At 62.3% G+C, this 56,262-nt stretch carries 56 protein-coding genes and 1 tRNA gene (2 of these 57 cut by a window edge); 36 read left to right on the top strand and 21 right to left on the bottom strand.

The features are described 5' to 3' along the window. Positions 1–1,175, bottom strand: partial view of a prolyl oligopeptidase family serine peptidase gene (locus tag PSV05_RS10785; RefSeq protein ID WP_300064969.1) — the 5' portion only. 856 nt of this gene lie to the left of the window's left edge; the window shows 1,175 of its 2,031 coding nt (coding positions 1–1,175); it begins with the start codon at positions 1,173–1,175; its stop codon lies off the left edge, out of view. Positions 1,176–1,289: 114 nt separating this feature from the next. On the opposite strand from PSV05_RS10785, the gene apbC reads away from it, so the two are divergent. The 5 genes from apbC to PSV05_RS10760 all read left to right on the top strand — a co-directional run bounded on the left by apbC (position 1,290) and on the right by PSV05_RS10760 (position 5,407). Continuing rightward, entirely contained in the window at positions 1,290–2,138 is an 849-nt protein-coding gene (gene apbC / locus PSV05_RS10780; protein WP_300064967.1) for an iron-sulfur cluster carrier protein ApbC, read from the top strand. A gap of 60 nt (positions 2,139–2,198) precedes the next feature. Then, a complete protein-coding gene (gene dcd / locus PSV05_RS10775) occupies positions 2,199–2,771 on the top strand; it encodes a dCTP deaminase (RefSeq protein WP_300064965.1) in 573 nt (190 codons plus the stop codon). Positions 2,772–2,880: 109 nt separating this feature from the next. Further along, the gene (locus PSV05_RS10770; protein WP_300064963.1) at positions 2,881–3,672 is read left to right on the top strand and encodes a GNAT family N-acyltransferase; all 792 of its coding nucleotides are present in this window, start codon (positions 2,881–2,883) and stop codon (positions 3,670–3,672) included. Positions 3,673–3,815: 143 nt separating this feature from the next. Next, complete coding sequence (locus PSV05_RS10765) at positions 3,816–4,478, top strand: lysophospholipid acyltransferase family protein (RefSeq protein WP_300064961.1); 663 nt, start codon at positions 3,816–3,818, stop codon at positions 4,476–4,478. Continuing rightward, positions 4,475–5,407, top strand: a complete 933-nt coding sequence (locus PSV05_RS10760) for a hypothetical protein (protein ID WP_300064959.1) — start codon at positions 4,475–4,477, stop codon at positions 5,405–5,407. Before PSV05_RS10765 ends, PSV05_RS10760 begins: the two co-directional genes overlap by 4 nt. On the opposite strand, the gene PSV05_RS10755 is transcribed toward PSV05_RS10760, so the two are convergent. From PSV05_RS10755 to PSV05_RS10730, 6 genes are all read right to left on the bottom strand, one after another. Next, complete coding sequence (locus PSV05_RS10755; RefSeq protein ID WP_300064957.1) at positions 5,389–6,459, bottom strand: hypothetical protein; 1,071 nt, start codon at positions 6,457–6,459, stop codon at positions 5,389–5,391. The two genes, PSV05_RS10760 and PSV05_RS10755, sit on opposite strands and share 19 nt — an antisense overlap. Beyond that, the gene (locus PSV05_RS10750; protein ID WP_300064956.1) at positions 6,449–7,039 is read right to left on the bottom strand and encodes an urea carboxylase-associated family protein; all 591 of its coding nucleotides are present in this window, start codon (positions 7,037–7,039) and stop codon (positions 6,449–6,451) included. The genes PSV05_RS10755 and PSV05_RS10750 overlap by 11 nt, the downstream gene beginning before the upstream one ends. Beyond that, positions 7,036–7,704 carry a guanitoxin biosynthesis heme-dependent pre-guanitoxin N-hydroxylase GntA gene (gntA, locus tag PSV05_RS10745; protein WP_300064954.1) on the bottom strand — a complete coding sequence of 223 codons (669 nt, stop codon included), beginning with the start codon at positions 7,702–7,704 and terminating at the stop codon, positions 7,036–7,038. The genes PSV05_RS10750 and gntA overlap by 4 nt, the downstream gene beginning before the upstream one ends. 128 nt (positions 7,705–7,832) lie before the next feature. Next, complete coding sequence (locus PSV05_RS10740; protein WP_300064952.1) at positions 7,833–9,617, bottom strand: DUF885 domain-containing protein; 1,785 nt, start codon at positions 9,615–9,617, stop codon at positions 7,833–7,835. A 147-nt stretch (positions 9,618–9,764) separates the two neighbouring features. Continuing rightward, positions 9,765–10,193, bottom strand: coding sequence for an HIT family protein (locus tag PSV05_RS10735; protein ID WP_300064950.1), 429 nt, complete (start codon positions 10,191–10,193; stop codon positions 9,765–9,767). Between the two features lie 16 nt (positions 10,194–10,209). Then, positions 10,210–10,875, bottom strand: a complete 666-nt coding sequence (locus tag PSV05_RS10730; RefSeq protein WP_300064948.1) for a dienelactone hydrolase family protein — start codon at positions 10,873–10,875, stop codon at positions 10,210–10,212. 121 nt (positions 10,876–10,996) lie between these two features. On the opposite strand from PSV05_RS10730, the gene rimO reads away from it, so the two are divergent. From rimO to PSV05_RS10710, 4 genes are all read left to right on the top strand, one after another. Next, positions 10,997–12,346 (top strand): 30S ribosomal protein S12 methylthiotransferase RimO, encoded by a 1,350-nt coding sequence (gene rimO / locus PSV05_RS10725; protein ID WP_300064946.1) that lies wholly within the window; start codon positions 10,997–10,999, stop codon positions 12,344–12,346. A 150-nt stretch (positions 12,347–12,496) separates the two neighbouring features. Beyond that, positions 12,497–13,315, top strand: a complete 819-nt coding sequence (locus PSV05_RS10720; protein WP_300064944.1) for a cytochrome b/b6 domain-containing protein — start codon at positions 12,497–12,499, stop codon at positions 13,313–13,315. Continuing rightward, positions 13,308–14,078, top strand: a complete 771-nt coding sequence (locus tag PSV05_RS10715; RefSeq protein ID WP_300064942.1) for a molybdopterin-binding protein — start codon at positions 13,308–13,310, stop codon at positions 14,076–14,078. Before PSV05_RS10720 ends, PSV05_RS10715 begins: the two co-directional genes overlap by 8 nt. 60 nt (positions 14,079–14,138) lie before the next feature. Then, the gene (locus PSV05_RS10710) at positions 14,139–14,567 is read left to right on the top strand and encodes a low affinity iron permease family protein (RefSeq protein WP_300064940.1); all 429 of its coding nucleotides are present in this window, start codon (positions 14,139–14,141) and stop codon (positions 14,565–14,567) included. A gap of 21 nt (positions 14,568–14,588) precedes the next feature. Here PSV05_RS10710 and greB read toward each other — a convergent pair whose 3' ends face one another. Both greB and PSV05_RS10700 read right to left on the bottom strand, forming a co-directional pair. Next, positions 14,589–15,092 carry a transcription elongation factor GreB gene (greB, locus tag PSV05_RS10705; RefSeq protein ID WP_300064938.1) on the bottom strand — a complete coding sequence of 168 codons (504 nt, stop codon included), beginning with the start codon at positions 15,090–15,092 and terminating at the stop codon, positions 14,589–14,591. Between the two features lie 11 nt (positions 15,093–15,103). Continuing rightward, the gene (locus tag PSV05_RS10700; protein ID WP_300064936.1) at positions 15,104–16,630 is read right to left on the bottom strand and encodes a helicase HerA-like domain-containing protein; all 1,527 of its coding nucleotides are present in this window, start codon (positions 16,628–16,630) and stop codon (positions 15,104–15,106) included. A 169-nt stretch (positions 16,631–16,799) separates the two neighbouring features. Between PSV05_RS10700 and PSV05_RS10695 the strand changes: the two genes are divergently transcribed. Both PSV05_RS10695 and PSV05_RS10690 read left to right on the top strand, forming a co-directional pair. Next, complete coding sequence (locus tag PSV05_RS10695) at positions 16,800–18,341, top strand: transglycosylase SLT domain-containing protein (protein WP_300064934.1); 1,542 nt, start codon at positions 16,800–16,802, stop codon at positions 18,339–18,341. A 28-nt stretch (positions 18,342–18,369) separates the two neighbouring features. Further along, on the top strand, positions 18,370–19,524 hold the full coding sequence (locus PSV05_RS10690; protein WP_300064932.1) for an AraC family transcriptional regulator: 1,155 nt from the start codon (positions 18,370–18,372) through the stop codon (positions 19,522–19,524). A 9-nt stretch (positions 19,525–19,533) separates the two neighbouring features. Here the strand turns inward: PSV05_RS10690 and PSV05_RS10685 are convergent, their stop codons facing one another. The 3 genes from PSV05_RS10685 to PSV05_RS10675 form a co-directional block, all read right to left on the bottom strand. Next, positions 19,534–20,178 (bottom strand): DUF2306 domain-containing protein, encoded by a 645-nt coding sequence (locus PSV05_RS10685; RefSeq protein ID WP_300064930.1) that lies wholly within the window; start codon positions 20,176–20,178, stop codon positions 19,534–19,536. Between the two features lie 179 nt (positions 20,179–20,357). Beyond that, positions 20,358–21,230: an archaetidylserine decarboxylase gene (asd, locus tag PSV05_RS10680; protein WP_300064928.1), complete on the bottom strand. Its 873-nt coding sequence runs from the start codon at positions 21,228–21,230 to the stop codon at positions 20,358–20,360. Then, on the bottom strand, positions 21,227–21,880 hold the full coding sequence (locus PSV05_RS10675; protein WP_300065482.1) for an SCO family protein: 654 nt from the start codon (positions 21,878–21,880) through the stop codon (positions 21,227–21,229). The genes asd and PSV05_RS10675 overlap by 4 nt, the downstream gene beginning before the upstream one ends. A 101-nt stretch (positions 21,881–21,981) precedes the next feature. On the opposite strand from PSV05_RS10675, the gene prmB reads away from it, so the two are divergent. The 12 genes from prmB (at position 21,982) to PSV05_RS10615 (ending at position 34,849) form a co-directional block, all read left to right on the top strand. Beyond that, positions 21,982–22,938, top strand: a complete 957-nt coding sequence (gene prmB, locus PSV05_RS10670; protein ID WP_300064926.1) for a 50S ribosomal protein L3 N(5)-glutamine methyltransferase — start codon at positions 21,982–21,984, stop codon at positions 22,936–22,938. A 3-nt stretch (positions 22,939–22,941) separates the two neighbouring features. After that, on the top strand, positions 22,942–24,051 hold the full coding sequence (gene aroC, locus PSV05_RS10665; protein ID WP_300064924.1) for a chorismate synthase: 1,110 nt from the start codon (positions 22,942–22,944) through the stop codon (positions 24,049–24,051). A gap of 131 nt (positions 24,052–24,182) precedes the next feature. Then, positions 24,183–25,229, top strand: coding sequence for an aspartate-semialdehyde dehydrogenase (locus tag PSV05_RS10660; protein ID WP_300064922.1), 1,047 nt, complete (start codon positions 24,183–24,185; stop codon positions 25,227–25,229). A gap of 44 nt (positions 25,230–25,273) precedes the next feature. After that, on the top strand, positions 25,274–27,388 hold the full coding sequence (locus PSV05_RS10655) for a FimV/HubP family polar landmark protein (RefSeq protein WP_300064920.1): 2,115 nt from the start codon (positions 25,274–25,276) through the stop codon (positions 27,386–27,388). Between the two features lie 20 nt (positions 27,389–27,408). After that, a complete protein-coding gene (gene truA / locus PSV05_RS10650) occupies positions 27,409–28,209 on the top strand; it encodes a tRNA pseudouridine(38-40) synthase TruA (RefSeq protein WP_300064918.1) in 801 nt (266 codons plus the stop codon). A gap of 9 nt (positions 28,210–28,218) precedes the next feature. Beyond that, on the top strand, positions 28,219–28,917 hold the full coding sequence (locus tag PSV05_RS10645) for a phosphoribosylanthranilate isomerase (RefSeq protein ID WP_300064916.1): 699 nt from the start codon (positions 28,219–28,221) through the stop codon (positions 28,915–28,917). Next, complete coding sequence (gene trpB / locus PSV05_RS10640) at positions 28,892–30,130, top strand: tryptophan synthase subunit beta (RefSeq protein WP_300064914.1); 1,239 nt, start codon at positions 28,892–28,894, stop codon at positions 30,128–30,130. Before PSV05_RS10645 ends, trpB begins: the two co-directional genes overlap by 26 nt. 69 nt (positions 30,131–30,199) lie before the next feature. After that, on the top strand, positions 30,200–30,661 hold the full coding sequence (locus tag PSV05_RS10635; RefSeq protein ID WP_300064912.1) for a DUF3144 domain-containing protein: 462 nt from the start codon (positions 30,200–30,202) through the stop codon (positions 30,659–30,661). After that, on the top strand, positions 30,658–31,476 hold the full coding sequence (gene trpA, locus PSV05_RS10630) for a tryptophan synthase subunit alpha (RefSeq protein ID WP_300064910.1): 819 nt from the start codon (positions 30,658–30,660) through the stop codon (positions 31,474–31,476). Before PSV05_RS10635 ends, trpA begins: the two co-directional genes overlap by 4 nt. Positions 31,477–31,570: 94 nt before the next feature. Beyond that, positions 31,571–32,458, top strand: coding sequence for an acetyl-CoA carboxylase, carboxyltransferase subunit beta (accD, locus tag PSV05_RS10625; protein ID WP_300064908.1), 888 nt, complete (start codon positions 31,571–31,573; stop codon positions 32,456–32,458). Next, positions 32,455–33,828: a phosphoglucosamine mutase gene (gene glmM, locus PSV05_RS10620; protein WP_300064906.1), complete on the top strand. Its 1,374-nt coding sequence runs from the start codon at positions 32,455–32,457 to the stop codon at positions 33,826–33,828. The genes accD and glmM overlap by 4 nt, the downstream gene beginning before the upstream one ends. Positions 33,829–33,895: 67 nt before the next feature. Further along, on the top strand, positions 33,896–34,849 hold the full coding sequence (locus PSV05_RS10615) for a 2-oxoglutarate and iron-dependent oxygenase domain-containing protein (RefSeq protein ID WP_300064905.1): 954 nt from the start codon (positions 33,896–33,898) through the stop codon (positions 34,847–34,849). Between the two features lie 43 nt (positions 34,850–34,892). Here the strand turns inward: PSV05_RS10615 and PSV05_RS10610 are convergent, their stop codons facing one another. After that, a complete protein-coding gene (locus tag PSV05_RS10610; protein ID WP_300064903.1) occupies positions 34,893–35,570 on the bottom strand; it encodes a DUF6445 family protein in 678 nt (225 codons plus the stop codon). 69 nt (positions 35,571–35,639) lie between these two features. Between PSV05_RS10610 and tpiA the strand changes: the two genes are divergently transcribed. The 3 genes from tpiA to PSV05_RS10595 all read left to right on the top strand — a co-directional run bounded on the left by tpiA (position 35,640) and on the right by PSV05_RS10595 (position 37,025). After that, complete coding sequence (gene tpiA / locus PSV05_RS10605; protein WP_300064901.1) at positions 35,640–36,392, top strand: triose-phosphate isomerase; 753 nt, start codon at positions 35,640–35,642, stop codon at positions 36,390–36,392. A gap of 40 nt (positions 36,393–36,432) precedes the next feature. Further along, positions 36,433–36,897 (top strand): preprotein translocase subunit SecG, encoded by a 465-nt coding sequence (gene secG, locus PSV05_RS10600; RefSeq protein WP_300064899.1) that lies wholly within the window; start codon positions 36,433–36,435, stop codon positions 36,895–36,897. 43 nt (positions 36,898–36,940) lie between these two features. Then, a tRNA-Leu gene (locus PSV05_RS10595) sits at positions 36,941–37,025 on the top strand. Positions 37,026–37,088: 63 nt separating this feature from the next. Here the strand turns inward: PSV05_RS10595 and PSV05_RS10590 are convergent. From PSV05_RS10590 to PSV05_RS10560, 7 genes are all read right to left on the bottom strand, one after another. Continuing rightward, positions 37,089–38,042, bottom strand: coding sequence for a C45 family peptidase (locus tag PSV05_RS10590; RefSeq protein WP_300065480.1), 954 nt, complete (start codon positions 38,040–38,042; stop codon positions 37,089–37,091). 60 nt (positions 38,043–38,102) lie between these two features. Beyond that, positions 38,103–39,563 (bottom strand): biotin carboxylase, encoded by a 1,461-nt coding sequence (locus tag PSV05_RS10585; protein WP_300064897.1) that lies wholly within the window; start codon positions 39,561–39,563, stop codon positions 38,103–38,105. A 2-nt stretch (positions 39,564–39,565) separates the two neighbouring features. Beyond that, positions 39,566–42,340 (bottom strand): aminotransferase class I/II-fold pyridoxal phosphate-dependent enzyme, encoded by a 2,775-nt coding sequence (locus PSV05_RS10580; protein ID WP_300064895.1) that lies wholly within the window; start codon positions 42,338–42,340, stop codon positions 39,566–39,568. A gap of 181 nt (positions 42,341–42,521) precedes the next feature. After that, positions 42,522–43,460 carry a carbon-nitrogen hydrolase family protein gene (locus tag PSV05_RS10575; RefSeq protein ID WP_300064893.1) on the bottom strand — a complete coding sequence of 313 codons (939 nt, stop codon included), beginning with the start codon at positions 43,458–43,460 and terminating at the stop codon, positions 42,522–42,524. Between the two features lie 376 nt (positions 43,461–43,836). Beyond that, positions 43,837–44,271, bottom strand: a complete 435-nt coding sequence (locus PSV05_RS10570; protein ID WP_300064891.1) for a barstar family protein — start codon at positions 44,269–44,271, stop codon at positions 43,837–43,839. Continuing rightward, entirely contained in the window at positions 44,268–44,720 is a 453-nt protein-coding gene (locus tag PSV05_RS10565) for a ribonuclease domain-containing protein (protein ID WP_300065478.1), read from the bottom strand. Before PSV05_RS10565 ends, PSV05_RS10570 begins: the two co-directional genes overlap by 4 nt. A gap of 45 nt (positions 44,721–44,765) precedes the next feature. Then, positions 44,766–45,011, bottom strand: a complete 246-nt coding sequence (locus PSV05_RS10560; protein WP_300064890.1) for a hypothetical protein — start codon at positions 45,009–45,011, stop codon at positions 44,766–44,768. A 68-nt stretch (positions 45,012–45,079) separates the two neighbouring features. Between PSV05_RS10560 and PSV05_RS10555 the strand changes: the two genes are divergently transcribed. After that, positions 45,080–45,679 (top strand): YdeI/OmpD-associated family protein, encoded by a 600-nt coding sequence (locus tag PSV05_RS10555; protein WP_300064888.1) that lies wholly within the window; start codon positions 45,080–45,082, stop codon positions 45,677–45,679. A 107-nt stretch (positions 45,680–45,786) separates the two neighbouring features. Here PSV05_RS10555 and PSV05_RS10550 read toward each other — a convergent pair whose 3' ends face one another. Beyond that, entirely contained in the window at positions 45,787–47,550 is a 1,764-nt protein-coding gene (locus PSV05_RS10550; RefSeq protein ID WP_300064886.1) for a M14 family metallopeptidase, read from the bottom strand. Between the two features lie 152 nt (positions 47,551–47,702). Here PSV05_RS10550 and PSV05_RS10545 point away from each other — a divergent pair, with 152 nt between their 5' ends. The 9 genes from PSV05_RS10545 to PSV05_RS10505 all read left to right on the top strand — a co-directional run. Beyond that, positions 47,703–48,338, top strand: coding sequence for a glutathione S-transferase (locus PSV05_RS10545; RefSeq protein WP_300064885.1), 636 nt, complete (start codon positions 47,703–47,705; stop codon positions 48,336–48,338). Positions 48,339–48,431: 93 nt separating this feature from the next. Continuing rightward, positions 48,432–50,066 (top strand): oligopeptide:H+ symporter, encoded by a 1,635-nt coding sequence (locus tag PSV05_RS10540; RefSeq protein ID WP_300064883.1) that lies wholly within the window; start codon positions 48,432–48,434, stop codon positions 50,064–50,066. Between the two features lie 18 nt (positions 50,067–50,084). After that, positions 50,085–50,705, top strand: coding sequence for a rhomboid family intramembrane serine protease (locus PSV05_RS10535; RefSeq protein ID WP_300064881.1), 621 nt, complete (start codon positions 50,085–50,087; stop codon positions 50,703–50,705). 13 nt (positions 50,706–50,718) lie between these two features. Then, positions 50,719–50,994: a GNAT family N-acetyltransferase gene (locus PSV05_RS10530; protein WP_300064879.1), complete on the top strand. Its 276-nt coding sequence runs from the start codon at positions 50,719–50,721 to the stop codon at positions 50,992–50,994. A gap of 66 nt (positions 50,995–51,060) precedes the next feature. After that, a complete protein-coding gene (locus PSV05_RS10525; protein ID WP_300064877.1) occupies positions 51,061–52,650 on the top strand; it encodes a hypothetical protein in 1,590 nt (529 codons plus the stop codon). A gap of 38 nt (positions 52,651–52,688) precedes the next feature. Next, on the top strand, positions 52,689–53,405 hold the full coding sequence (locus PSV05_RS10520; protein ID WP_300064875.1) for a pseudouridine synthase: 717 nt from the start codon (positions 52,689–52,691) through the stop codon (positions 53,403–53,405). 245 nt (positions 53,406–53,650) lie between these two features. Then, a complete protein-coding gene (locus PSV05_RS10515; protein WP_300064873.1) occupies positions 53,651–53,860 on the top strand; it encodes a cold-shock protein in 210 nt (69 codons plus the stop codon). Positions 53,861–54,050: 190 nt separating this feature from the next. Next, positions 54,051–54,845 carry a DUF3298 and DUF4163 domain-containing protein gene (locus tag PSV05_RS10510; protein WP_300064871.1) on the top strand — a complete coding sequence of 265 codons (795 nt, stop codon included), beginning with the start codon at positions 54,051–54,053 and terminating at the stop codon, positions 54,843–54,845. A 163-nt stretch (positions 54,846–55,008) separates the two neighbouring features. Beyond that, positions 55,009–56,262 carry the start of a DEAD/DEAH box helicase gene (locus PSV05_RS10505; protein WP_300064869.1) on the top strand. Its footprint extends 3,111 nt past the window's final position, so the window shows 1,254 of its 4,365 coding nt (coding positions 1–1,254); the start codon lies at positions 55,009–55,011; the stop codon falls past the right edge of the window.

Raw genomic sequence — 56,262 nt, 5'->3', positions numbered from 1 at the left:
TTTTGTGCGCTCTGGGCCGTAAAGAGCACGCGCGACAGGCCATCGTTGTAGTTGTTCAGGGCAATCATTTGCCCTGGGAATGCCTTTTGCAGCATGGCCTGGATGGCGTGCATGTCCGGGTCGACATATGTCACCTCCCGTTGCGGCCCATCGACCGTGTATCCCAGGATGCGGTTGAAGTTCCCCGGCTGGATTCCGAGGATGATGCTACCGATCGAAAACTTTGGGTGCGCGATGAGTGGTTCGTCCTCGAACTTGCGGGTGGTCGGGTCGTACATCCACGCTTGGACCTGATCCGAGAACAAGTCCGTCAACACATAGAATTTTCCGGTTTTCTCGTCACGACCCACGATATCGACGGTGTATCGCTCGCTGATCTTGCGGGTCAGGTTGTCGTGGACTTCGAATTCCCCGGTCTGCGGATTCTTGATCAGCACGCGCTGCTCGTACTCGCCAGAGCTGATCGGCTCCATCTCGGTTTTGGTCAGCACATCGCCGGTGCGCGGATCGAACAGACCGGGACTGGTCCGCCCTCCCGCCTTTAACAGGAGCTTGGTCTTGCCAGTCCGCAGGTTGTAGAGGTAGTAGTCGCCGCTCAGTGTCATCCCGCTTAGCTGGGTGATGATCACGTTATCCGGGTCAAGCGGCAGCGTGCTGATCAGCGACGACGTCCCGGCGATCTCCAGGCAGCGCTGCATGTCCTCGCTCATCCCGGTCTTTCGGGTCTTGCTGGCGAATGCTTCGTCAAACTTCTTCTGCGAAGTATCCGTCAGGTAGGTCTTGGTCACGAAGGTCTTGGTGGCGCCCGTGGTCTTGCCCTCGCCACAGCTGCCCAGTTGCCCGGTCCATTCCTGTCGGCCGATGACCAGGACGCGGTCCGCCTTCATCGCATTGGCAGCGATGAACTTCATGCGGTCACCGGATGGCGTGATCTTGGAACCAGCGTCCAGGTTGTCCAGGTCCCAGACGGCCAGTGCGGTGTCCTGGTGGTTCGACCCCGGTGCTTCGACGATCGCGACCACGTTCTTGCCATCTGTACTCATGGACACCGACTGGATTGCAGGAACCCGCGCCAGCGTCTCGATTGAAATCGGATCACCTGCTTGCGCAGGATGGCTGCAGAGCAGCAGGCCCGTTGCGAGCAAGCTCAACTTCATAGTGGTAATGAACGACATTCCCGGCACTCCCCATTGATAGCCTGATGAATGTTCCAAGCGTATCAGCTGGTCATGCGCGGAAGTCCGTTAAAATCATCGCCTGCCGTTTGGCCCGCTGGTCAGGAACCATTGATGCCCCGTTTATCCCCGCACGCCGTCCAGGGCGAACTCAAGCCCCTCGCCAACGTCCGCAACATCATCGCCGTGGGTTCGGGCAAGGGCGGGGTGGGCAAGTCCACCACCGCGGTCAACCTGGCATTGGCATTGGCTGCCGAAGGACTGGCGGTTGGTGTTCTGGATGCAGATGTCTATGGTCCCAGTGTTCCGATGATGCTCGGCCTGTCTGGCCGGCCTGACAGCCCGGATGGCAAGACTATCGAGCCGATGCGCGCGCACGGGATCGAGGCGATGTCGATCGGCCTGCTGGTCGACCAGGACACGCCGATGATATGGCGCGGACCGATGGCCACTTCGGCGCTGACCCAGTTGCTCAATGAAACCTGCTGGGGCGACCTGGACGTGCTGGTGGTCGACCTGCCGCCGGGTACCGGCGACATCCAGCTGACCATGGCGCAGAAGATTCCGGTCGCCGGGGCGGTGATCGTGACCACGCCGCAGGACATCGCCACACTGGATGCGCGCAAGGCGCTGAAGATGTTCGAAAAGCTCGGCATCGCCACGCTGGGGCTGGTCGAAAACATGGCCGTGCATGTGTGCACGAACTGCGGGCATGCCGAGCACATCTTCGGCCAGGGCGGTGCGCAAAAGATGTCGATCCAATATGACGTGCCGGTGCTGGGTTCGCTGCCGCTGGAAATCGGCATCCGCGAACACGGCGATGGCGGGGTGCCGATTGTCGTCGCGCAACCGGATTCCAGTGCTGCGAAGGCTTATCGAGAGACCGCCAAGGCGTTGCTGGCGGCGCTCGACAAGAGGCCGAAAGTGCGCAGCTCGATCATGGCCTCGCTGCTGGGTGGCTGATCGCCGGCACACAAGGCCGTTAGAATCACCCGCTTCGCAACGCCACAAGACGAACCCACGATGAGCATCAAGAGCGACCGCTGGATCCTCCGCATGGCCGAGCAGCAGGGCATGATCGAACCGTTCGAGCCCGGCCAGGTCAAGCAATCAGCCGGCCAGCGCATCGTCAGCTACGGCACCTCGAGCTACGGCTACGACGTGCGCTGCTCGCGCGAATTCAAGGTGTTTACCAACATCAATTCGACGATTGTCGATCCCAAGCGCTTCGACCCGAAAAGCTTCGTGGATATCGAAGCGGACGAATGCATCATCCCGCCGAATTCCTTCGCACTTGCACGTACGGTCGAATACTTCCGCATCCCGCGCGATACTTTGGTGGTGTGCCTGGGCAAGAGCACCTACGCGCGCTGCGGGATCATCGTCAACGTGACCCCGCTGGAACCGGAGTGGGAAGGCCACGTGACCCTTGAGTTTTCCAATACCACGCCGCTGCCGGCACGCATCTACGCCAACGAAGGCGTGGCGCAGATGCTGTTCTTCCAGGCCGATGCCGATGACATCTGCGAGACCTCGTACAAGGACCGCGGTGGCAAATACCAGGGACAGACCGGAGTCACCCTGCCCAAGACTTGAGTGCTGCCGTCATCCCACGTTGACTCGGGCGCGATAATGCTATCGCTCGGTCGGGCCATGCGTTAGGCATTGACCATGGCATGGATATGACCACTCGGCGGGAGATGTGATGGGCTTGCAACAGATCGAAGTCAGGCTGGCGCGTACAGGCGATGAAATCGCCCAGGCGCAGCGACTCCGATACGAGGTTTTCTACGAGGAATACGGTGCGCGTCCTGACCAGGCGATGCTTGGCAGCCGACTCGATGTCGATCCCCATGACGCGATCATGGACCACCTGTTGGTCATCGACCATGCGCGCTCGGCAGCGGCGGGACAAGTGGTCGGCAACTATCGCCTGCTGCCGGCAGAACGGCTGGGTGCAGGTGATGCGTTCTACAGCAGCGCGGAATTCGACCTCGCGCCGCTGCTTGGATCTGGTTTGCGCCTGCTGGAACTTGGCCGGAGTTGCGTCAAGCGCGAGTACCGCGCGCTGCCGGTCTTGCAGATGCTGTGGCGTGGCATTGCGGAATACGGCGCGAGCCATCGCATCGAACTGCTGTTCGGTTGCGCGAGCCTGCGCGAGGGTCCGGAACGTTCCATCCAGGCGCAGCTGGCCCTGCTGCATCATGCCTATCTGGCGCCGCCGCACCTGCGTCCGGTGGCGTTGCCGGGGCGTCGAGTGGAACCCGCCTCGCTGCCCACCGACCGAAGCGACGGAAGACGCGGGCAACGGGCCCTTGAACCACTGGTGCGAGGCTACCTGCGTGCCGGCGCATGGATTGGCGACGGAGGCGCCCGCGACGATGCATTCGACTGTGTCGATGTCTGCATCGTGATGCCGACCAGCAAGCTCACTCCTCGCTATCAGCGGCATTTCCAGCAGCCAGACGCACCCGATATCTCGGCACATTCATCGTGACTCCGGCAAGCCCCGGCCGCCGATCAGGCGCTGGTGTCCTGCGGGCGTGGGTGCGCGGGGTGCTGCTGATCGCCGTAGCGGTTGTGCTGGTCATGCCGCAGGCGTTTTGGCGCGTGCTGTGTCCACGCTGCCTGCCAGGGCCGTTGCCGCGCCTGATCCATTCGCTGGCGCTTCGCATCCTGGGCATACGTGTCGAATTGCGGGGCAATCCGTCATTCGATCAGGGCGCGGTGTGGGTGGGAAACCATCTTTCCTACCTCGACATCCCGATCCTGGGCAGCTTGGGGCCGATGCGCTTCGTTGCCAAGCAGGAGGTCGCGGGTTGGCCTTTATTCGGCTGGTTGGCGAACCTGCAGCGCACCGTCTACATCAGCCGTCGACCGCGCCAAGCTGTTGCCGCGGCAGCGGGCTTCGCCGAGGCAGTGAGAGCCGGTGGCGTAGTTGTTCTGTTTCCCGAAGGCACGTCAAGTGATGGCAGCGCAGTCTTGCCTTTCCGCCCGAGCCTCCTCGAGGTCCTGATGGCGCCGGCTGGGTTCGGGTCCCCGGTCCAGGGATTCACGCTGCGGCTGCTGGAAGTGGATGGCCGGGACGTGAACGAGACATGGCTCCGCGATCTCTACGCCTACCACCGTGAGATGACGCTGCTGCCTCACCTGCGCGCATTCCTGCGCTTGCGGGGTGCCCGCCTGCAGGTGATTTTCCATCAATCGTTGATCCCTTCCGATTTCGCGGACCGGCGCAGATTGGCCATGCGCCTGCATGAGCAGGTTGCTTGGGGATTGACGAATGGGGTGCCTGCGCCGTGACGGCGTGGCCATGTTTGCGCCGCGCCGGCCCGGTGCTGTTGCCGGTGGTGATTCTCGGGCTCACCCTATTCGAGATCCGACGCCAGGCGGTCGCGATGGACTGGACCGCGCTGCGGATGGCGTTCTCGCGGATCGGTGCGGTGTCCCTGTGGGAGTGCGTGCTTGCGACCGCTGGGAGTTTCATGGGATTGGCCCTGATCGAAGCATGGGCGGTGCGAAGGCAGCCAAGCCTGGAGGTTTCCACTGTCACCGCCATGTACACCGGCGCTGCCAGCCACGCGTTGGGCCACGTCCTGGGCTGGCACGCGGTGCTTGGCACGCTGGTGCGCCGCAAGGCGTATCACGCGGATCGGCCGCAGCTGCTCCGCATCTTGTTTGCAGTGGGTGCTGCCGTTTTCGCCGGCGCCGCCTCGAGTCTGGCCATTGGCGCCGCCGCCCTGCACTCGCCGCTGTCGGCTTGGCTCATGGTCGGCGGCGTAATGGCGTTCGCCGTGTTCGGTCGGCGGCGCGGTGGTGGCGCAACCCAGGCACCGGGATCCAGGCGCCGGATAGTCCCCCGGCTGCAACATGCGGCTTCGATCTTCCCCATTGCCTTGCTGGAGGCAGCCGCCGGCATGACCGCCTTGTGGGTCCTGTTGCCGGCGGGAACCTTCTCCAGTTGGCCGGCCTTCGTGGTGACGTGTGTACTGGCGCAGGCGATCGGGGTAGCCAGTCATGCCCCGGGTGGCTTGGGGGTGTTCGAGGCGGCGATGCTGGCGAGCGTACCCGCGGAGGCCCGTCCGGGCTTGCTGGCCGCGATCCTCGCCTATCGTGCCCTGTATGGGCTGCTGCCGTTTGCGACGCTGGGCGTGCCTTGGTTGCTGTGGCGTTGGCTGCATCGCAGGCCGGCGGCCGCAGCGTGTCAGGCGGCTCAATTGGATGCGGGATAACGCGCGATGAGGCGTTGCTGCCGCCAGTAGAGGCGGGCCAGTGCCGCCAGACTTATGGGTCGATGACCGCGGCGCCGCTGCTCGGCTCCGATCGCGAACAGTCGTCGCTGCTTGGCGTACACGATGCGGTAAACGTCACGGATGCGATATTTAGGATCCCAGGCGTGCACCGCTTCGGAGCCGGCGCCGTTGACCTCCATGATCGTGAAATCGCCGCGTTGCAGGGATTCCTCATCGCGGTAGCGCACGTCGTAGCGGCCAACCAGGAACGGGCGTGTCGCCGGATCGCCCATGTCCTTGGCGATCGCGTCCACGGCGGCGACCAGCGCCGGTGTCGCCAGCGTGCTGCCATCCCGATAGCGTCCACCCACCCGGGTCGAGGCCACCGTGGACAGCCGGACTTGTTCGCCAGGCAGGGGAATGCGCGTGGCGTCGTAACTGATCTCATGCATGGGATCAGCGCTGCCGCGCTGGATCCGCGCATCCTTGGCCACCAAGGTGGCGATGCAGTCGTGGCCATTGCCTAGGACAACCGGATAGTCACGCAGCAGGATGCCGATCAAGCGCCCAGAAGCTTCTCCGGGATGGCGCATGTAGAACAGGCCGGCTTCGCCCGGATCAGGCAGGTATCGCTGCAGAACGAAGTCGGCGCCGGCCGGGAACCTCCTTGCATAGTCCGCCAGATCTTCTGCTTGGTGCAGCAGGCGAACCCCATAGCCGCACCAGCCGATGTCGGGCTTGGCGACCACTGGGAAGTCCAAACCCGCGTCCTGCATGCGCAACAGGAGATCGCGTAGTCCCCGCTGCGCGGCAGCAATGATGACGACATGCCGCGCGGTGGCAGCGCGTCCCGTCTCACCCATCGCGTCGAAATACTCCATCTTCCCTTCGCCGACCAGGCCACCAGACGTGATCCCGGGGTTCGCCGCCGATGGCAACGTGAAACTGCCATGGCGCAATCCCAGCCAAATCCACTGCAGCACCATCGGCACGAGGTTCAGCCATTTCGGCAACTGCTCGAAACGGCCCACGCCACCCGTGTCAGCGTGCATCGAGGATCTGGTAGTGGATCGGCTTGTAACGGAAATTGTTGGACTGGCCGGCCGAACAAGCCGTCAGGCCGATGATCAGCGGCATCTGCGCCAGGAACTCGGTGGCATCGCCGGCGCGGCTACGCGGTGGCTCCACGCTCAGTCGCCCGGTCGTGCCATCCACCAGCACGTTCATGAAGACATTGAAGGCCGTGGGAATGGCATCCGGTCCGATGCCATGGGGCGCCAATGCCGCGGCGAGATTGCCGAAACAGCCGCGGTGCGGGGCTTCGTCGCCGTAAAGCTTGCGAAACATCTCTGCCGAGCAAGGGGCAAGCAGGAAGTCATGGCATCCCACGTCGTCCTGGCCGATCACCAGCATCGGCGTGCTGCGGTTGGAATACAGGGTGTCGCCGCTGCCGATGCGAATCGAGCTAGCGTAATCCAGCGTTCTGCCAGAGGACAGCCACTCGCTGGTCTCCAGCGCATTGAAGGCAATCAGGTCGGCGACCTGTTCGCCTTCAGGATCGATTACGCGCAGGGTCTGGCCTTCAGCCAGATGGAAGGCAACCCCGGACCGGGGAGGGATTACCTGGATCATTGCTGGCTCTTCGATGTCTGGAACGGGCAAGCCCAGTCCGGCGCTACCGCCCGGCCGCTGTACTGGCGTGCTGCCGACGCGCTGCCGTGGGCCGCGAGCATCGGGTTGCGGGATCCGGCAAAGGCAAGGTCGCGGCTGGCCACGGTATCCCTCAACGCGTCATAACGCCCATTCGCACGCAGCGTTTCGAACTGGCTGTGCGGATTGAAGACCAGTGCGGCAGTCTCGAAGCAACGTGCCTGCCGGCTTGCGCCGGGGTGCATGCCAACGACATAGAACGCATGTCCACCAAGGCTCATGCTGAAGTTGGGCGATGAAGGATCGCTGCTGACCCGTGGATCCCATGCATGCTGGCTCGCATCAAGCCGATGCAGCGCGGCAAGCCTGTCCCAGAGCGCGGCTTCAAAGCAGGGTTCGTCGAGCAAAGGGGTGCCGGGGAACAGCACCACGCAGGAGAAAAAGACTGAATCGCGGTCGTGGCGCCTGCTGAAGTCGACGAGCGCGTCGAGGATTGCTGCATCGTGCCGACCACAGCGCAAGTCGCCGGCAACGATCTGTTCAAGTTGACCACGGCGCAGGGCGGACTTTGCACCCAGGCAGGGGAATCCGGCTTCGAGGATGTGTGCCTGGAATTTGGTGGCAGCCTTGTCAGGGGATGCGTGCATGCGGCGCGGTGTCCATGTCGTCAGCGGGCATGATCCAGAGCGCTGTTGCAAGGCTGCGTGAACTGCGCAAACAGCTTGAAGGCGGGGCAGTATCTGCCCCGCAATTCGGCAGCGTCGGTCTCTAGCGACTACTGCGCTGGTTTCACGGTTGCGGATGCCGTCCACAGCTTGGCTTCCGGCTTGCCACCCAGCATCTGCGCGCGCACCAGTGGAATCGGCGGGCCGCCATAGCCGAGGAACTGGTCGTGGAAGGTCTTCAGGGCCTTGGGGCCAGGATGCGCGGCAGTCCAGTCCTGGCGTAGCTGCATGATCATCAGCTTGCCCATGGTGTAGTTCAGGTAGGCCGGGTCATAGGTGCCACGCGCGGCCTGCTGGCGTGCGTTGCCAGGATCCTGGAAGGCCTTGTCCTTGAACATCTGCTCGGACTGGGCAATCGTCATGCCGCCGGTATGCAAGCCGATCGCCGAAACGAAGCGCACATCGCGAAGCAACGCTTCGCTGAGTTGGCCGATGTGGGTTTCCGGAGTCGCATCGCCAAGCCCGGCATCGAACATCATTTCCTCGGTGTAATGCGCCCAGCCTTCTGCGAAGGCGTAGCCGACGAACAGCTGGCCAAACTTCCAGTCCGCGCGGTTGGAATGCAGGAATTGCAGGAAGTGGCCGGGCCAGACTTCGTGAGCCGACGTGAACAGCAGAACCGACTTGCCGGGCACGTATGCGTCCTGTTCGGCCTTGGGCCAGGTCGGGTCGGGCGGGGCGATGTAATAGACCGAGGGCAGGCCGTTTTCGTAGGGGCCGGGGATCTCGATGTAGGCGAAGTTCCAGCGGTTGAACGGTGGCGCTTCCTCGACCTTGGCTTGCTCGGTACCCGGGATCGTCAGCAGGTCCTTGTCGATGATGAACTGGCGCAGGCCCGCCAGTTGGTTGCGTGCACCTTCGACCGCACCGCCCACGGGCTTGTCGGCATTGACCTTGTCCATGCATTGGGCAAGCGACTTGCCGGCCGCGTACGCATCGCATGCCGTTTTCAGTGATGCCAGGTTGCGGACGAGGTCGCCATCGGCCGCGGCCTTGAGTTGATCAAGCGGGATATCGACCAGTTCGGTGGCATGCAGCATCTTGGCGAACTTGTCCGCGCCCAGGGCGTAGTCCTGGGTGGCGTTCGGCGCCTGCGCCTTCAGCCAGTCGGCCATGTCCTGGGTGGCCTCGATTGCCGCCTCATTGCTCGCCTTGAAGCGCGCCTGCAAGGCGTCGTCCTTGACCTCGGCGAAGATCGCCGGCACGTCGCTCTTGAAGAAGCTGGAATAACCGGCGAACGAATTCACGCCCAGGTCGATATAGCTCGCCGGCAACGGCAGCTTGAAGTTGGCTTTTATCTGCGCGATCGCCTTCGGCAGCGCTTCCTGGTAGGTCACGAACGCGGCCATGCGTGTCGGTAGCGGCGCATATGGACGGGTCAGGTACATGCTCGGTGACAGGTCGCCGGTATAGAAGCTGGGGTTGCTGTAAGGGAAGCCGGAGTCTTCCAGCCAGAACAGTTGGCCATCGATCACCGTCAACACGTAATCGCGCTGGAAGCGCCCCTTTTCATCGAGCTTTTCGTCGCCGAACGCCGCGAATGCAGTGCGCTGTGCATGCAACCAATCAGCAGTGGCCTTCAGCCCTTCCGGCGAATAGTCGGGCAACTTGCCGTCGTATTCGTGCTTGCCGGAATTCGCGCCGAAGACCGGGTTGTGCTGGAACGAGCCATCGATGAAGGCGTCGACCGCAGTCTGGAATGCGGCATCGGCATTGGCGGTCGTGGCTGTTGCAGTGGCATCGGGCGATGCCGTGGGCGTCGTGTCCTGCTTGCAGCCAGCAGTCAGCGCCAGGGTGATGCAGGACGTGAGTGCCAGGATCCGGAGCGGTTGCATGGGCAGTTCCAGCAGGAATGGAGCGCCAGCCTATGCCCATGCCGGCTGGCGCACAACGTCGCCTGCCAGTGCTCGTGCCGCCGTACCCGGTGCCAATTCAGCGATCGAGTTTGGCCTCGATCATCCTGCAGTGTTTGCGGGCAATCATCATGCCAGTGCGTTGCGCAAGGCCTGCACGCGTTCAATCAATTCTTCCGGTGCATAAGGTCGCGCGTTCGCTGCACCCCAGACCGGGCGCGGCCAGGCGATGTCATTGCGGAAGCGCGCGATCACATGCACATGCAATTGCGGGACCAGGTTGCCGAGTGCGGCGATGTTGAGCTTGTCCGGCTTGAACAAGGAATTTAGTGCACGCGAAGTCGCATCGATCTCCGCCGTGAGTTGTATGCGCTGGGTGGCATCGAGGTCGATCAGCTCGGTGACATTCGCGACCCGCGGCACCAGGACCAGCCACGGATGGTTGGCATCGTCCATCAGGAGCACTTCGCACAGCGCCAATTCGATGACTGGGACGGTGTCTTCGGCCAGTTGCGGGTGCAACTGGAAATGCATTGGCGGATGTCGGTGGTGGCCCATGATGGCGCTCCTTGAACTATGCGGAATGCAGCGCCTGCCCGAAGAATCCGAGCGTTCGTTCGAGGGCAAGCGTGGCACTTGGTTGGTCGTAATCGGCGCGCTGGTTGCAGTTGAAGCCGTGCCCTGCCGGATAGACATGGAGTTCGGCATCCGGATGATGCGCGCGGTGGCTGGCGATATCCGCGGCCGGGATGCTGGCATCACGTTCGCCGAAGTGGAACATCATCGGTGCTGCGAGTGGCTCGGACAGGAATGGCACGCTGCGTGCACCGTAATAACTCACCGCAGGCAGCGACAGGCGGGTATTGGCGAGATACGCAAGCGTTCCGCCCCAGCAATAGCCGACCACGCCGACATCGCCGTATTCCTCCAGGGAGGTGGCCGCGCTGTGCACGTCCTGCAGCGCGCGATCAAACCCGAGCCGGTCAACCAGCCACTTGCCGTGCTGCACGCCCTCGGCGTCGTATTGCAGTTGGACGTCGTGTTCGAAATGGTCGAAGAAGGCCGGCGCCATCGCCACGTAACCGTGTGCAGCGAAGCTGCTGCAGACATCGCGGATATGGCCGTTGACCCCGAAGATCTCCTGCACTACGACCAGCGCGCCGCGCGGCGGGATCGCCGGGTTTGCGCGCCAGGCGCGGATGCGGCCGGTCGGGGTATCAAGGGAGATCCATTCGCTCATTCGGTGCTCCTTGCAGTCGCCTCGATGGTACGCCCGGGCGGCCTTGGGAGGTGCAGCGCTATACTTCGCGCCCCGCGAATGCCCGGCGTCAGGCCGGCTCGCACTGTCCCCGTGTGATGCGATGTCCCTGCAATCTTCTAAATCTACAAGCCCTAAAGTCGGATTCGTAAGCCTTGGCTGCCCCAAGGCCCTGGTCGATTCCGAGCGCATCCTCACTCAGCTGCGGGTTGAAGGTTACGACCTGGTCCAGGCCTATGACGATGCCGACGTGGTGGTGGTCAACACCTGTGGCTTCATCGACAGCGCGGTGGCTGAATCGCTGGACGCAATCGGCGAAGCGATGGCGGAGAACGGCAAGGTCATCGTCACCGGCTGCCTGGGCAAGCGCGCGGAGATCATCCGCGCAGCGCATCCGGGTGTGTTGTCGATCAGCGGACCGCAGGACTACGCCAGCGTGATGGATGCGGTGCATCTGGCATTGCCGCCACAACACAATCCGTACATCGACCTGTTGCCGGACTATGGTCTGAAGCTGACGCCGAAACACTATGCCTACCTCAAAATTTCCGAAGGCTGCAACCATCGCTGCAGCTTCTGCATCATCCCGTCGATGCGTGGCGATCTGGTCTCGCGGCCGGTCGATGAAGTGCTGCGCGAAGCGGAGAAGCTCGTGCGCGGCGGCGTCAAGGAACTGCTGGTGGTCTCGCAGGACACCAGCGCCTACGGTGTTGACGTGAAATACGCGGAGCACACGTGGCGCGAGAAGTCCTACCAGACGCGGATGAAGGCGCTGTGCGAAGGACTGGGCGAATTGGGAGTGTGGACGCGCCTGCACTACGTGTATCCGTATCCGCACGTGGACGACATCATCCCGCTGATGGCAGAAGGAAAGATCCTTCCGTACCTCGACATCCCGTTTCAGCACGCCAGCCCGCGCATCCTCAAATTGATGAAGCGGCCCGGTGCGGTCGACAAGACCCTGGAGCGTATCCAGCGCTGGCGTTCGACCTGCCCGGAGCTGACCATCCGCAGCACGTTCATTGTCGGATTTCCGGGCGAGACCGAGGACGAGTTCGAGCAGTTGCTGGATTTCCTCGATGAAGCCCAGCTCGACCGCGTCGGCGCGTTCGCCTATTCGCCGGTCGAGGGCGCCAAGGCCAACGACCTGCCGGACCCGGTCGACGAAGCCGTCAAGCAGGAACGGCTGGCGCGCTTCATGGAACGCCAGGCTTTGATCAGCGAAGCGCGACTGGAAGCAAAGGTTGGTACGGTGCAACGCTGCATCGTCGATAACATCGATGGTGATCTTGCCATTGCGCGCTCAATGGCCGATGCGCCGGAAATCGACGGCCTGGTGCAGATACAAGACGGGCGCGAGGCCGGCCTGCAGCCGGGTGAGTTTGTCGACGTGATGATAATGGGCAACGACGAGCACGACCTCTACGGCGAGGTCGATTACGCCGCAGGTTGATCCGGCAGAGCCGCCCGGTAACAGCCTTGCGGTGTAACCATTCGTCCCCGTTGCGCGTAAGGTGATGCAACGCTCGTCCGCCCGGGATTTCGTATGTCGGCAACATCGCTTCCGGTCCAACCAGTTACTTCGGAAAAAAAATGGCGCACCGTGTTGCGCCATCGCTGGCCGCTGCGACTGATGCACTGGGTCAACCTCGCCTGCATGCTGGCCATGGTCGGCAGTGGCCTGCAGATCCTCAATGCGCACCCAGCGCTGTACTGGGGCGAAGCCTCGAATTTCGCAGCGCCGCTGGCATCGACCAAGGCCGTGCAGCGTGGCGGCGAATTGCATGGCGTCACCCAGGTCGGCAACACCCGTTTCGACAGCACCGGCCTGCTGGGCGCGACCAATAATCCGAATGGTGTTCGTGTACGTGCAGTTGCGCCGTCGTGGGCGATGATTCCGGGCTCACGCAATCTCGCGGTTGGCCGTCGCTGGCATTTCTTCTTCGCCTGGGCTTGGGTAATCAATGGCTGCACGTACCTGCTGTGGTCGCTGGCTAGCCGTCATCTGCAACGCGACCTCGCGATGCGTCGCCGTGACTGGCGCGAGATCCCGAAATCCATCATCGACCACCTGCGTTTCCGGCATCCGGTTGGCGAAGAGGCGATGCGCTACAACCCGCTGCAAAAGCTCGCCTATCTGGGCGTGATCTTCGTGCTGACCCCATTGATCGTGCTGACTGGGCTATCGATGTCGCCGCAGCTGGATCCGGTGATGGGTGGTTTCATTGAACTGGTCGGCGGGCGCCAGTCGGCGCGCACGTTGCATTTCATTGTGATGAGCTCGTTCCTGATATTCGCAGCCGTGCATCTGCTGATGGTGGTGTATGCCGGGCCGATCAACGAGATGCGTTCCATGCTGAGCGGACGCTTCCGGATTCGCACCAATTCACAGTCGAAGAACGGGGGGCCGGGCAATGAGTGATCGTCTGCTGTTGCCGCGTCGCCGCTTCCTGCGTATCGCTGCGGCGGGTGCTGGCACTGGCCTGCTTGCAGGGTGTGATGCCCTGTCGAATCGCACAGGATTCATCGATGTATTGAGCGCCGCCGAGCCGCTGAATCGCACGGCGCAGCGTTTCCTGTCAGGTGACCGCTTGGTGCGTGAGTACCCTGCCAACATGATCTCGCCGAGCTTCCGCCCGAATGGCTCAATCAATCCGCAGACGCTCGAATACCTCGCGTTGAAGGCACAGAAATTTGCCGGCTATCAGTTGCGGCTGCGTGGGCTGGTGGAACGGCCGATGGAGTTCACCCTGGATGCACTACGTGCGTTGTCTTCGCGCACCCAGATCACTCGGCATGATTGCGTGGAAGGCTGGAGCGCGATCGGGCAATGGACCGGCGTGCCGCTTGCGCAACTGCTCGGCCTGGCGGGCATCAAGCCGGCAGCGAAGTACGCGGTGTTCCACTGCTTCGATGACCTGTCCAACAATGGCAGCCGCTATTACGAAAGCGTGGACCTGCGCGATGCCTTGCATCCGCAGACCATCGCCGCGTATGCACTCAACGGTTCGCCATTGCCGGTAGCCAACGGCGCGCCGTTGCGGATGCGGATCGAGCGCAAGCTGGGCTACAAACAGCCCAAGTACGTGCATACGGTTGAACTGGTCGATAGTTATGCGCGCATGGCCGGCGGCAAGGGTGGGTACTGGGAAGACCTGGGTTATGACTGGTACGGCGGAATCTGACGCCGTCTCGACATGTGACCGCGTATCAAGTTGGCTGGTTTGGAATGGAGGCACACGTCGATGGCAACGAGAGGCAAGTTCACCCGGTTTGCCAACGCGGCGTCCCGTTTCACGGGCAGCCCGGCCAGCTTCATTCTGGCGATCACGGTGGTGGTCTTGTGGGTGGTATCAGGCCCGATCTTCAAGTTCAGCAATACCTGGCAACTGGTGATCAACACCGGCACCACGATCATCACGTTCCTGATGGTGTTCCTGATTCAGAACAGCCAGAACCGGGACAGCAAGGCACTGCAGATCAAGCTGGATGAGCTGATCCGTGCCACCAAGGGCGCGCACAATACATTGCTGGATCTTGAGGAACTGGAAGAAGGTGAATTGCAGACGCTGAAGAATCGTTACGAGGCCCTGGCCAAGCGCGCCCGCGCAGGCCGGCCGAAGGACGATAACGATGAGGATGACGATACCGGTTCGCCCGATGTTGATCGCTAGCGGGTCCGCCGCTAGCCGCGATCACGCCTGGTAACACACATCCACGATCACGAAATCCGTCGGTCCGGTTGGCAACTCGACCTGCAACTCGTCATCCGCGCGCTTCTTCAACAGCGCACGTGCCAGCGGCGAATCGATGCTGATGTGGCCCAGCGGGGCATCGGTCTCATCGGGCCCGACGATCCGATACACCAGTTCGACCCCGTCGCTGATCCGCTCCAGCGTCACGCACGCACCGAAGAACACAGCGCTGTGGTCGCTGGGCGCGGTGTCCACCACGCGCAACGCTTCCAGTCGTTTGCTCAGGTAGCGCACGCGGCGGTCGATGCCGCCCAATTGCTTCTTGCGATAGGTGTATTCGGCGTTTTCCGAGCGGTCGCCTTCGGCCGCCGCCGCCGCCAACGCGCGCACGACCTCGGGACGCTGCACACGCCAGAGGTCGTCGAGTTCCACCTTCAGCCGGTCATGCCCGGCACGGGTGATCAACGCCGTGCTGGCCTGTGCGGGCGGACGCCACCTACCCATGGCGGCGACGCCTAGCGCTTGCCGCCGAACACGCTGCCCATGATCCCGCGCAGGATCTGCCGGCCAATCTGGCTGCCCATGGTGCGCGCGGTCTGCTTGGCCATCGATTCGACCATGCCCTGGCGGCGCTTGGTGCCGAACACTGCATCCTTGATTGATTGGCCGAATCCGCCTTCTTCCGCATCATCGTGTTCGCAGGTTATCGCGGGTGGCGCTTGCGCCTGTTCGGTTTTCTGTTCGGCCTTGCGCGCCAGTATCTCCGAAGCGGAGTCGCGGTCGATGCGAGTGTCGTAGTGGGTTCCCACCGGGCTGCTGGCGCGCACCTGGGCGCGTTCGGCATCGGTAATCGCGCCCATCCGGCAACGTGGCGGGGCGATCAGGGTGCGTTCTACCGGCATCGGTACGCCCTTGTCCTGCAGGGTCGAGACCAGCGCTTCGCCGACGCCCAATTGGCCGATTGTGGCCGCCACATCCAGCCCGGGGTTGGGTACGAAGGTTTCGGCCGCGGTGCGCACAGCCTTCTGGTCGCGCGGGGTGAACGCGCGCAGTGCGTGTTGGAAACGATTGCCGAGTTGACCCAGGATCTGGTCTGGCACGTCGTCCGGAAATTGCGAGCAGAAATACACACCCACGCCCTTCGAGCGAATGATCCGTACGACCTGCTCGATGCGCTGTTGCAAGGCAGGCGGAGCGTCGTCGAACAGCAGGTGCGCTTCGTCGAACACGAACACGAGTTTGGGTTTGTCCATGTCGCCGACTTCGGGCAGCGTTTCAAATAGCTCCGACAGCAGCCACAGCAGGAAACTCGAGTACAGCTTGGGCTTCAGGATCAACTGGTCGGCGGACAGGATATTGATCACGCCGTGACCGTCGGTGGTAGTGCGCATCAGGTCAGACAGTTGCAGCGCGGGTTCGCCGAAGAACATTTCGGCGCCCTCGGCTTCCAGCCGCAGCAGCGAGCGCTGGATCGCGCCGATCGATTGCGTGCTGACCAGCCCGTACGAGGTCGAAATATCCTTGCGCTCGTCGGCGACCAGGCCGAGCAGGGCGCGGAAATCGTGCAGGTCCAGCAGCAGCAGGCCGCGGTCATCGGCCAGCTTGAACAGGATGTCGAGCACGCCGCTCTGGGTGTCGTTGAGTTCCAGCATGCGGCTGAGCAGCACCGGCCCGATCTCGCTGACTGTGGTTCGCACCGGATGCCCGGCCTTGCCCCACAGGTCCCAGAACACCACTGGAGCAGCTTCGTTGCGGTAGTCGCCGATGCCCATCTGTTCGATGCGCTGGGCGATGCGGTCATTCATCGTGCCCGGGACTGCCAGCCCGGCCACGTCGCCTTTCACGTCGGCCAGGAATACCGGCACGCCGATGCGACTGAAGCCTTCGGCCAAGGTCATCAGGGTCACCGTCTTGCCGGTGCCGGTGGCGCCTGCTACCAGCCCATGGCGGTTGGCATATCTGGGTAGCAAGTGAACGAGCCCGCTGGTTTCGGTGGTGACGGCCTTGCCGACAAGGATGGGCGGAAGTTGTGCCTGGTCCATGGTGCCTCGTGGCGGAGAGAAGAGAGAGAGGAGATATGCGACCGCCCGATTCTATTCGGATGCGACACCAAGCGCCCGTTGCGCATGTCCATCACGCGTGCCCATTACTTCAGCAGGTTGCCCCGGCTTCCGGCGGCCAGCTACTCTGCAGGTTCCCCACGCTGTCGGCTTGCCCATGTCATTTCGTTGGTCGTTTCATTCAACCCCCACCTTGGCTGCACTCGCGGCGACCTTGTTTGCGGCTCTTGCCGCGCCCCCGGCGCAGGCGCTCTCGCGTCGCGACCAAGCCGCAGTCACCGTCCTGCAACAGCGCATGGATGCCGCTGAAAAGCAGTATCGCGACGGTCTCTTGGCGGAGGATGACGCTGCGACCAGTGCTGCGGCCAAGGCTGCACTGGGTGAAATGGAGGCGGTTGTGGCGGCCTGCGCAAAACAGCGTGGTTGTGAAATAAGCACGATGCTGGCGACCTACGAGCGCCTGCTCAAGGCGACCGCGCCGGCGGCAGGCGATGCTGTGGTAGGCGAAGGCGGCGAAGATCCGATCGATGCGGGCGACCTGGCTGATGGCGACGTTCCCGATACTGCCAGCGCTGCAGCCTTGTTGAGTGAGGACGGCCAGCGCTTCGTGCGAATGGTGCAGTTCAACCCGGCGGTACAGGCCGGGATCCGCCGTTGGCTGACCGACATGCGGCCGTCGCTGATGGATAGCTATGAGAACTACCGCTACATGCGGCACCTGATGTCGCCCGCGTTCAAGCGCCAGGGGCTGCCGGAAGCGCTGCTGTTCGGGATCATGGCCAAGGAATCAAACGGCAAGGTACATGTTGGTTCACGTGCCGGTGCGGTAGGGCCGATGCAGTTCATGCCGGCGACCGGCAAGCGATTTGGCCTGGGTGATGACGGCACCGGCTTCGATACCCGCTACGACCCTCGTTCCGCAGCCGATGCCGCGGCGGCCTACCTGGGCGAGCGCATGCGCGGGCTCAATAACAGCATCGAATTGTCGCTTGCGGCCTACAACGGCGGCGAAGGCCGCGCCGCACGCGTGTTCCAAAGTACTGGCGGGCGCAATTTCTGGGATGCCGATGTCTACAACCAGTTCCCGGCGGAAACCAAGGACTATGTGCCGATGGTGATCGCCGCCGCATGGCTGTACCTGCATCCGCGCGACTATGGCATCCAGTGGCCGCAGGTCAGCAGCAAGCCGGCTTTGATCCGGCTGACACAGCCCAGCTCGATCTACGAACTGACCATCTGCCTGGGCAACAGCGGTTCGCGCGATGGCTATATGCGTGCATTGCGTAACCTCAACCCGCGTTACGACGCCGATAGCTGGATGCCGGCAGGCACTGCGTTGAATGCGACTGCTCGCATGGCCACCCTGTACGACCGCTACTGCACGGCCGGCAAGCATCGCGCGGAACTGGCAAAGCAATTGGTGACCAGCAACGTGCAATCCGCGCTGGTACAGGTCGGGCCGGTGACATCGACCTCTGCGCCTACGACTGCGACCGTGTCGCCTGCGCCCGCCAAATCCTCCAGGCCCGCGAAATCGAAGCGTTACAAAGTGCAGCGCGACGATACATTGAGCAGCATCGCCCGCAAGCAAGGTTGTGAAATCCGAGATATTGCCAAGGCCAACAAGCTCAAGGCGCCGAAATACGCGATCCGACCGGGTCAGTCGCTCAGCCTGCAGGGTTGCAAGGACTAGGCCGGCCACACAAAACGATTCGCCACGCATGAATGTCTGGGTGACCATTTACGCCATCGGCGCCGCAGAGGCCGTACTGCTGGCGCTGGCGTTGTGGTGGCGAACGAGTAATCCGCAAGCCAACCGCATCCTGGCGGTGTGGTTGGGGATCGTGGGAGTGGACCTGACGGTCAAGGCATTTTATCTGGCTTCGCCAGGACCAGCTCCGGACCTGTTGCGGGCCTCTCGGTTCGTGGCGCTTTTCCCATTCCTGTATGGCAGCCTGTTTTATCTCTACGTACGCGCGTTGACCATGGCGCGTGGCTTCGCATTGCGCGACGTAAAGCATCTTGCCGGCTTCCTGTTGATGTGTGCGCTCACCGCGTCGTGGCTCTTGACAGGCCCGAAGCACATTGGTGGTGAGTTCACGTTCTGGTTTACCAGCCGACCGCCGCCGTACTGGTGGTACAACGCCTCGCTCTTCATCTACAGCTTGTCCTACGTGATCGCCGCGCTGGTAAGCATCCAGCGCTATCGACGTGTGTTGCTGCAGCGGCGCTCGGATGCGGACCGCATGTCGCTGCGCTGGCTCTTCACACTGGGGATCGGGCAGATCATCATCTGGTGCATTGCGACCGCGCAGGTGTTGGTGCGGATCCCGTTCGTTGATTACTACCTGATCTATGGCGCCGTGGCGGCCTGGGTTTGTGTGGTCGGCTGGTTCAGCCTTGGCCAGCCGCCGGTGGTTGATGAGTCGCTGGAGCACGTCAGCGCAGCATCTGTAGATGGCACTCGGGATGGCAGTGGCGAGAGTAGTGGCGAGGGCGATGCCCTCGACGATGACGCGCGCTTCCCGGCAGTCGAGGTGCGGCTGTCGCAGCTCATGACGCGCGATGCGCTGTACCGTGAGCCGGCGTTGACGATAGGCCAGGTCGCCAAGCGCAGCGGCTATCCTGAATACCTGGTCTCGGCGGTCATCAATCGCCGCCTGGGCGGCAATTTCTGGGACTACATCAACCGCCACCGGATCGACGCTGCGCGTACCTGCTTCGCCGACCGCGATGATGTCCGCACCATCCTCGAGATCGCCTACGCTTGCGGCTTCACATCGAAATCGACCTTCAATGCGGCGTTCAAGCGGCAGGCAGGGCAGACACCAAGTGCCTATCGCGAGCAACACGCGGGACGTTCGCCGCCCGCCTGACCTGGCGTTTCAGCTGGCGACTGTGTCCAGGCCTGCCACTCGTAGCGAACTGCGGCGCGAACGGATTGCGGGCCAGCGCAGCAGCAGTTCGCAGACCGCAAGATTGATTGTCCAGCCGGACCACGCCGCAGCGATGTAGACCGGTATGAAGGGCAGTTGCAGGGCGCCCGTGCCGATGCCCAGGACTAGCCGCAGGGTGACCGCCGAGTAGGTCAGGGCGACGCTGCGGCACATCCAGCGGCGATGGCCGGCGGTGTCGCCCACGATGGCGCGTTGGATGCCGATCACGGTCAGGCACGGCCACAGCAGCGCCATCAGGATGAAGGACGCGCGACTTGGCACTCCACCCTGGGCATTTAGTGCCAGTGAGAATGCGGACACGCTGCCGATCAGCACGGCTGCGACGTAGAGCCAGCCAGATAGCCGGTGTAATGCGGGGGCGCGTCGACGCAAGCCGGCGCTGAGCTGCAGCGGCGCCAGCGCCAAGGCCAGCCCGCCGAGAAAGAAATGCAGTGGCACGTCCACGCCCGAAATCGCGAATTGCGCCGAAAACGGGTTGCCGGTCTGGAACGGGAGATACAGGAAGGCGAAAGCGTAGGAGGCGACGGCCAGTGCCAGCAGCACGAATATCGTCTTGGCGCTGAAGCGTCCCATGATTCCCAACCATCGCCACATTGCATCGTCTCCAGTTTCGGGTGATGCAATCAGGTTGCCATTGCCGCCACGCCCAGTCGTCCGGACCACTGGAACCGCACCCGATAGCCGTTTCCAGACGTACGATCCGGCGGAATCGGACGTAGGATTCAATCAAGATAGCGCCCGAACGGGCGCTCCTACGCGATATTGTGGGAAGCGCGCATCGCCAGACGCTGCCCCAGCTGTACCGGCATCTCGGGCTTGAGTTCGGGATTCAGTGCGGCAACGCCCTTCGGCAGCAGCACAATCACCGTGCTGCCGTAATTGAAGCGGGCCATTTCGGCGAAGCGTTGCAGGGTGATGCCCTGGCCGCGATAGTCCTTGGTGGTGATCCGGTCGCCATAGGCCGGGATTTCGATACCGCTCCAGACCGTTTCCACGCCGGAGACCAGCAGGGCGCCGACCATGACCATCGCCATTGGGCCGAAGTCGGTGTCGAAATGACAGGCCAGGCGTTCGTTGCGGGCGAACAGGCGCGATACGTTGCGCACCGCATCCGGCCCGACCGAGAACAGCCGGCCCGGCACATGCACGGTTTCGCGCAGGGTGCCGGTCCATGGCATGTGTACGCGGTGGTAGTCGCGCGGGGACAGGTACACGGTGGCGAACACACCGTCGGCGAATGGCTTGGCGGCTTCGGCATCGCCCAGCAGTTCGGCGGCGGTGAACGACTGGCCCTTGGCCTGGAAGATCCGGCCATCACCATTGCCGAGCGGGACGATGTCGCCGCATTGGCTGATGCGTCCATCGGCCGGCATCACCAACGCGGCGGGGTCAGGTTCGGCCTCGCGTGCGCCAGACTTCAACGCGCGGGTGAAGAACGCATTGAAGGTCGGATAGGCGCGCGGGTCGGGCTCGGCGGCCTCCGACAGATTGACGCCGAACTTGCGGGTGACCGTGTCAATCAGCCAGCGGCTGATGGCAGGACTGCGCGAATACGCCAGCGACCGCGCCAGCGAGGACAGCACCCGATGTGGCAAAACATGGGTGAGGGCAGTGACGAAGCTCATGGCGAGGCCTTGGTCAGGGCAATCAGATCCGCCGCAATCGCCTTGGGGTCGAACGGTGGCACGATCACGCCGGCCATGCGCGCCTGCGGATCAAGTACGACCATGCTCGCGCTATGGTCGATGCTGTAGTCATCGGCGCGCCCGCTGGGGCCCGCTACCTTCATGAACACCAGCGACAGCGAGCGTGCGAAAGCTTCAAGTTCCGACACCGGCGCGGTGGCTGCCAGCGAGTCGGCATTGAATGCGTGCGCGTAGTCGCCGGTGATCTTCGGCGTATCGCGGGCCGGGTCGGCGGACACGAACAGCACGCGCGGTCGGGAGGCCTCGGGCAATGCGGCCCATTGTTTCTGTGCAGCGGCCAGCTGCGCCAGCGTGGTCGGGCACACGTCAGGGCAATGGGTGAAACCGATGAACACCAGCGTCCAGTGGCCATGCAGTTCCTCGCCAGTCAGTGCGGTGCCGTCGGACTGCTGCAGCGAGAACGCCGGCAGCACGCGCGGCGTCGCCATCAAGGTGATGCTGCTGACCGCGGGCAATGACGATGTGCTTGCACCGCCCGTATGCGATCCGAACAGGCCTTGCGCGGCCCACAAGCCTCCGGCTGCTGCAAATGCAGCGATGATCAACAGGGGCAACGCACGTTTCGACATGGCGATCTGCAATATGTAGGCATCAAGGCGATGCACCATGATACCGACCCGCCACCGCTATACTGCGCGGTCTGGTGCCACGCCACTGCGAACCACACGTCATGTCCCAGGAATTGCAGACCATCATCGACCTGATCCGCTACGGCGGCAGCCGCTTCAATGCGGCCGGGCTGACCTTCGGCCACAGCTATGACAACGCGCTGGATGAGGCGACCCAACTGACCCTGCATGCGCTGCATCTGCCGCACGACCTGTCGCCGGTGTATGGCAATGCGCGGGTGACCGAGGCGGAAAAGGAAGAAGTCCTCAGCCTGTTCCTGCGCCGCATCGAGGAACGCATCCCGGCCGCCTACCTGACCGGCGAGGCCTGGTTCGCCGGGTTGAGTTTCAAGTCTGATCCGCGCGCGCTGGTGCCACGATCGCCCATTGCCGAGTTGATCGAATCCGGCTTCCAGCCGTGGCTGGGTGACCGCGAAGTGCGCCGGGCGCTCGATCTGTGTACTGGTTCTGGCTGTATTGCCATCGCGATGGGGCATCACAATCCAGGCTGGCAAGTGGATGGCACCGACATCAGCGATGACGCGCTGGCGCTGGCCAACGAGAACAAGCAGCGCCTGCATGCCAACAACGTGCGCCTGCTCAAGTCCGACTTGTTCGCCGGCTTGTCCGGCCAGCACTACGACCTGATCGTCACCAATCCGCCCTACGTCACCAACGACGAGACCGATGCGCTGCCCAGCGAATATGCGCATGAACCCGAGCTCGGCCTGCGTGCGGGCGACGACGGCCTGGATCTTGCATTGCGGATCCTGCGCGATGCGCCGCTGCATTTGGACCGCGACGGCTTGCTGATCTGCGAAGTAGGCGAGGCCGAACACGCACTGGTCAAGCTGCTGCCGGAACTGCCGCTGGTCTGGGTCGAGTTCAAGGTCGGGCAGATGGGCATCTTCGTCGCCGAATGCACCGACCTGGTTGCGCACAACACGAAGATCACTCGCTTGGCCGATGCGCGTGAAAACAAGGCGCTCGAAGCAGCAACTGGCGCCGGGTTGTTCTGACCCTTGAATACGTTCGGCCACCTGCTGCGGGTCACCACGTTCGGCGAATCGCACGGACCGGCAATCGGTTGCGTGATCGATGGTTGTCCTCCAGGCCTTGCGATTGCTCCGGAAGAATTCGCGCATGACCTGGCACGTCGCGCGACCGGTACCTCGCGGCATACCTCGCAACGGCATGAAGCCGACGAGGTCGAAATCCTGTCCGGCGTGTATGAAGGCCTCACCACTGGCGCGCCGATCGCTGTGTTGATCCGCAATACCGATGCGCGCAGCAAGGATTACAGCCGGATTGCCGAACAGTTCCGTCCCGGCCACGCCGATTACACCTATTGGCAGAAATACGGCCTGCGCGATCCGCGCGGCGGCGGGCGTTCGTCGGCGCGCGAAACCACGATGCGCGTTGCCGCGGGCGTGATCGCCAAGAAGTGGCTCATCCACCGCCATGGCGTGCAGGTGCGTGGCCACGTGGCGCAGATCGGCGAAGTAGTGCCGCATAGCCACAACTGGAGCGCGGTGGAAACCAATCCGTTCTTCTGGCCGGATGCGGCGCAGGTGCCTGAACTCGAGGCCTACATGGACGCGCTGCGCAAGTCCGGTGATTCAGTCGGCGCGCGCCTGGTCGCGGTTGCCGATGGCGTGCCGCCGGGTTGGGGTGAGCCGATCTACGGCAAGCTCGACGCCGAACTCGCCGCGGCGATGATGTCGATCAACGCGGTCAAAGGCGTGGAGATCGGCGCCGGATTCGCCAGCGTGGCGCAGAAAGGCAGCGAGCATCGCGACCAGATGTCGCCTGGAGGATTCCAGTCCAACCATGCCGGTGGCGTGCTGGGTGGCATTTCCAGCGGCCAGCAGGTGGTTGTGTCAGTGGCATTCAAGCCGACCTCGAGCCTGCGCCTACCGGTGGATGGCGTGGATATCCACGGCGAAGTCGCCCAAATCATCACCACCGGTCGCCATGATCCCTGCGTTGGCCTGCGCGCGACACCGATCTGCGAGGCGATGCTGGCACTGGTGCTGATGGACCAGGCCTTGCGCCATCGCGCGCAGTGTGGCGATGTCGGCGAGGTCTCGCCAAAAATTCCACCACACATCCCGCCAAACCCAACGATGTGAAACCTTGCGTGCGGCGGTGAGAGCGTCGGGTGGCTCGCGTAGCGGCGTTTCGAGCTGCGGAGCGAACGCCCGGCGGTAGGCACCGTTGCTTCCCTCCGAAGGCGCGTCATCAGCATCCAACAAAGGACGTCATGAGTAATTCCAGGCAATTCAAGGTGGCAGTAGTAGGCGCGACCGGCGCAGTTGGCGAGGTGATGCTGTCGATCCTGCACGAGCGCGGGTTTCCGGCCAGCGAAGTGATCGCACTGGCGAGTGCGCGTTCGGCGGGCAGCAAGGTGAAGTTCGGCAATCACGACATCGTCGTACGGGATCTGGCGACGTTCGATCCCAGTGACATCGATATCGCACTGTTCTCGGCGGGTGGTTCGGTATCAAAGGAATACGCGCCCAAGTTCGCTGCTGCGGGTGCTGTCGTCATCGACAACTCCTCGGCGTTCCGCAATGACGACCACGTGCCGCTAGTGGTCAGCGAAGTCAATCCCGAAGCCGCACGCGAGCGTCCGCACGGGATTATCGCCAATCCGAATTGCTCGACCATGCAGCTGATGGTCGCGCTCAAGCCATTGCACGATGCAGCCAGGATCGAGCGCATCAACATCGCGACCTACCAGTCGGTGTCCGGCACCGGGCAGAAAGCGCTGGAAGAACTCGGCAGGCAGACCGCAAACCTGCTGGCCTTCAGGGAGGCCGAGCCCGAAGTCTACCCGGTGCAGATCGCTTTCAACGTGATCCCGCATGGCGGCGATTTCATGGACAACGGATACACCACCGAGGAAATGAAGCTGGTTTGGGAGACCCGAAAAATTCTGGCTGACGACACCATCCTGGTGAATGCCACCGTGGTCCGCGTACCGGTGTTCTATGGCCATTCCGAAGCGGTGACGATCGAAACCCGCGACAAGCTGACCGCCGTGCGTGCGCGCGAATTGTTGGAAGCTGCGCCGGGTATCGAGGTGGTTGACGAGGCGCGTGGCGGGGGTTATCCGACGCCGGTCACGCACGCCTCCGGCAAGGATCCGGTATACGTGGGTCGTATCCGTGAGGATCTCTCGCATCCGCGTGGCCTGAATTTGTGGGTAGTGGCCGACAATATCCGCAAGGGCGCGGCCCTCAACGCAGTGCAGATTGCAGAGGTGCTGGTGGCGGACGGGTTGCCGGCCAAGGCCGCGCACGGCTAGAGTCGCTGCGGGATAACAAGGGAATTTTTGTGATCAGGGCATTTGTGAACAAGATATTGCGCACCGCGATAGCCACAGGATTGCTGCTTGTGGCGGGCAATGCGCTTGCCTTGGGCCTGGGGCAGATTGAAGTCAAGTCGCGGATCAACCAGCCCTTGTTGGCGGAAATCCCGATTGTTTCGACAACGCCCGGCGAGCTGCAGGCATTGCAGGCACGCCTGGCATCGCCAGACACGTTCCGCAGGGTAGGCCTGGAGCCACCCCAGGGCATCGCCGCCGACCTGAGGTTCAGCCTGGGCAACGATGCCCGAGGCCGCCCGGTGATCCGGGTCACGACAACTGCGCCCGTCAACCAGGCGGTGCTGAATTTCCTGATCGAAGTGGATTGGGGCCAGGGTCGCCTGGTGCGTGAGTACTCGGCCCTGATCGATGCTCCCCGCACCGCCAGCGCACCGGTGCAACCCGCGATCAGTGCGCCGGTCGTGGCCGCACCGAATGTGGTGCAACGTCCGGCTGCACCGATGCCGGTCGCCGCGCCTGCGACGGTGGAAACACAAATCGCCACTGCGCCGCTTCCACCTGCAGCGAAGCCAGCGCCAGTGGCCATGGCACCGGCACCTGCTGTCGAACCGATTCCACCTTCGATGCCTGCGGCTGAGCCTGCGTCAGCTTCCACTGCAATCACACCAGCGCCGCGCCAGCCACAGCCAGCTGCCACGCCCACGCCGCCGCGCACCGTCGCCGCTGCAGTACCAACACCAGCACCAGCCACCAAGCCGCCGTCGCAATACGGCCCGATCAAGGCTGGGGAAACCCTGTCGAAGATCGCCAGGGGCCTGGGTCAGGCGAGCCCATACAGCCTCGACCAGACCATGTTGGCCTTGCTGCGTGCCAATCCGGATGCCTTCCTGAACCACAACATCAACCTGCTTCGGCAGGGTTCGGTGTTGCGCGTTCCTGGCGGCGAGGGCCTGGGCAGCATCAGCACCGATGAAGCAAAGCTCGTCGTGCGCGAACAGATGCAGCAGTGGCGACAAGCCAGGCGTCCAGTCCTGCAGCCCGATGCCGCAGTCGCCGGAAATGCCACCAAGCGCGATGTGACTCCAGACAGACTCAAGGAAGCCACATCGAAACCGGCCCCGGCCAAGCCTGCAGAGACGGCAAAACCCGCCGCAACAGTAGCGGCAGCCGCAAAGCCTGCAAAGACGCCAAGTCAGGTGCAGGCGCGGCTGGAAATCGTGCCGGCGGCGGTTCCTGGCAAGGCCACAAGTACAAAATCCGGCACCAGTGCCGGAGGCGAGGGCAGCATGCTCCAACAACAATTGCAGCAACGCGACGAAGACCTGGCTGCACGCAAGGCTGAGGTCAGCGACCTGAAGGAACGAGTCGCCGAACTCGAAAAGCTCAAGCAGCAGCAAGCGCAGTTGCTGACCATGAAGGACAGCGAACTGGCCGCAGCGCAGCAGCGCCTGGCGGATGCGCGTACTGCGGCCAACGCCGCGGTAGCGAAACAACCTGCCCAGGCTGCAACTCAGGCGACCCAGACAACCCAGCCAGCGAAAGAACCGCAACAACCGCATGCCAGCAATATCATGCCGTGGCTATGGAGTGGCTTGGCGGTCGTTGGCCTTGGCTTGTTGGCATGGCTGCTCTCCCGCCGTCGGCCGGCACCAGTTGCGCCAACCACCCGTCGCAGCTTCGACAGCGAGGCGCTTGCGGCCAGCATGCGCCGTCCGCTCGCAGCCGTGGCGGTTGCACCAGAGCTCGAAGCTGCCACCACCGAGGTTGGAAATGTGGCGCCGCCAACAGCGGCACAGGGCGAAGTGGGACGGGTAATCGACGTCGCCGATCTGCCGACCACGCCGGCGGCACATGTCGAAGCGCCCACCTGGCATTCCGGTCATTGGGTGAAGGCTGGACCGGAGCCAGACGCGGCTGCGCCGACGGCAAGCAAACCCCGCTTTGTGCCGCTAGTCGAGCTTCCGCCAGAGCCGCTGCCGGAGCCGGCCAGCGCCGAACAACGAATGAAACTGGCGCGTGCTTTCCTGGATATCGGCGATGAGCATTCGGCCAAGCAGTTGCTGATCGAGCTGAAGGAAGGCGCCGCAGATTCCATGTTGCGCACCGAAGCCTCGAAGCTGTTGCGCGACATTGGCTGAGGCACGCACTAAGGACAGGCATGCGGCTGGCGCTGGGGATCGAATACGACGGCAGTGGGTTCTCCGGCTGGCAAAGGCTGAGCGCGGCAGGATCGCAGGTGCGAGATGGCAGCCTGCAGACCGCACTGGAAAATGCACTTTCCAAGGTAGCCAATGTGCCGACTACCACGATCTGCGCCGGGCGAACCGACGCTGGCGTGCATGCACGCTGCCAGGTCGTGCATTTCGACACCGATGTCGTGCGCGACGCGCGCGCCTGGCAACTAGGCATCACTTCCAACCTGCCGCGGGGTATGTCGGTGCGCTGGTGCGTGCCGGTGGCCGATGATTTCAGTGCGCGTTTTTCCGCGCGCGCGCGCCGCTACCAATACCGGCTCTTCAGTCGCATCACCCGACCGGCCCTGATGGGCCAGTACCTGGGCTGGGAACGGATGCCGCTGAATGGGCAAGCGATGCATGAAGCTGCCCAGGCCTTGCATGGCATGCAGGATTTTTCCGCGTTCCGCAGCTCTCAATGCCAGGCCAGCCATGCACGTCGCGATATGCAGAGGATCGATGTGCGTCAGGACGGCGATGAAACGATTGTCGAGGTCCAGGCCAACGCCTTCCTGCACCACATGGTGCGCAATATCGTGGGTTCGTTGCTGTGCGTCGGGCGTGGCGAACAACCACGCGAGTGGATCGCCCAATTACTGGATGGGCGCGACCGCAGCGTGGCAGGCCCCACCGCGCCTGCTGCCGGGCTGGTGTTCCTCGGGCCGTGTTATCCGCCAGAATGGGGTCTCCCGCCGGAAGTCTGTGGCGATGACGCCGTCGGCTGAGGACACACGATGAATCGCGCACTGTTCCGTACCCGAATCAAGTTCTGCGGCCTGACCCGAGCCGGCGACGTGCGCCTTGCGGGCGAGTTGGGCGTGGATGCGGTCGGCCTGGTCTTCGCGGGGCAAAGCAAGCGCCGGATCGCGCCAGAGGCAGCCCGTGGCCTGCGCGATGCCTTGGGTCCCCTGGTCGATGCGGTGGCGTTGTTCATGGACAACGAAGTGGATGAAGTACGCGCCGCGATCGCCCATGCGCGCCCGACCTTGCTCCAGTTCCATGGCAACGAGGACGATGCGTTCTGCCGCCGGTTTGGCTTGCCCTACCTGAAGGGCATCGGCATGGGCGGCGAGGAGGCAGTGCTATCCGGCCGCCTGCTACATGCGCGCTATCCACATGCAGCAGGCTTCGTGCTGGATGGACATGCGCCCGGCGCGGCCGGTGGTAGCGGCCTGCGCATGGCGCTTGCGCGCATTCCGGACGACATGAGCAAACCTTATGTGCTTGCCGGTGGGCTTTCCCCTGATAATGTCGGTGCCGCAGTGCGCGCGGCAACGCCCTGGGGCGTGGATGTATCCAGCGGCATCGAGTCCGCACCTGGGATCAAGGATGGCGCCCTGATGCGCCGATTCGTGGAGGAAGTGAGACGTGCCGATTGCATCGAGCTTGGCGAGGGCGACAGCGTCCATGGCTGTAACGCCTGTGGCCGCTGATCCCAACGTTCCGATCGATTTCCACGCATGGCCGGATGCGTCCGGGCATTTCGGTCGTTACGGCGGGCGTTTCGTCGCTGAAACACTGATGGAGCCGCTGCAGGAACTGGCTGCGGCCTACGATGCCGCACGCGTCGATCCTGCCTTCATCGATGAATTCGAGCGTGACCTGGCCCATTACGTCGGCCGCCCCAGCCCGATTTACTTCGCCGAACGGCTGAGCCGTGAAAACGGCGGCGCGCGCATCCTGCTCAAGCGCGAGGACCTGAACCACACCGGCGCGCACAAGATCAACAACACCATCGGCCAGGGGCTGCTGGCCAGCCGCATGGGCAAGACCCGGATCATCGCCGAGACCGGCGCCGGCCAGCATGGCGTGGCGAGCGCGACAGTCGCCGCGCGGCTGGGGCTGGAATGCGTGGTGTACATGGGCGCCACCGACATCGAACGGCAGATGATCAACGTCTACCGGATGAAGCTGCTGGGCGCGACCGTGGTGCCTGTGACCAGTGGTTCGGCCACGCTCAAGGATGCGTTGAACGAGGCCATGCGCGACTGGGTCACCAATGTGCGCGACACCTACTACATCATCGGCACGGTGGCTGGCCCGGATCCGTATCCGCGCATGGTCCGCGACTTCAATGCCGTGGTCGGGCGCGAGGCGCGTGCGCAGATGCTGGCCGAATACGGATGCCTGCCAGACGTGGTGACCGCCTGCGTGGGTGGCGGCAGCAATGCGATCGGCGTGTTCCATGCGTTCCTCAACGATCCTGGCGTGCGCATCGTTGGCGCTGAAGCGGCGGGAGAGGGCATCGAGACCGGCCATCATGCGGCGTCACTGACAGCCGGGCGCCCGGGCGTCCTGCACGGCAACCGCACTTATGTGATCTGCGACGACGACGGCCAGATTACCGAAACCCATTCGGTCTCGGCCGGCCTGGATTACCCCGGCGTCGGTCCGGAGCACGCCTTCCTGAAGGATGCCGGCCGCGCCGAATACGTGGGTGTGACCGACGACGAAGCACTGGCGGCGTTCCACCTGTTGGCCAGGACCGAGGGCATCCTGCCTGCGCTGGAGTCCAGCCATGCGATCGCCCAGGCCTTGAAACTGGCGCGCGAACTGCCGCCCGACGGCATCGTGCTGTGCAACCTGTCAGGTCGCGGTGACAAGGACGTGCATACGATCGCGGGCCGCGAAGGATTTGCGTTGTAGGGGGAAGCTGGCCCGGAGCGCCCAGTTGCGCGACAATAGCCGGCTAATCAACGATCCAGGAGTCCGGCCATGGCCGACCAAGACAATGCCCAGGCCCAGCCCGAGGCCAATCAACAATCCAATGTGGACCCGAAGTTCTTCGAGTGCGTCAATGAATACCTCGAGCTCACCCATCGGCAGGCCCAGCAGTTCGGCGACAAGCGCATCAGTCTGGCCAGCATGTTTGCCGCCGCACGCTTCAATTCGCATGTGTTCCTGACGATGATCGACCCGTCCCGTGTGCCGGGCGAGCGCACCGATTTCCTGGACTACATGACCCATATGTATCGCCGGATGCTCAATGAACATCTGGATGGTTTGGGGCAGGAACGCAACATCGACGTGGGCGAGTCCGAGCTGGCAGCGGAATACGCAGACGCAGGCCTGCAGGTCGGTCGCATGGCCACGCCTGCGGAAGGCGCTGCCACCCCGGCCAATGACTACGTGTCTGCCGCCGGCGCCGTGCCACCGCTTGCTCCGGCCAAGGAATGACCCGATTGCAGCAACGGCTGGGCGCCTTGCGTTCAGCCGGGCGCAAGGCGCTGGTGCCGTTCATCACCGCGGGCGATCCATCGCTGGCGGCGACGGTGCCGGTCATGCATGCGCTGGCTGAAGCCGGCGCGGACGTGATTGAACTTGGCGTGGCGTTCTCCGACCCGATGGCGGATGGGCCGGTCATCCAGCGCAGTTCCGAACGCGCGCTGCTGCGCGGCGCCGGCCTGCGCTACGTGCTCGATTGCGTGCGCAGCTTCCGCGAGCGCGACGAGGCGACGCCGGTGGTGCTGATGGGCTACCTGAATCCGGTCGAGATCCGCGGTGTGGCCACGTTCGCGGCCGATGCGGCCGAGGCTGGCGTCGACGGAGTGCTGCTGGTGGACCTGCCGCCGGAAGAAGCCGACGAATACCGCGCTGCGTTCAGGCATCACAGCCTGGCGTTGATTTCGCTGGCGTCGCCAACTACACCGCAAGCACGGCTCGAACGCCTGTGCGCCCAGGCCGACGGTTACCTCTACTACGTCAGCTTCGCCGGCGTGACCGGGGCGGATCGGCTGGACGTGAGCGATGCCGGCCAACGTCTGCAGCAACTACGCTCGCTGGGTCCTGCGCCGGTGTTCGCCGGTTTCGGCATCCGCGATGCAGTTAGTGCACGCGCAATGGCCGAGCATGCCGATGGCGTGGTCGTGGGCAGTGCTTTGGTCTCCGCGCTGGCTGGCAGTGTCGATGCCGACGAAGCGGCAACGCGCGCCGCGGCATTCCTGCGTCCGTTGCGCATGGCACTGGACAGTCCGGCTGTCGTAGCCGCCTGAGTCGACTGCGCTAGACTCATCGGCGGTCATTCGGGCACCCGCCTGGATGACGAATCAAGCCGATGCGCCTGATGAACGAAGGTGATGCTTCCGAATGAGCTGGCTAAAAAAATTGATGCCCGCGCGCATCCGCACCGAAGCCGGCGCGGATCGCAAGCGCAGCGTGCCCGAGGGACTGTGGGAAAAGTGCGAACGTTGCGGCGCGGTGCTGTACCGGCCCGAGCTTGAGGCGAACCTCGAGGTCTGCCCGAAGTGCAATTTCCACATGTCGATCCGCGCGCGCGCGCGGCTTGCCGCATTGATGGATGAGGGCTTGGGTGTTGAGATCGGCGCCGAACTCGGCCCGGTCGACGTGCTCAAGTTCAAGGATCAGAAGAAGTATTCCGACCGGATCAAGGCCGCGCAGAAGAATGCCGGCGAGCGCGATGCGCTGATCGCGATGCAAGGCAAGCTCGATGGCCATGACCTTGTCGCATCGGCCTTCGATTTCGCCTTCATGGGCGGCTCGATGGGCTCGGTGGTCGGCGAACGTTTCACCCTCGCTGCGGAACGCGCGCTGGAACTGGGCTGCCCGTTCGTGAACTTCTCCGCCAGCGGCGGCGCGCGCATGCAGGAAAGCCTGTTCTCGCTGATGCAGATGGCCAAGACTTCAGCCGCACTGGGGCGAATGCGCGCCGCCGGCTTGCCGTACATATCGGTGCTCACCCATCCGACCACCGGCGGCGTGTCCGCCAGCTTTGCGATGCTCGGGGATATCAACATCGCCGAGCCCGAGGCCTTGATCGGTTTTGCCGGCCAACGCGTTATCGAACAGACCGTGCGCGAGAAGCTGCCTGAAGGGTTCCAGCGCAGTGAATTCCTGCTTGCACACGGCACCGTCGACCAGATCGTCGACCGCCGCGAGATGCGTGGTCGGCTGGCGCACCTGCTGGCGATGCTGATGAACCGCCCTGCGCCGCTGGACGACGCGGAGGCCGCATGAGCCGGCGTTACTTCGGCACCGACGGTATCCGCGGCAGGGTCGGCGAGGGCGTGATCTCGGCAGACTTCGTGTTGCGCCTGGGCAATGCCTATGGTCATGCACTGACCGCGGCGGCACGCGAGCAGGACCGGGTCTGGCGCAATCCCATGGTTCTGATCGGCAAGGACACCAGGATTTCCAACTACATGTTCGAGGCTGCACTTGAAGCCGGCCTGGTCGCCGCGGGCGTGGACGTGCAACTGATGGGTCCGATGCCGACTCCTGCGGTGGCGCACCTGACCCGATCGATGCGCGCCGATGGCGGCATCGTCATTTCCGCCTCGCACAACCCGCATAACGACAACGGCATCAAGTTCTTCTCCGCACATGGTGAAAAGCTCGACGACGCAACCGAACTGGCAATCGAAGCCGCACTCGACCAGCCGTTCAGTACGGTGGCATCGGAGTTGTTGGGCAAGGCGGTGCGAACCCGCGACACCATTGGCCGCTATGTCGAAGCCTGCAAGAATTCGGTACCGAAGGGCTTCAACCTGGACGGCATGCGGATCGTTGTGGATTGCGCGAACGGAGCGACCTACCAACTCGCCCCGCTGGTGCTGCGCGAACTCGGCGCTCGTGTCGAGGCCATCGGCGTCGAGCCGAACGGGCTGAACATCAACGAAGGCGTCGGTTCAACGCATCCTCAGTTGTTGGCTTCGCGCGTGCGCGAGACCGGCGCCGACCTCGGCATCGCCTTCGATGGCGACGGCGACCGCGTGCTGTTTGTCGATGCCGATGGCAGCGTGCATGACGGCGACGACCTGCTGTACGTGCTGGCCTGCGACTGGCAGCAAAGTGGGCGCCTGGATGGCCCGGTGGTCGGGACGTTGATGACCAACTATGGTTTCGAGTGTGCGCTTGGCGAGCGCGGCATCGACTTCCTGCGCGCCAAGGTCGGCGACCGTCATGTGCACCAGCAGTTGCTGGCGCATGGCGGCGTACTTGGTGGCGAAGCATCGGGGCATTTGCTGTGCCTGGACCGTACCAGTACCGGCGACGGCATTGTCAGTGCGTTGCAGGTGCTGGAAGTGTTGCAGCGGCGGGGTATTGGCCTGGCCGAAGCATTGCAGGGCTTGCACAAGGTTCCGCAAAAAACCATCAACGTGCGCTATGCCGGCACCAGCAAGCCGGCCGAAGCCGCCAGCGTGCAGGCTGCGCTCGTGCAGGCACAGGCCAGCGTCGAGGGACGTGGTCGCGCCTTCCTGCGTGCGTCTGGCACCGAGCCGGTGGTGCGGGTCACGGTCGAAGCCGATGACGTCGCGCTGGTCGATGCCACACTGGAACGCCTCGCCGCAGCCGTGCACGATGCTGCCGCCGTTGCAGCGACCTGATCGAAGTCTCAAACCTATAGCCCCGCGGCGGATCCACACTCCGCGCAACCCTTGCAGGCCAGATGCCATGAGCAGCCGGATCCCGACCCTCGATATTCGCCGTTTCACCCAGCCAACAAGCCCTGAAGACCGCCAGGCCTTCATCGACGAGCTTGGCGCCGCGTACCGCGAATGGGGGTTTGCCGGCATCCGCAGCCACGGCATTCCGCAGCAACAGATCGATGAGGCTTACCGGACTTTCCAGGCCTTTTTCGTACTACCGGAAGCGGCCAAGCGCAAGTACCACGTGGCGGGTGGCGGCGGTGCGCGTGGTTACACGCAGTTCGGCGTGGAAACCGCGAAGGGCGCGCAGTATTCCGACCTTAAGGAGTTCTGGCACATCGGTCGCGAAATCCCGCGCGATTCGCAATATGCCACGGACATGCCCGAGAACCTGTGGCCGGACGAAGTGCCCGGTTTCCAGCGGGTCGGCTATGGCCTGTACCAATCGCTGGATGCACTCGGTTCACAAGTACTGTCGGCACTGGCCCTGCATATCGGGCTGGCCGTGGACTATTTCGCCGACAAGACCGACTTCGGCAATTCGATCCTGCGCCCGATCCACTATCCACCAATCACCGCCGATGACATCCCCAATGTCCGCGCCGGTGCGCACGAGGACATCAATCTGATCACTTTGCTGGTCGGTGCCAGCGCCGCTGGCCTGGAAGTGTTGTCGAAGAAGGGCGAGTGGGTGCCGTTTACATCGGACGCCGACACGATCGTCGTCAACATCGGCGACATGCTGCAGCGCCTGACCAACCATGTGTATCCATCGACCACGCATCGCGTGGTGAACCCACCTGGAGAACAGGCGCGCCAGCCGCGCTATTCCACGCCGTTCTTCCTGCACCCGAATCCGGATTTCCTGATCGACGTGCTGCCGTCCACGATGTCCGCGGACAACCCCAGTCGCTATCCGGAGCCGATCACCGCACAGGATTATCTGGAAGAACGCCTGCGCGAGATCAAGCTGAAGTAAGCCAGATCAGGATGGTGCATGCTGGGTTTAGAACCCGCTGGCTTTACTTGGCCATCCAGAAGTACACCGCAGCCATGCGCTTGGCCTCCAGTGTGTCTCCGCAATAGGCGGTGGCGCTGTGGATCATGTTGCTCTGGTAGAGCAGCAGGCTGTTGTATCGGTACGGGATCGAGACATCCTCGACGAACGAGTCGGGTGGCACGAAACGTGTGCCCAGCGCTTCAACCAGGTTTGCGTTCGGTGGCGGGGCGATGTTGCCGCCAAGCCGTCCCATCGGCAGCCGCTGGCGGTAGAAGCTGGTGCCGCAATGGGCGGGCACGCCTGGGTTTAGGTAGAGAACCGCAGCGTAGCGACACAACCTGCGCGAGTCCGTGTGCGGGCGCGGTTCGCATTCTCCGGCGCCGACGACCTGGATGCAGTTGTGGTTGAGCCGGGCGTTGTCGTCGCCGGTGTCGCCGACCCAGAGTTTCTTCGCACCAGTCGCGGCCCTGACCTTGTCCTCGATGATATCCAGCTCATCAGGCAGCAGGCCGGGGATCACCCTCCGGCCAGGCCAGCTTTCCTGCTTGAACGGGTAGCCATCGATCCAGTCTGTACGCTGCAATGTCCTTGCGCGCACGGCATCAGGGTCGGGCAGGGCATCGTCGAACAACCAGTAGTCGCGCCCTTCGGTGGGCTTGCGGTACGGCAAGATGCGCATCGATTGTGCGGGGCGATTCATCGCGCCGACTATACCGGCTGGCGTAGATGCCTTGCTAAACTGCAAATACTGCAACCATCGGAAGAAATCATGCGCCAGAGGATCGTTGCCGGAAACTGGAAGCAGCATGGCGATCGCGTGTTTGCGCGCATGCTGGTCGATGCGGTCATCGCCGGCCCGGCACCCGCCGGCGTCGTTCGGGTGATCCTGCCGCCGCTGCCGTACCTGACCGAGCTGATCGACCGCTGCGATGCCTGCGGCCTGAAGTTCGGCGCGCAGGATGTCAGCGCCAATGAGCAGGGGGCCTATACCGGCGAAGTGTCCGCTTCGATGCTGGAAGACATCGGTGCATGCTACGGGTTGGTCGGCCACTCCGAGCGGCGCCATTACCATCAGGAAAGCAACGAGCTGATCGCAGCCAAGTTCATGGCTGCCAAGAACGCCGGCCTGATCCCGATCCTGTGCGTAGGTGAATCCCTGCGTGAACGCGAATCAGGCCAGACCGAATGGCGTATCGAGCAGCAGCTGCAGGCGGTGTTCGATGTTGCCGGGAAACATGCATTCGCCGGTGCGGTGGTCGCCTACGAGCCAGTGTGGGCGATAGGGACTGGCCAGACCGCCAGCCCGGCCCAGGTCCAGGCCGTGCATGCGTTTATCCGTGGCGAGATCGCCGCGCGCGATGCTACAATTGCGGATTCACTGCCGATCCTCTATGGCGGCAGCGTCAAGCCCGACAATGCCGTCAGCCTGTTCTCGCAGGCAGATGTCGACGGTGGGCTCATCGGCGGCGCCTCCCTGGTCGCTGCCGACTTCCTGGCCATCGTGGCGGCTGCTGCCGTCTGATCCAGCCCAATTCGCACCATCTGATACGGAACCACGCACCATGCTGTTGCAACTCGTGAATGTGCTTTACGTTCTGGTGGCCATTGCCATGATCGGCCTGATCCTGATGCAGCGCGGTACAGGCGCGCAGGCAGGCTCGGGTTTTGGTGGCGGCGCGTCGGCCACCGTGTTCGGTTCCCGTGGGTCGTCCAATTTCCTGACCAAGAGCACCAAATGGTTGGGGGTGCTGTTCTTCGGCATCAGCCTGGGCATGGCGTATTACGCCAGCAAGACTGCACGCGAAGGCAATGGACCGACCGCAGCCGACCTCGGCGTGATGGGGCAGACTGCGCAGACCAAGCAGCCGGCTCCCGTTGCCAAGGTGCCGACCGCACAAGTCCCCGCAGCAGGCGCAACGCAGCCGGCCAGCCCGGTCAACCTGCCGCAGTATGACCAGAAGGCCCCGGCCGGATCGGCGCCTGCGCAGCAGGCACCCACGCCAGCGGCACCGGCGCAAGGCAAGTAATCGGCCTTACAATATTGGCGGCGCAAGCTGCACCCGTTTGTTTGCCCAGGTGGCGGAATTGGTAGACGCACTACCTTGAGGTGGTAGCGATTTAGGTCGTAGGGGTTCGAGTCCCCTCTTGGGCACCAATTAGAAGTAACAAAAAACCCGCAGCGATGCGGGTTTTTCTTTGGCCCCGGACTGGTCTGCAACTAATCCGTCGGATAGTAAATGTGCCTGCTACCAGGCTCGAAATGATTGACGTCCAGCGTCCACTGGATATTCGGCCAGAGGTAGGTGAGCGTTTTCTGCCTGGGTCGGAAGGCGGCGGTATACAGGGTTGCACGGCTGCGTTCATGCGCGAGTGAAAAAAGCGGCGGACGCAGGAATGCGGCGATGAATTTGTCCTGTGGTTCCTGGTGCAGGGTCAACCGCCGCAACAGATAATGTTCGCGTTCTATGGTGGCTGTTTGATACACATGGCCGCTGACTTCGAAGCCAGGCTGATGGTTTGTAGCCACGGCTGCGGTCGTCACTTGAGCGGGTCTGTCGGGCGACAGGTGAACCGTTACACGGGCTCCGCTGGCGTCGAGAGCGGTGACGTTGTAGGCCATGTGCGTCGGGATGCGGGCAAGTGCCACCGCTGCCTCGGCGACCGTTGAGCATGTCTCGAGTACATAACGCAGCACGATTGGAACGCCGAATCCCACGCCAACCTCGCGCCTGCCTCCGAACGTCAGCGACAGCGCCAAGCCATCTTCGTTGATTCCATCGACCAGGCCTACCAGACAATCACTGGTGCCCAGCACTCGACGCGTACCCCACTGCGTATGCAGGATCAGCGCGTCGAAGAGTTTCGAAGAATAGTCGTAATTGCGAACCAACAGCGGCTCGTGCCCCGGCCAGATGGCCTGCGAGCAGGCACTGTCATAAGCCGGCGGGCACCAGAGACTGAGGAACCTGGCTGCCAGGTCGCCGCCACCTGCTAGCTCGGCCAGTTTCGCCCATCGCGGCACGAACTCCGGCATGTGCAATTCAAGCGCTCTTCGGCACGCCAGGAAGCTTGGGCGCGCCAGGCTGCCGTCGCGGACATACCACTGACGATACGCAGGCCATAAACGCCCGAACACACCCTGCCAGGCGTGTCCGGACGCATCGTCTGCCATCGCGGTAAACGTGATGTTCAAGATGACATCCTGGTGACTTGAGTTATGCCAAGGCTGCCATCAGAGAAACTTGAAATCGTGCGCGGCGATTTCCTCTTTTACCGGCCCTGTGAGCGGCTCGGCCAGATACTGGCCGCGAATCCCGTCGATCCACTTGCGTGATCGTTCGGTGAGCGCGAAGCCGTCGGTCATGGCCCGGCCGCGGGTCACCAGGATGCCCAGATCGGCGCCTTCATAGCGGTAGTCACCGGTCTTGAGGATACGCAGGAAGAACGCCTCGTTCTCGTTGCGCACGGCACGCCTGTGATAATCGAAACGCGAGAACGTCACCTTGCCATCGTCGTCCATCCGCCATATCCCCGTTTCCGGCGCACGGGTAATGCGATCAATCGAATCGTCGGTGTGCTTGATCACCATCTGGCACCACGAATCAATATTTTGTGGATCGGCCCAGCGGGCGTTGAGCTCGGGGATGTCCACGTTGAACGGGACACCCGAGAATTCCAGGAGATGAAACAGCGCCAGCGGCGCATCGGCATGGGCGAATGCCGCATGGTTGGTCATGGAACTTGCGCCAGTGATTCGCGGGTTCAATTCACCCAGAAAGATTTCGCGGGTCTTGATGTCGATCAGGAAGTCGAGCTCGAAATAACCCCGATAGCCTTCCTTTCGCAGCTGCTCGCCGAAGGCGAATGTGTAATCGCGGGCCTTGGCGCGGACGCGGGCAGAAAATGCATTGGCGAATATTTCATTGCCGCACCAGCCGCCCCGGTAAGGCGTCAGTTCACCGAAGCCGACCAATTCTGTCATCAAGGGTCCGACAATCGTTCCCGACTTGGTCGCACAGGCCTCGATCGCGGCGCCGCGGCAGTTGATCCGCTTCATCACCTTGATCTCGCCATGGCCGATGATTTCATCCGCGTGCTTGGCAAAATCAGCCTCGCACTTGATGAAGAACGTGGTGTGCCCGGAATCGCCATATGCCGATTGCAGCACCAGGTCATCGCCGAGCTTGGCTTTCGCGGCAACCTCGGTCAGATGCTTGTAGTCATTGATCTGCGACAAGGCATTCGGAACGCTTGGAACCCCTGCCTTGTTGCCGATCCGGACCGTCTCGATCTTGTTGTCCAGGCGGCTGCGCAACTCGGCGGGCGGAAACCATATCTTCGCGCCAAGCTCTTTCGACAGCGCCTCTGTCTGTTCGTCGAACATCAGGAAGATGAACTTCGGCTCGCCACCGCGCTGCGCGATGTGATCGATCACTTCCTTGTGTTGCAACAGGTAGTTGTTGATGTCTTCGATGGACTCGAATTCGGCATGCGGTTGTTCCGACGGGCAGAACACGTTCGGATGCTGGCCGTCGTAGCAGTCGATATAGGAGATGAAGCTGAAGTTCTTGGCCCATTCATCGAGACCGAGCAGGTTGAAGTTGGTCGCGCTGATGAAGTAGATGGGCTCCTCGTGACGATGGAAGAAGCGACGGACTTCTGAAATGTTCTTGAGTTTCTTGTGTGCTGTCATGATCAGGCCTCCGTAGGCATCGAATGCGTCAGTGCGGAGTCGCCGAGCGCCTCCTCGGTGAAGATGCGCAAGCCAAGGTCAGGCCTGTAGCCATGTATTTCCTTGACGTCGAGCGCACGCATGAATCGCAGGATTTCTTTCGAGATGATTTGCCCCGGCACCAGGATCGGGAATCCGGGCGGATAGGGAATGATGAAAGCCGTCGATACCAGTTCGCGACCCGCATCCATGGCCGCCTCCATCGAGCCGTCCTCCAGCAGGAAGTATTCACACTTGGCTTCGTCATATGCGAGGAAGAATGCGGAACGGATGTCGCCCTCGTCGGTTCCTTCGTCGAGGCCACGCCGAAAGCTGTCGTGGAATCGCGAGAAATCTGGTAGTGGCGGATAGTCTTCGGTGAGTGATTTAACCTTGCCTTCGAATGCACGCTGTTCGACCGCACTGGCGTCCTCGGATTGCGATTCAAGGTCGCGGGCGATGCGCACCAGCACTTCGACCAGATACGCAACGGAAGACAGCGTCGTACCGATATTGGTCATGAACAGCACGGTGTTGCGCGAGGTCTTGTTGATCTGGATGCCGTGCTTGTTCATCAAGATTTCGTTTTTGAACGTGTCGCCATCGAAACCCGCCTTGCCTACTGCGAGTGTGACGCGACTGGCGTCCAGCGCGAACTCGTCCTTGGCAAAGGCATTCCAGGTGTCGTTCCAGCCCGACTCGGAGTCCCAGTAGGATTTGATGTTCGATTGGCGGTGTGCCTCGGGAATCAGCTCATTGACCGACAGCACCTTGAAATAGCGACGCAACAGTGGATGCGAGTCGATCGCCTTGCGCATCGACATCGCCGCCTCGATCTGCTTCTGCACCAGTTCGAAGCCCTCCAGTTCAACCTGCCGTCGGCCCACATCGAGCGAGGCGATGATCTGGTAGTTGGGCGACGTGGATGTATGCGTCATATAGGCTTCGTGGAACGCCTGTTCGACTTCGCCCTTGAAGTCCTGGTCATGCACATGGATCATCGAACCCTGTCGCAACGAGGTCAGGGTCTTGTGCGTGGATTGCGTGGCGTAGACGCGAACGCGGGCTTTGCCGGGATCGGGGATCAGCCGCACGTCGAGCAGTTCCTCGTCGCTCAGCCCTTCGATCTCCTGCTTGTGTGCCGCGTAACGCTCGACACTTGCCGGCGCGCGGTATCGGTCACGCAGCACTTGCGCCGTTGCCATGGCCGTACGCTGGCGATAGGTGGGCGAAAAGCGCGCGAAGGCAAACCAGGCCTCATCCCACAGGAACACCAGGTCCGGCTTGATCGCCAGGCATTCTTCCATCACCCGCTCTACGTTATAGATGATGCCGTCGAAGGTGCAGTTGGTCAGCAGCAGCATCCGCACGCGGTGCAGTTTTCCGGCCCGCTTGAGCTTCAGTAGCTGATGCTTGATTTCACGCAGCGGGACCGCCCCGTACATCGAGTATTCGCTGAGTGGATAGCTATCCAGATAGATGACATGGGCACCGGAGAGCACCATGCCGTAGTGGTGCGATTTGTGGCAGTCGCGGTCGACCAATACGATGTCGCCCGGCCTGACGATGGCCTGGACCACGATCTTGTTGCAGGTTGACGTACCGTTTGTCGCGAAAAATGTGTGTTTGGCACCAAAAGCACGCGCCGCCAGTTCCTGTGCCCGCTTGATTGGACCAACCGGTTCCAGCAGGGAGTCAAGGCCACCGGACGTCGCTGAAGTTTCCGCCATGAAGATGTTCATGCCGTAGAACTCGCTCATGTCCTGTATCCAATGCGAACGGATCAGCGACTTGCCCCGGCTGATCGGCATTGCATGAAACACACCTGTTGGCTGCTTGGAATACTCCTTCAAGGCGGTGAAGAAAGGCGTGTTGTAACGGGAACTGATGCCACGCAGGATATTCAGGTGCAGCTCGGTGAAATTTTCCTGGTTGTAGAACACGCGAGCGCACTCGCCGAGGTTCCGGGAAGCGATCTGTTCCACCGACCGATCAGTCACGAGGAAAATATCCAGCTCCGGGCGGATCTTCCGTAACAACCGGCAAAGCTCTGGGCCGTAGTCTTCCGGATCCATCGAAGCGAGGTTTTCGTCACCGACCCGGCGCAGGTACCGGTTGAGAACTTCCAACTTGTTGGCGGAGGCGAATGCGAAGTCGTATCGCACCACCACGGACTGGATGTCGTGGTTAAACAGTACGGCGATCAGTGCGTCTTCGAACGAACCGACGATCACCGGCTCGTAAACAAATCTATCGTCAGGCTGGCGTTCATCGCGAAGTGCCTGGCATTGCGAATCCTGCTGGCTTGCACTCATGTTGTCCACGATCAGCACTTCAAAGAAGGGCCGCGCACGTGTCTTGTGCTGCGGCTCCATGTGCTCTGGCTCATCCGCTGATTCGCGCTCGGGATCGATTACGAACTCGTCCAGGTGCCTGCGATATGCACCGGTCTGGAACGTGCGAACCATCCGGTTGATGGCAATCGAGAATGCTTCGTGATCATCACGGGCAAGGATCCGATGCAGTTGTTCAAGCCCGCGGCGCCCGGGAAACGCCCAGTAGGCTTCGATGGGACCCAGCGCCCAGAGCAGGGAGTGAGCCTTGTCGAGCAACTTTTCGCGACTCTCGCTATCGGTAACGTTGCCGAGTTGCTTGGCAACGCTCTTCAGGGACGTCCAACGATCATTGCGCAGGTGCGATGCGGAGTAGTAATCACTGAGCGGCGCTGGCGCTCTGTCTTCGCTTCGCGCGAATTCCATGCCGGTACCAAATTCAGGGCGGGATTCAGGCTCGCCAGCTATGGGTGTGTCGCGCTTGGCCCGACGATTTCGAGGGGGCGCTGATGATTTGTTGACTGGATACTCCCTATTAAGAGTGTGATGAATTTGTGGTGGCGCGCCACAACCTACAGTCCGTGGACGGCCTCTGACGGATTCAAGGCTAGTAGGTCATCTTGCCCGGGATGTGTGCAGAAAGCGGCGCGACAGTTTCAGGCGCTCCCGCCCCCATGCCGGCCATGCCGCCCTTGGCCGGCATGGCCAGGGGGCCGAGCGTGTCAAGGAAGGCAGCCACGTTGGAGTCGCGGCGATAGACTGAGAAGTCGACCTCGCGGTCGCGAAAACTCTTCAAGGGCTGGCCCAGGCCATTGACCCCGGTCTCGCGCTGACGACGGACCCGTGCGAAATCGATTTCGGCGGGCAGTGTTTCCGAGGCGCCTGCCGCCTGTGCAAGTACCGTCCCCGACGGATCGACAATGCAGGACCGACCGATGCCGCCTGCGGCCAATCCGTTGATGTCGAATACATAGCACTGGAACTGCACAGCGGTTGCGCGAGCGATGGCAAGCTCAACGTCACGATCAATGGTGCCGGTCAGCACCGGATGCAGCAGCACTTCGGCACCCATGGCGGTGAGGGTGCGCGTGGTTTCCGGCAACCAGATGTCATAGCAAATCGACAGACCGAAGCGGCCGACCGATGGCACATCGAAAACGCAGAATTCCTTGCCGGCGGTAACGTCTGCTTCGTACGGGCGGAATGGAAACATCTTGCGGTAACGGGTAACGACCGTGCCCGTCGGATCGATCACGGATGCCGTGTTGTAAAGCGCACCATCCGCGCCGCGTTCAAAAACCGAACCGGTGATCAGCCACACGCCATGTTTGGCGGCAGCGGCCTGCAATGCTTCTTCTTCCGGGCCCGGCAATGCCACCGGGTGGTTGGGCACTGGTCCGCACATGGCCAGCTCACTGAACACGATCATCTGGGTCCAGGGGAATCGCAGCATCACCAGATCCATCCGATGGAGCATGGCAACGAGATTGCTGGTCATGGCCGGCACGTGCATCTGGACGCCGGCAATAGCAAAGGGGACGCTCATGGAGTTCCTTCTTGTAGTAGATCCCGCTCGGGAAGCAGGGAACGAGGGGATCGGCCAGTCGCGTCAAATGGAAGCACAACGATCTAAAGATCAGCGGCGCAGAGTTAGGCCGCCGTGATGGCAATCCATCAACAGGGCCAAATCACTTTCGGCGCTTGGCCGGTGGAATGTTGAATGGGCGGGGAGCCCTCACCGCAAGATGCCCTTGGCCGTACGTGCGGCCGGACACTGCGGGATCGAAATTAAGCTTTATTAAAGCTTAAGATTCTTAAGTATTTGAATAGTATAGCATATTATTCAAATCCTGTCCAAGAAAAACCTTTCGGAAAAGAGAATAAAGAAGGGGGGGAGGGCAACAGAAGCTCGGGTCAGCAAGTCACTGCGGCTGCTCGAACTCATCCTCTGCCAATGCCAGGAACGCCCAGAACGGAACCTCGCGCTGTGCCCAGTCGGTGGCGGCTTCCTGCAGGATATCCAGCAGGGTGTCGAAGCTGGCTTCGTCGGCATTACGCAAGTCGCTGGCATCGTCGAACAGCAATGCATAGCCCGCTGCAGGCAGCCAGGCCATGTCGCGCAGCTGGTCGCTGAGTGCATCCCAGTTGCGGCCGCTGCCGGTCGGGGTGTCGAGCGCGCTGGACATGCGCAGCAGCAAGGTCGCCTTGGTCTTGCAACCACGCAGGTCGATGCTGCGTGCCAACAGGCCGGCATCGCGCGCGGCCATGCCAATGGTGCGCAGATCTTCATTGGTGGCGAAGTACACACCGGCTTGGCCAGGGTCGTCCAGGCCAAGGTCGAACCCGGATTCACTCATCGCAATGCTCCGCTGGCCGTGCCTGGGTCGAAGGCGCGGAAGCTGTCGTAGTGGTCACTGGTGTAGTACCAGACTTGTGGTGGATTGCCGCCGGTGATGATTCGGCGCGTGCCGCGATGCGACAGGCCTGGCGTGTCGACGGTGTATTCGTGGTACCAGCCACGCGGATTGCGTGGAAGGTGGCCTTCGCGGTTGCCGAACACGCTGCCATCCTGACGATGCGGGAAAGGGCCGCCGCGCTGGATGAGTGCAATGGTGTTGCGTGCCTCGGCGGGCAGGAAGCCCGGCAAGCGTGCATCGGGCAGGGATTGCGCAGCCGATGGAGTGGGGAATTCGACCGGCGCTGGCACGCGGGTTGGTGCTGGAGTACTTGCGACCGGCGATATCTGCCGTGGCGCCGTGTCATGCGGCCAGTATTGCCATGCCAGCAGCAATGCGATGGCAAGCAGCCACCAGGCCCAGTGGATGCGCGGGTTGTTCGACTTGGGCATCGCTCAGTCGCTGCGGATATCGAACGGCGGGTGCTGGTTGAGATTACCGTCGGCTTCAAGGATGGCGAAGGTATTGCGGTCGCCATCGAACACCACCGGGATCGACGGCTGGAACATCGGGCGACGTACGAACTTGAGTTGCCAGCCAAAGCGCTCCAGGTCGCCCAGGGTTTCCAGCTGGGCCGCATTCAAGTCGGTGCGAAGTTCGTGCTTGCTGCGCTCGGCGTCCTTGCGGCGTTCATCGGTCATCGCGGGCTCCTGTGCGGCAGTCGGGTTGGGCGTGCAGAATGGCGCTGTCCCAAAATGCATGCAAGCCCATGACCCAGGATCCTCGCATCGACGCCTACATCGAACGCGCCGCGCCGTTCGCCCAGCCGATCCTGAGCCAGTTGCGCGAGGCCGTGCATGCGGCATGTCCGCAGGTCGAGGAATCGATCCGCTGGAGCATGCCCAGCTTCAGCCACGCCGGCGGCATCGTGTGCCAGATGGCGGCATTCAAGCAGCACGCGTCGTTCGGCTACTGGAAGCATGCGCTGGTGATGGGCGAGGGCGTCGAGCGCGACGGCATGGGCAGCTACGGCAAGATGACCTCGATCAAGGACATCCCGTCGAAGAAGCAATTGCACGCCGATATCCGCAAGGCCGTGAAGCTCAATGAGGACGGCGTCAAGGCGCCTGCCGCGCGTAAGTCGGCAGCGAAGCCCGCGCCGGAAGTCCCTGGCGAACTCGCCGCTGCATTGAAGAAGAACAAGGTGGCGAAGGCGACTTTCGATGCGTTTCCGCCCGGCTGCAGGCGCGAGTACATCGAGTGGATCACCGAAGCCAAGCGCGAAGAAACCCGCACCAAGCGTATCGCGCAAACCATAGAGTGGCTGGCTGAAGGGAAGCGTCGCAACTGGAAGTACGAAAACTGCTGAGCGCTGCGGGCGATCCAACCAACGGCGGCGCCTACCGCCAAGCGTTCGCTACGCGGCTCGAAATGCCGCTACGCGAGCGCTCGGCGGTCTCGCCGCCTGCCAGGCATCTAGTACACCGTATCGGTACGCATGACCGGATAGCGGTTGGTGCCGTTGTCCCAGGCCGGATGGCGGCGATAGAAGAAATCCAGCCGTGCGGACGGATCCTTGGCGAAGTCGGCATCGTCGCGAAGCTTCTTTTCAAACGCAGCCTTCAACGCCGGATCGTGCGCCATCATCAAGCGCGCCTGTTCCTCGGCGACGTACGGTTCCATGTATTCCTTCTGTTCGAACGCATTGTTGAAGTCGCCCCAGGCCGCCATTGAGTCCGGCGCTTGCGGCTCCAGGACGTTGATCACCAAGCGAGATTTATCCTGCGCGATCGGCACGTATAGCGAACCTGCGGCGATGTCGGCAGTGCTGTTGCGCCATTCACCCTTGAGGCTCACGCGCTGATGGCCTTCGACCGAATTCGGCGCGAACTTCGCGCTGTCTGCAACGAATACCTGTGCCTGCATGCCGCGGGTCGCATTGATGAGCACGCGGAAGTCGATTCCGTGAATCAACAACTGCTTCGCTACGGCGACGGCGTATTGCTGCGGGACCAGGTAACCGCCCTTGGGTGCGGTGATGATCACGTTTGGCACGATCTCGTCGCGCAGCGGCAGCTTCCATACCTGCGGCGTGGTTTCGTCGTAGTGGGTCATCAGCGTGCCGGATACATCCGATGGCGTGCGCGTATAGGCATAGCCGAGGAAATCAATCATGCGCACCTTGTCGGTGGCCTTGTAATCCAGCGGCACCGGCTGCCCTCCCAGCTTGCGTGCATGCTGGTCGGCATCATGCGCCAGGGCCTGCCATTGGCTGGCGTTGGCGGCGGTCAGTTCCAGCGCATCCAGCACGGCGTTGTAGGTCGTGCGCACGCGATGCGCGTAGTTCTTCCAAGAATGGGTTTCGACCAGGATGCCGAGGCGGTTGCGCAGCACGTAATAGCCATCGGAGAAACGCGGCGTGTTGACGCCATGCACGAAGCCCGAGGTCGGGTCGTCGTAGGTCGCCAAGCTGGGATAGAACGCCACCGGCAACGAACCCTGCGTGGACAATTTCGCCACCATTCCATCGCGCAGCGCGCGCCCGGCTGTTCGTAGCGCTTCATCGCCGGAGTTGGTGGGCTCGCCGGTGATCGACACATCGTGCTGGAACTTGGCGCCGTCGGTGACGTGCAGGTCGAGTTCCACCAGCGGATCCCACGCGTTGACCAAGCCGAGCAGGGCCTGCATCTCGGGCGTATCGGCCTTCACGTAATCGCGGTTGAGGTTGTAGCGCTGGCCGGTGACGCGAAAGCCCATCTGCTCCGGGCCGCGCTGGTTGGGGCGGTTCCACGCGCGGAAGTTCTCGTGGCCATCAACGTTGAACACCGGCACGAACAGCAGCACTGTCTTGTCCAGCACGCCTTTGCCGACCTTGCCTTCCAGCAGGTCGCGGATCAGCCAGAACCCGGCGTCCTTGCCGTCGATCTCGCCGGCATGGATGCCGCCCTGCGCAAGCACTACCGGCAGCCCTTTCGCTCGTGCGGTCTTGGCATCCAGCGCGCCGCTGGTCGACACCGCCATCGCCTTCATCGGCCGGCCTTCGGGCGTGGTGCCGAAATCGAAGCAACGCACCGATGCCGGGTAGGCCTTGGCGAATGCATCGCACAGTGCGATGACCTCATCGTAACGACCGGTAATGGTGAAGCCGGAGCGCTCGGAGACCGTGCTGAGTGGGGTATCGGCCGCAGTGGCGCCGAACGAACAGGCGAGCAGGGCGGCAAGCAGCAGGGTACGACGCATGGGTGGTCTCCGGGTTGGACGGTGGTAAAGCGTGGCGATTCCGAACGGTTGATGTTAACCGCGCAGCGGTTGCGCCGGGACTGACTTTTGTCATGAATGCGAATGTGGGACTGCATGCGAGAATCCGCAATCGCCCAGCCTCAGGACCCGCCATGACTACGACCCTGTATTACGCCCCCGGCGCAGCCAGCTTGCTGGTGCATTGGTTGCTGATCGAAACCGGCGAGCCTCACCAGCTGCACCTGGTCGATACCGCGGCCAAGGCGCAGAAGACGCCCGAATACCTGGCACTGAACCCGAATGGCGTGGTGCCGACGCTGGTCATCGATGGCACGCCACATTACGAGGCCGCCGCGATGGCGATGTTGTTGGCCGAGCGTCACCCGCAGGTCAACCTCGCCCCTGCGTTCGATGATCCGCGCCGCGCCGACTACCTGCAATGGATGTTCAACCTGGCCAATATGGTGCAGCCGTTGTTCCGGCAGTGGTGGTATCCGCATGAGCCGGCCGGCGATGCAAATGTCGATGCCGTGCGCACGGAATGTGCCACGCGTGTCGGGGTGCAGTGGCAGCGCATCGAGAACCATCTGGCTGCGCATGGGCCGTACATGCTTGGAGAAGCTCCAACCATTGCCGACTTCTACCTGACCATGTTGATGCGTTGGTCGCGTGGCATGCCGAAACCTGCGACCGAATGGCCACATCTGGCCGCGTTGGCGCAGCGGATGAAGGCACGTCCATCGTTCACTGAACTGTATCGGCGTGAAGGCCTGACTGAATGGGCATGAGTGTACGGATGTGATGCGACAATCGCCGCAGGCCGCGCGAACACACGGCACGGCATCGGTTAGGCTTGTGATTCCGCAACGCCTGAGCCGCGCATGACCCAGACCGCCATCGCACCGGACCCGAACGCGCGCCTGCCACGGCAGATCCCGTACATCATCGGCAACGAAGCCTGTGAGCGATTCAGCTTCTACGGGATGCGCAACATCCTGGTGCAGTTCCTGGTCAGTAGCGTGATCCTGGCCTACATCCCCGAGGGCCAGCGCGAAGGCGCGGCCAAGGATGTATTCCACAGCTTCGTGATTGGCGTGTACTTCTTCCCGTTGCTCGGTGGCTGGCTGTCGGATCGCTTCTTCGGCAAGTACAACACCGTGCTGTGGTTCTCGCTGATCTACTGCGCCGGCCACGCCTGCCTGGCGATGTTCGAAGACAACCGCAATGGGTTCTATACCGGGCTGTTCCTGATCGCGCTGGGCTCGGGCGGGATCAAGCCACTGGTAGTCAGCTTTTGCGGCGATCAGTTCACCACCGCAAACAAGCACCTCGCGAAGATCGTGTTCGATGCGTTCTACTGGACGATCAATTTCGGCAGCTTCTTCGCATCCCTGCTGATGCCGCTGTTCCTGCGCAACCTTGGGCCGTCGGTGGCATTCGGTGTTCCCGGCGTGCTGATGCTGATCGCGACCATCATTTTCTGGCTGGGCCGTGGCAAATATATCCGCGTACCACCGAGCCGCGGCGAAGACCCGGATTCCTTCTACAACGTTGCCCGTACCGCACTGACCACGCAGGTGCCGGGGCAGGGGCGCGGCGGTTTGCTGATGGCTGGCTTTGGTGTCGCGCTGGCGCTGTTCATGCTCGGAAGCTGGGCGCTGCATGCCTGGTTCGGTGTGGAGGTGTCGTATTGGCCTGAAGGCTTCCATTTCGTGATCACCGCGTGCCTGGCGTTGGGTGCGTTGATTGCGTTCGGCGGCATGGGCGTATCGATGCAGCTTGATCGCGCGCGTGGGCGGCATCCCGATGCTGCGGTGGACAGCGTGCGTGCGGTGCTTCGCATCCTGATCGTATTCGCGCTGACCACGCCGTTCTGGTCGCTGTTCGACCAGAAGGCCAGCACCTGGGTGATCCAGGGCAAGTCGATGATGGTGCCGCACGAGTTGTGGTGGTGGCCGAGTTGGCTGGTCAAGGAGGCCAGCCAGATGCAGGCGCTCAATCCTCTGCTGATAATGGTGATGATCCCGTTCAACAACCTGGTGCTGTACCCGGCGCTGCGACGCATGGGCTGGGAGCCCACGGCACTGCGGCGGATGGGCTGGGGCATCGTGTTCGCTGGAATCGCCTGGATCTTTGCTGGCTTCATCCAGTTGCAGATCGACAGTGGCGCATCGACATCGCTTGCGTTGCAGACCTGGCCCTATCTGCTGCTGACATTCGGCGAGGTATTGGTGTCGGCTACCGCGCTGGAGTTCGCCTACAGCCAGGCCACGCAGTCGATGAAGGGCGTGATCATGGCGTTCTGGTACTTGGCCAGCACCTTCGGCAGCTTGTGGGTGCTGCTGTCCAATGTCGCCGTGCGCAATGACGTGATAACGGCACGGATCGCCAACACCGGCTATAGCGAGCACGCGTTCCTGATGTTCTTCTTCGCGGTATTCGCGTTCGTGGCAGCGCTTGCATTCGCGTTGTATGCCCGCAGCTATCCGATGCAGGACAACTACCGTGCCGTCTGATCGCGCTGGAGCCGCTGCATGAATCTGTCCGCTACCCTGGTCATCGTCGCCATCACCGTTTTGGTGTCATGGCGCGGTTTCAATGATCGTGCCTTGCTGGAGCGCCTGATCCTGTGGCCGCCGGCGGTCGAGCGGCGCAAACAATACGACCGTCTGCTGGGTTATGGCTTCGTGCATGCCGACTGGATGCACCTGCTGTTCAACATGATCACGTTGTATTCGTTCGGTGCCGCAGTGGAACGCATCTTCACCCAGTGGATCGGTGTGGTGGGTTTCGTGCTTTTCTACCTGTCGGCCATTGTCATTTCGATCCTTCCGACCTATATCGCCCATCGCCGCGATCCGAATTATCGCAGCCTGGGCGCATCCGGTGGGGTGTCGGCAGTGCTGTTTGCCTTCATCCTGTTTGATCCATGGTCGACGTTGATCATCTTTCCAATCCCGATCCCGATCCCGGCCTTCATCTTTGCCTTCCTGTATGTCGGCTACAGCATCTGGATGGATCACCGCGGGCGCGACAACGTCAACCACAGCGCGCACCTCTGGGGTGCGGCATACGGTGTGCTGTTCACCTTGCTGATGGAGCCGCGGGTGTTCACCCACTTCATGCAGACCTTGTTGCATCCTTCCTCAAACTGATACGAGATCAGCCATGGACAATCCTATCCAGCACGACCCGAAGACCCTCCGCTTCAATACCGTCGTCGATGATGTGACCGGCTACGTGGAATACGAGCTGGCGGAAGAGGTCATGACCCTTACCCACACCATCGTGCCGTCTGCGATCGGCGGGCGAGGTATTGCCGGTGCGTTGGTGAAGGCTTCGCTTGACCATGCGCGCGCGCAAGGATGGAAGGTCGTGCCGCAATGTTCCTATGCCGATACCTGGATGCGCAGGCATCCGGATTACGAGGGCTTGCGGGCCTGATCCAGGCTGTTTGCACGAAGCAATGGCACAATGTTGCCCAGGAATCTGACACTCCAGGGAACGGACATGGGTGAACTTTTATTGGCGGGCGTATTGGCGCTGCTTGCAGCAGGCTCGGCTACGGCCAGCGAGCCGGAGTTGCCTCCGATCCCGGAGAAGTCAGCGGCAGAGCTGTTCAAGGATGTGCCGGCGCCATGGCGTGATTACCTGATCCAGGCGCGTGGGGCCGAGCGGATTGCTGATCCGCTACAGCGCTGCCTGGCGTATCCGGATTTGCCGGGCAATCAATGGCCGAAGGGCCATGTCGAGGCGCATTGCAAGGATCATCAGGTCGTTGCGATGTTGATGGCGGATGCGCAACGGCGCCTGCAGGAAGGCAAGCTGGCCGAACTGGATGCCTACATCGCAGGCGCCATGGTCCGCCATGCGAAAGCAACCGAGTCCAGCGAGGAGATCCACTACTTCTTCCAGCAGTTCTTGAGCGAGACGGCGGATGCCTTTACTGCGGACTGGTTGCGGGCTGTGCCTGACAGCGCCTATGCATTGACTGCACGTGCGCTGTACTACTCAGGTGCGGCTGAACGTGTGCGGGGCACTAAATTTTCATCGGAAACGCCGCGCGAGGACCTTCGCAGGATGACCCAGCTCTACGACTTGGCGACTCCACTGTTCCGCAAGGCCATCGCATCCAAACCGGATTTCCTACCTGCCTGGAACGGCATGCTGTCGGCTGCCTTCCGCGATTCGCGTGCGGAACTCGAGGCAGAGGCATTCGCTGCTGCCAATGCGATTGATCCGGGTTGCCAGGATCTCGTCGACATCCGGATGCAGTCCTTGCAACCGCGTTGGGGTGGTTCCTACGAGGCCATGCTGGCGTATGCCGAGCAACTCAAGCCGTTGCTGGGCAAGCGCCCCCTCCTGGCCCGAGAGATTGCCGAGCCATATGCGGATCGAGGTAGTTGGTTGATTACCAGCGAGGAGATGACTAGTGAGGCCGCTGATGTTCTGAATGTTGCTCTTCGCATCGGGTCCAATGACGATGCTTTGCACAATGCCGCCAACGTCGCATTCAACGCGAAGGATGGAAGTGCCGACGAGTGGAAGGCATTGGCATACCTGCTGCAGGAAGCACGCTTCCGGGATGGCGGTCTTTGGGCGAACGTCAACATCGCACGCATGCTTGTCCGCCGTGATCCTGCCTTGGCAGTGAAATATGCGACGCGTGCCGTCGCAAATGATCCGGAAGACGCCGCAGCCCGCTATTACCTTGCAGCGAGCAACTACAATGCAAAGCGCTTCGAAGAGGCGGAAAAGAACTACCTGCTGGCAGCGAAGGACAAGGACCGGCGACAGGCATCGCTGCGGGAACTGGTCACGATGTGGATGTTCGCTGCCGGCCTGGAACCAAGGATTGGCAGCGCCAAGGCCAAGCCTTACCTCGATCAACTGATACGTGAATATCCGGAAGATGGGCGCGCGAGGATTTACAGGATCCAGAGCGAGGGTGCGCTGACCAGGCGTGTTTCGAACGAACTCATCCAAGACTTCGAGAAACGCATGGATCCGAAGGATCCTGTGCAGGTGAGGTTCCAGAAACAATTTGCCGAAGTGATCAAGAATGGAATCAAGCCGTCGCCGGCATCCAAGACGAAATAGCGCGCTGAACCAATCCCGGACGCGTAGAATGCGCGCCCATGCGTCTCAACAAGCACATTTCCGATGCCGGGTTCTGCTCCCGCCGTGAAGCCGACCGCCTGATCGCCGAAGGACGGGTCACCGTGAACGGCGTGCAGGCGCGTATTGGCGCCGAACTCGGCGAAGTCGACAAGGTTCACATCGATGACAAACCTTTGGTGGCGCGTACCGCGGCCAAGGGCCAGCGCCGGCATATCTACATCGCGCTGAACAAGCCGGTTGGGGTAACCAGCACCACCGAATCCACGGTCAAGCACAACATTGTCGATTGCGTGGGCCACGAGCAGCGCATTTTCCCGATTGGCCGCTTGGACAAGGAGTCGGAAGGCTTGATCCTGCTGACCAGCAATGGCGACATCGTCAACCAGATCCTGCGTGCCGAGCACAAGCTGGAGAAGGAGTACCTGGCCGAGATAAATCACGCGGTCACCGACGACTTCTTGCGCGGCATGGCCCGGGGCGGGGTACCGATCCATGGTGAACGCACCTTGCCGTGCAAGACCGGCAAGCTTGGCGCAGTGGGCTTCCGGATCGTGCTGGTACAAGGCTTGAACCGGCAGATCCGGCTGATGGCGGCGCATTTCGGGCATCGAGTGAAGCACCTGTTGCGGGTGCGGATCGGCAACGTCAAGTTGGGCCATCTCAAGCCGGGCCAGTGGCGGAACCTCACCGACGCCGAATTGCGCGGTTTGCTGCCCGGACATACCGACTGGTAGCCGGCTGGAGTCCCCGGAAAGTGACCGATTGGGTGTCAGTAAAAATATTTGCCCCCATTCACACTTGTGCCTGAAAACAAGGTATCGTGCGCCCACTGTTTCAAGCGGGATCACGGTACATCGTGACCCGATGCGGTAGATCCATGTGATCCGCTACATCGTGTGCGTTACCCCTTGCTCGACAGTCTCGGTTCGTTTCGGCGAAACGTGTCAACAATTCATACTGTTCTAAGGAGTAACAAAACATGTCGGATCGTCAGACTGGTACCGTCAAGTGGTTCAATGACGCCAAGGGCTTCGGCTTCATCACCCCGGAAAGCGGCCCGGACGTATTCGTCCACTTCCGCTCGATCCAGGGCACCGGCTTCAAGTCCTTGCAGGAAGGCCAGAAGGTCTCCTTCAAGGTCGTGCAGGGCCAGAAGGGCCTGCAGGCCGATGAAGTCCAGGCTGACTAAGGTCGCTTGAACTGCATCAGGAAAAGCCCGGCTTCGGCCGGGCTTTTTCGTTGTGGCGCACCAACTTGCAACGGCAAGTTCTCACATCGCCTTCAACGGCCGGCCACTAGACTGCTTCACGTTTCCCCGTATATCCCCCATGTCTCCAGATCCATCAGCCATGCGCATGTCCCGTTGCCCGCTTTTCTTCGTGTCCCTGTTGCTTCTGGCCTTGTTGCCAGGCTGTGACCGCGGACCCAACCTGACCATGCCGGCTGTGCAGGCGCCGGTTGCACCGGTAGAAGCGCCTCCTGCAGCCGTGTCGCTGGAGGACGTGGTGGAAACCAAGCCGGACTACATCATCGGCATCAGTTTTCCGCAATCCGCCGCCAAATATCCGGGACTCGCGCAGGCATTGAAGACCTACGCCGATGCAGCGAAGTCTGAACTCATGCAGGCAGTGGCTGGCTTGCAGGGAAAAAAGCCGACGGCGCCCTACGACCTGAGCCTGTCATTCACTGGTTTGGTCGACACGCCCGAGGTGATGGCAGTGGCGGCGGATGGCAGCAGCTATACCGGCGGTGACCATGGCAATCCGTTGGTGGCGCGCTTTGTCTGGTTGCCGAAGACCCAGAAGATGCTTACCGCGCAAGCTTTATTTCCCGCTGCAAACGCATGGCAGGTAATTTCCGATGCCAGCCGCGAACAGCTGGCTACCAAGCTGTCCCAGCGCCTGGATGCCGATGAGCTGGAGGGCGCCGAACGTGCGCAACGACTTCAGAACAGCAGCAGGATGATCGATGACGGAACCTCACCCAAGGCGGAAAATTTCGCCCAGTTCGAACCGGTGATGGATGTCGGTGGGCGCATCCGTGCGCTACGTTTCGTGTTCCCGCCCTATCAGGTCGGGCCGTATGTTGATGGCACCCGGACCGTGGACATTCCGGCCCGGATGTTGTTGCCGATCGTCGCTCCGGAGTACAAGACATTGTTCATCGGCGGTTGAGTGCCTGTCCTTGCGATCAGGCAGTTGCCTGCTGGTCGTCGCAGCCGGTGAGACACTAACCTGCCAGCGTTGAAGGATGCAGGGCGCAAGCGCACAGATCAGGCTGGATTTCGATGCGCAACGTGTTCATTCACGTGCTGGCGCAGCGGCGGATAATGCCGCCATGGCCGTGCATCCCGCGCTTGATCTGTTTCATCCCGCCGTCAGTGCCTGGTTTGCGCGCAGCTTTCCTGCACCCACCGAGGCCCAGCTGGCGGCGTGGCCGGCGATAGCCAGCGGCAGCGATACTTTGGTGGCGGCGCCTACGGGTTCTGGCAAAACCCTCACTGCGTTCCTGACTGCGATCGATGCGCTCGTGCGCGAAGGACTGTCATACGGCCTGGCGGACACAACCTTGGTGCTGTACGTCTCGCCGCTGAAGGCGCTGTCGAACGACATCCACCTGAACCTGGAAGCGCCTTTGGCTGGCATCCGCGAACAGCTGGCCGCGCAGGGGCTGCCGGATGTCGAGATCCGCACCGCGGTGCGCACCGGCGATACCCCGCAGGCGCAGCGCGCGGCAATGCGCAAGCGGCCACCGCACATCCTGGTGACTACGCCGGAATCGCTGTACGTGTTGCTGGGTTCCGACTCCGGGCGCGCGATGCTGTCCGGCGTGCGTAACGTGATCGTCGATGAAATCCATGCGCTGGTGCAGAGCAAGCGCGGTAGTCATCTGGCGTTGTCGCTGGAGCGGCTGGATGCATTGAGTGGGCGGCGGGCGACGCGGATCGGCTTGTCTGCGACGCAGAAGCCGATCGATGAGGTGGCTAAATTTCTGACGGGAGGCAACAACGACTGCACCATCGTAGACATCGGACATGCGCGTGTGCGCGACTTGGCGCTGGAACTACCGCCGGTGCCGCTGCAGCCGGTGATGTCCAACGCGCAATGGGACCTGCTGTACGAACGCGTCGCGCAATTGGTGGAACAGCACGCGACCACGCTTGTATTCGTCAACACCCGACGCATGGCGGAACGCGCCGCGCGGCATCTCGGCGAACTGCTTGGCAAGGAACACGTGGCCGCACACCACGGCAGCCTGGCCAAGGAACTGCGGCTGGATGCCGAACAACGGCTCAAGGCAGGCCAGCTGAAGGTGCTGGTCGCCACCGCGTCGCTGGAACTGGGCATCGATATCGGCGACATCGACCTGGTCTGCCAGATCGGCTCGCCACGTTCGATCGCCGCGTTCCTGCAACGTGTCGGCCGTGCTGGCCACCAGGTTGGCGGCGTGCCAAAGGGCCGGTTGTTCCCGACTTCGCGCGATGAATTGCTCGAATGCGCGGCATTGCTGGACAGCGTGCGCCGCGGCGAACTGGATGCGTTGATCATGCCGCCGGCGCCGCTGGATGTTCTCGCGCAGCAGATCGTGGCC

The organism is Thermomonas sp. (assembly GCF_029945965.1).
GTDB lineage: Bacteria > Pseudomonadota > Gammaproteobacteria > Xanthomonadales > Xanthomonadaceae > Thermomonas.
Note: the sequence above shows the minus strand (reverse complement) of the source record. Positions and strands in the feature narration are given on the sequence as shown.

What these genes read in the sequence shown, in the direction of transcription:
- tpiA (WP_300064901.1), top strand. Translation starts at nt 35,640, where the DNA reads ATGCGCCAGAGGATCGTTGCCGGAAACTGGAAGCAGCATGGCGATCGC.
- PSV05_RS10610 (WP_300064903.1), bottom strand. Translation starts at nt 35,570, where the DNA reads ATGAATCGCCCCGCACAATCGATGCGCATCTTGCCGTACCGCAAGCCC.
- PSV05_RS10755 (WP_300064957.1), bottom strand. Translation starts at nt 6,459, where the DNA reads ATGCACGCTGACACGGGTGGCGTGGGCCGTTTCGAGCAGTTGCCGAAA.
- glmM (WP_300064906.1), top strand. Translation starts at nt 32,455, where the DNA reads ATGAGCCGGCGTTACTTCGGCACCGACGGTATCCGCGGCAGGGTCGGC.
- dcd (WP_300064965.1), top strand. Translation starts at nt 2,199, where the DNA reads ATGAGCATCAAGAGCGACCGCTGGATCCTCCGCATGGCCGAGCAGCAG.
- trpA (WP_300064910.1), top strand. Translation starts at nt 30,658, where the DNA reads ATGACCCGATTGCAGCAACGGCTGGGCGCCTTGCGTTCAGCCGGGCGC.
- PSV05_RS10740 (WP_300064952.1), bottom strand. Translation starts at nt 9,617, where the DNA reads ATGCAACCGCTCCGGATCCTGGCACTCACGTCCTGCATCACCCTGGCG.
- PSV05_RS10545 (WP_300064885.1), top strand. Translation starts at nt 47,703, where the DNA reads ATGACTACGACCCTGTATTACGCCCCCGGCGCAGCCAGCTTGCTGGTG.
- PSV05_RS10675 (WP_300065482.1), bottom strand. Translation starts at nt 21,880, where the DNA reads ATGTCGAAACGTGCGTTGCCCCTGTTGATCATCGCTGCATTTGCAGCA.
- PSV05_RS10660 (WP_300064922.1), top strand. Translation starts at nt 24,183, where the DNA reads ATGAGTAATTCCAGGCAATTCAAGGTGGCAGTAGTAGGCGCGACCGGC.
- PSV05_RS10580 (WP_300064895.1), bottom strand. Translation starts at nt 42,340, where the DNA reads ATGGAATTCGCGCGAAGCGAAGACAGAGCGCCAGCGCCGCTCAGTGAT.
- PSV05_RS10540 (WP_300064883.1), top strand. Translation starts at nt 48,432, where the DNA reads ATGACCCAGACCGCCATCGCACCGGACCCGAACGCGCGCCTGCCACGG.
- PSV05_RS10555 (WP_300064888.1), top strand. Translation starts at nt 45,080, where the DNA reads ATGACCCAGGATCCTCGCATCGACGCCTACATCGAACGCGCCGCGCCG.
- truA (WP_300064918.1), top strand. Translation starts at nt 27,409, where the DNA reads ATGCGGCTGGCGCTGGGGATCGAATACGACGGCAGTGGGTTCTCCGGC.
- PSV05_RS10690 (WP_300064932.1), top strand. Translation starts at nt 18,370, where the DNA reads ATGAATGTCTGGGTGACCATTTACGCCATCGGCGCCGCAGAGGCCGTA.
- PSV05_RS10685 (WP_300064930.1), bottom strand. Translation starts at nt 20,178, where the DNA reads ATGGGACGCTTCAGCGCCAAGACGATATTCGTGCTGCTGGCACTGGCC.
- PSV05_RS10750 (WP_300064956.1), bottom strand. Translation starts at nt 7,039, where the DNA reads ATGATCCAGGTAATCCCTCCCCGGTCCGGGGTTGCCTTCCATCTGGCT.
- prmB (WP_300064926.1), top strand. Translation starts at nt 21,982, where the DNA reads ATGTCCCAGGAATTGCAGACCATCATCGACCTGATCCGCTACGGCGGC.
- secG (WP_300064899.1), top strand. Translation starts at nt 36,433, where the DNA reads ATGCTGTTGCAACTCGTGAATGTGCTTTACGTTCTGGTGGCCATTGCC.
- PSV05_RS10535 (WP_300064881.1), top strand. Translation starts at nt 50,085, where the DNA reads ATGAATCTGTCCGCTACCCTGGTCATCGTCGCCATCACCGTTTTGGTG.
- PSV05_RS10585 (WP_300064897.1), bottom strand. Translation starts at nt 39,563, where the DNA reads ATGACAGCACACAAGAAACTCAAGAACATTTCAGAAGTCCGTCGCTTC.
- PSV05_RS10770 (WP_300064963.1), top strand. Translation starts at nt 2,881, where the DNA reads ATGGGCTTGCAACAGATCGAAGTCAGGCTGGCGCGTACAGGCGATGAA.
- greB (WP_300064938.1), bottom strand. Translation starts at nt 15,092, where the DNA reads ATGGGTAGGTGGCGTCCGCCCGCACAGGCCAGCACGGCGTTGATCACC.
- gntA (WP_300064954.1), bottom strand. Translation starts at nt 7,704, where the DNA reads ATGCACGCATCCCCTGACAAGGCTGCCACCAAATTCCAGGCACACATC.
- accD (WP_300064908.1), top strand. Translation starts at nt 31,571, where the DNA reads ATGAGCTGGCTAAAAAAATTGATGCCCGCGCGCATCCGCACCGAAGCC.
- PSV05_RS10560 (WP_300064890.1), bottom strand. Translation starts at nt 45,011, where the DNA reads ATGACCGATGAACGCCGCAAGGACGCCGAGCGCAGCAAGCACGAACTT.
- PSV05_RS10520 (WP_300064875.1), top strand. Translation starts at nt 52,689, where the DNA reads ATGCGTCTCAACAAGCACATTTCCGATGCCGGGTTCTGCTCCCGCCGT.
- PSV05_RS10590 (WP_300065480.1), bottom strand. Translation starts at nt 38,042, where the DNA reads ATGGCAGACGATGCGTCCGGACACGCCTGGCAGGGTGTGTTCGGGCGT.
- PSV05_RS10515 (WP_300064873.1), top strand. Translation starts at nt 53,651, where the DNA reads ATGTCGGATCGTCAGACTGGTACCGTCAAGTGGTTCAATGACGCCAAG.
- PSV05_RS10525 (WP_300064877.1), top strand. Translation starts at nt 51,061, where the DNA reads ATGGGTGAACTTTTATTGGCGGGCGTATTGGCGCTGCTTGCAGCAGGC.
- PSV05_RS10710 (WP_300064940.1), top strand. Translation starts at nt 14,139, where the DNA reads ATGGCAACGAGAGGCAAGTTCACCCGGTTTGCCAACGCGGCGTCCCGT.
- trpB (WP_300064914.1), top strand. Translation starts at nt 28,892, where the DNA reads ATGGCTGTAACGCCTGTGGCCGCTGATCCCAACGTTCCGATCGATTTC.
- PSV05_RS10700 (WP_300064936.1), bottom strand. Translation starts at nt 16,630, where the DNA reads ATGGACCAGGCACAACTTCCGCCCATCCTTGTCGGCAAGGCCGTCACC.
- PSV05_RS10570 (WP_300064891.1), bottom strand. Translation starts at nt 44,271, where the DNA reads ATGAGTGAATCCGGGTTCGACCTTGGCCTGGACGACCCTGGCCAAGCC.
- apbC (WP_300064967.1), top strand. Translation starts at nt 1,290, where the DNA reads ATGCCCCGTTTATCCCCGCACGCCGTCCAGGGCGAACTCAAGCCCCTC.
- PSV05_RS10575 (WP_300064893.1), bottom strand. Translation starts at nt 43,460, where the DNA reads ATGAGCGTCCCCTTTGCTATTGCCGGCGTCCAGATGCACGTGCCGGCC.
- PSV05_RS10530 (WP_300064879.1), top strand. Translation starts at nt 50,719, where the DNA reads ATGGACAATCCTATCCAGCACGACCCGAAGACCCTCCGCTTCAATACC.
- rimO (WP_300064946.1), top strand. Translation starts at nt 10,997, where the DNA reads ATGTCCCTGCAATCTTCTAAATCTACAAGCCCTAAAGTCGGATTCGTA.
- PSV05_RS10635 (WP_300064912.1), top strand. Translation starts at nt 30,200, where the DNA reads ATGGCCGACCAAGACAATGCCCAGGCCCAGCCCGAGGCCAATCAACAA.
- PSV05_RS10550 (WP_300064886.1), bottom strand. Translation starts at nt 47,550, where the DNA reads ATGCGTCGTACCCTGCTGCTTGCCGCCCTGCTCGCCTGTTCGTTCGGC.
- asd (WP_300064928.1), bottom strand. Translation starts at nt 21,230, where the DNA reads ATGAGCTTCGTCACTGCCCTCACCCATGTTTTGCCACATCGGGTGCTG.
- PSV05_RS10730 (WP_300064948.1), bottom strand. Translation starts at nt 10,875, where the DNA reads ATGAGCGAATGGATCTCCCTTGATACCCCGACCGGCCGCATCCGCGCC.
- PSV05_RS10615 (WP_300064905.1), top strand. Translation starts at nt 33,896, where the DNA reads ATGAGCAGCCGGATCCCGACCCTCGATATTCGCCGTTTCACCCAGCCA.
- PSV05_RS10735 (WP_300064950.1), bottom strand. Translation starts at nt 10,193, where the DNA reads ATGGGCCACCACCGACATCCGCCAATGCATTTCCAGTTGCACCCGCAA.
- PSV05_RS10715 (WP_300064942.1), top strand. Translation starts at nt 13,308, where the DNA reads ATGAGTGATCGTCTGCTGTTGCCGCGTCGCCGCTTCCTGCGTATCGCT.
- PSV05_RS10645 (WP_300064916.1), top strand. Translation starts at nt 28,219, where the DNA reads ATGAATCGCGCACTGTTCCGTACCCGAATCAAGTTCTGCGGCCTGACC.